Source organism: Balneolaceae bacterium (assembly GCA_034521445.1).
Lineage (GTDB): Bacteria > Bacteroidota > Rhodothermia > Balneolales > Balneolaceae > JAXHMM01.
The window spans coordinates 1-57,671 of record JAXHMM010000017.1; the positions used below are offsets into that span (position 1 = coordinate 1).

Here is a 57,671-nt window from a genome sequence, read left to right on the forward strand (position 1 = left end):
TTCGTCCGGCGATCCGAACATGCGCTGATTCCAATTGCCAGGACCGCCGTTATCAGCACTGATTTCCAAAGTGCGTTCATGCGTAGCTCCGTTGATTTCGAAGTTGAGGGTGTAGGTGCCGGGTCCGATGTAGGAATCTTCTCCGGTCATCAGGTCCCAGCTGTAGCGGTTGAAGCCGTAGTTGGCGGTGTCGGTGATTTCGGCCACCGCGCTGCCTGTGCTGTCGGCTACGGTGATGGTAACCTGGTCGCCTTCGGCGCCCTCGTTGCCCACCCAGTACATCCATTCGGTGGAGGGCATCTCAGGAGGCTCATAGCCGACGTCCTGCTCGCCCCAGTCGCCGTCGTGCTCCACCGATTCGGGCTCGAAGACAAAGATCTCATCCTCGAGATGTTCGCTTACGGTATGAATGGGCTCCACGTCGGATACGTAGATGCTGCGTCCGTGGGTACCGACCACAAGGTCCAGGTCACGAGGGTGGACCAGCATGTCGTAGGAGGCTGCGTCTGGGTATGCCGTTGAGCAGGTGCCACCGCTGTCCGTCGTCAAAGCTCACGAAGGTGCCGTGATCCTGTCCCGCGTAGAGAATGTCGGGCTTCTCAGGGTCCTGCACGATAACGTTTACCACATCCTCGGGCAGGTTGCCGGAGATGTCGGTCCAGCTCTGCCCGTAGTCTTCGGTCTTGTAAAGGTAGGTGACGAACTCGTCGTAGCGGTAGCCGTTGAGGGAGACGTAGGCGGTGCCGGCATCGTGTTCGGAGGCGTGCACCTGGCTGACCCAGCGTCGCTGGGGCAGCTCGTCCGATACCCGCTGCCAGCTCTCCCCGCCGTCGCGCGTCACATGCACCATGCCGTCGTCGCTGCCGGCCCAGATCACCTCGAAATTGACCGGCGATTCGGAGATGGTGGTCAGGGTGGAGTAGGGCACGTTGCCGCTGGGCAGGTTGTGAGTAAGATCGGGACTGATGGTCTCCCAGTTGTTGCCCCGGTCGAAGGATCGGTTCACCTTCTGCGAGCCGAAGTAGATGATGTCAGGGTTGTGGTTGGACATCTCGATGGGAGTGTTCCAGTTGTAGCGGTAGCGGTCCTCGCCCAGTTCGTGGGAGGGGGTGATGCTGGCCGTCTGGCCGTCCTCCCCCTGCTCGAGGCGGTAGTAGTTGCCGAACTGGAAGCCGGTATAGATGCGGTCGGAGTTGCGGGGATCCACCGCCACGTGCATGCCGTCGCCTCCAAACAGGCTCTCCCAGTAGTCCTGGTCATCCGGCGATCCCTGGGAGGAGCCGTAGTAGACGCCGTTGTCCTGGAGTCCCCCGTAAATGTTGTAGGGCTCCTCCATGTCCACCTCCACCGAATAGAACTGTCCCACGGAGGAGGTGTTGTGGTGGATAAAGTTGATGCCGCCGTCGTGACTCTCGTAGAGTCCGCCGTCGTTGCCCAGGAACAGGTGCTCCGAATCGTTCGGATTGATCCACATGGCGTGATGGTCCACGTGCACCGGCTGATTCTCGGCAATCTCGAACCAGGTCTGTCCCCCGTCGGTCGATTTGAGAATGGGAACGCCCAGGATGTAGACCACGTCGGGATCGGAGGGGGAGACGCGGATCTCGCCGAAGTAGTAGCCGTAGGTGTTGATGATCCCGGGCAGATCGTAGTTCTGCGTCTTGCTCCACGACATGCCTCCGTCAGTGGACTTGTAGACTTCCGCGCCCGTGATTTCGGTGTCGAAAAGGGCCTCGTTGGCGTCGCCCAGGTAGTCGGAGAGGGCGCGGGGCTCGATACTCGCCGTTGCGTACATCTCCCTTTACCGTGCTCTGCGGTGTGCTTCTGGGGGAAGCCGTTGCGCCGAAGGTATCCATTGAGCTTTTCGTTGTCCAACGCCAGGAACTCCTCCTCGCTCATCTCCACAAAATCTTCCTGGTAGAGCTGATCATCGTTGCGGTCCTCCCTGGTGCGCGACTCCTTCTGGTTGTCCAGGAAGGCGTAGACGCATGTCGGGGTTGGATTGGCTCACGTCCAGCCCTATGCGTCCCACGTCGGCGTGGCTGGGAAAGCCCTCCATGGCGCGCTGCCAGCTCTCGCCCCCGTCGGTGGATTTCCAGATGGCGGAACCTTCGCCGCCTTCCTGGAAGTTCCAGGCCTGGCGAAAGCGCTGCCAGGTAGAGGCCCAGAGGATGTCGGGATTCCCGGGGTGGCGAACCAGGTCGATGACCCCTGTGCTGTCGGCCGGCGTCAAGGTACGGTTCCAGGTCTCACCCCCGTCCGTGGTCTTGTAGACGCCGCGCACGTCGTTTATGGAGTAGAGGGGACCCTGGCTGGCCACCCAGGCGATGTCGGGATTATCAGGGTGCGTGATGATACGCCCGATGTGCTGTGAGCCGCGTAGGCCGGCGAACTCCCAGCTCTCTCCGCCGTCGCTGCTTTTGTAGACGCCCGTGCCGGCGTAGCTTGAGCGGCTGCTGTTGTTTTCGCCGGTACCTGCCCAGAGTATCTGCCCGTCGGCTTCCGAGATGGCGATATCGCCCATGGTGAGCGTGCCCTGGTGGTCAAAGATCGGGCTCATGGTATTGCCGCTGTTAGTCGATTCAAAGATCCCGCCCGAGGCGTAGGCCACGAAGATGGCGCGGATTGTCCACGTAGACGGCAATGTCGGTGACCCTGGCGCTCATGACCACGGTCCGATCGTTGCGTACGGGATATTCGCGGAAGATGGAATTGGCCCGCATGTCGTGGCGGTGTTCGATGGACTGGGCGCGTTCCTGGGACGTGGTGGCACGCACCTGTACGTCCTGGGCGGCGCCATAGCCAAGCGGCAGGAAGAGCATCGAAAGAAGGAGAGAGGTAAAAATGCGCATGGGATCTGCGTTGATTGCGATTTCAAGCGTCGACACTGCTAAAATATAAATCTGGGCGAAGGATCATAAGGATTTATCAATATTTCAAGAACCATTCGGCAGGGAGCCGGAATGCTTAATGGCGGGGCTGCACGGAATGTCCGGGGGCAATCCAGAGTTGTATTTTAGCCGTATTAAGGCTAACTTCAACTGCTGTAAAGTGAGCGCCGAGAGGTTCTCACTTTTTTTTGTACCTGTAACCGGGAAATACGTGTCCAATAAAACCGTACAAACAATTTCGGAGCTTGCCGAGACGGTCCTGGCCGACTCGGAATTCTTCCTCGTAGATGTGGAGCTCAAGGGGGGCAACACCCCTGTGCGTCTGGTCGGTACAGTGGACGCCGAGGAGAAAGGCGTGAATATGGATGAGTGCGCCAGGCTGAGCAATGAGCTCGGTTTTTTGCTGGACGCCCAGCGATATTTTCGAGGCTGGTTACCGGCTCAACGTCTCCTCGCCGGGACTCAAGCCGACCGCTGTCCGACCGACGGCAGTACCCCAAAAACAAGGGGCGAAAGTCACGCGTCAGAGTTCCGTTCCGAGGAGGGCTCCTGCGCACGAGACGGCGGAAGGGCAGTCCCGAGCGAAATTTCCGACGACGCTATAAGCCTGGAAAAAGAGGAGGGAAACCGCTTGAAAATACCTTTCGAGCAGGTCGTCGAGACGAAAATAATTCCATCGATTTAGATTCAAAAAATCCAGAGGACCCACGCAATGTCAAACGATATTTCCAAGCAGATCATCCAGTCCTTCGCGGAGATTGCCAAGAACAAGGACATCAACAAGGACCTGCTGCTGTCGATTCTGGAGGACGTGTTTCGCACCATGATCCAGAAGAAATACGGCTCGGACGACGCTTTTGAAGTGATTATTAACGCCGATCGCGGTGATATTCAGGTTCTGCACGTGCGAGAGGTTGTGCCCGAAGAGGAACTCACGGACAAAGTGTCCGAGATCACCGTGGAGGAAGCCCATAAGCACGACCCGGATCTGGAGCTGTACGACGAGTTCGCCCAGGAACTTTCCATCCAGGACTTCGGCCGGCGTGCCGTGATGATGGCGCGCCAGCAGCTGGCCCAGCGCATCCGTGAAATCGAGAAGGACAACATTTTCGAGGAATACTCCGACCGCGTGGGCGAGATCGTACTTGGAGACGTCTACCAGATCCGCAATCGTGAAATGCTGGTCAACCACAACGGCGTGGAGCTGGTGATGCCCAAGGGCGAACAAATTTACAAGGACCGTTACCGCAAGGGTGATACCATACGTGCCGTTGTCAAGGAAGTTAAACGCTACAACGGCAATCCCCTCAGTGATCGTCTCGCGCACCTCGTCGCTCTTCCTGGAGCGCCTCTTCGAGAACGAAATACCCTGAGGTCTACGACGGTATCATCGACCTGGTACGCATCGCCCGCGAGCCGGGCGACCGGTCCAAGGTGGCGGTGATGTCGCACGACGAACGTGTAGATCCCGTCGGGAGCTTTGCGTGGGCATGAAAGGCATTCGTATTCACGCCATCGTACGGGAGCTGCAGAACGAAAACATCGACGTGATTCAACTGGACCGACGATAAGTTCGAGTTTATCAAACGGGCCCTGCAGCCGGCCAAGGTACTGAACGTTGAACTAAGTGAGGACGGCAAGCATGCGAAGGTGCTGGTGCCGGCGGACGAGGTCTCCAAAGCTATAGGAAAGGGCGGTGTAAACATCCGACTGGCCTCTATGCTAACCGACTGTGAAATCGACGTCTACCGGGAGGTGGAGGAGGAGGACGACATTGATCTGAAAGAATTTGAAATCGATTTCGGTGAGGAGGTTATCGAAATCCTCCACGAGATCGGCTGTGACACCGCCCGCCAGGTGCTTGAACTTGATGAGGAAGAGATCGTCCGCCGTACCGAAGGAAGGATCAGCGAGGAGGAGGCCGAACGCATCCTCGATATCATCGCCTATGAGTTCGATGACGAGGATCGCTAGAAACAAACTAAATTTGCCCTTATACCGCCGAACCTTATACCTTTCAAAGGATGGCCTATAGGATTAAATAGCAAGTAAACAGAGCGTTTCACGAACACCCTTTATGCCGCAGAACGACAAGCCCCAAAAGTTATTCAAGGTCGCATCCGAGTTCAATGTGTCGACACAGTCCATTGTGGATGCACTTGCCGAAGAGGGCATTGAAATCGCCAACAAGCCCAACTCGAAGATCACCTCGGATATGTACGAGGTGCTGGAGGAGGAGTACGGTTCCGACAAGGAGAAGAGCCGTGAACATGAAAAGGCGAGAGAGCAGTACGAAAGCCGTCGTAATCAGATTCGTCAGAGCCGTAACGAAACCGTCTCCATCGATGATTTTCTGCAGCCGCAGGATGAAGAGGAGATGCCCCTCGAGCCACAGGACGGGGACGACGGCACCATTGCGGGCCTGAAACCACAAGTCGAAGAGTCGGAAAGTCCAAAAGTCGAAGAGTCGGAAAGTCAGGAAGTCGAAAAGTCGGAGGAAGTCGAGGAGTCCGAAGTCGAAGATCGTCGGAAAGTCCTGAAGTCGAGGAGTCGGACGAAGTCGAAGAGTCCGAAGTCGAGGAGTCGGAAAGTCAAAAAGTCGAAGAGTCTGAAAGTCAGGAAGTCGAGGAGTCGGACGAAGTCGAAAAGTCCGAAGTCGAGGAGTCGGACGAAGTCGAAGAGTCGGAAAGTCAGGAAGTCGAGGAGTCGGAGGAAGACGAGAAAGAGGATGACGGCATCGACGAGGAGATGGTCATCCGTGGCCGAGCCGGCAAGCTCAAGGGCACCAAGGTGCTTGGCAAGGTTGAGATCGACGAGGAAAACAAGCAGATCAAGCGCCGCAAGAAGCGCAAGCGCAAGAAAGACCTTAAGGACTCCGACAGCGACAAGTCAAGCTCCTCCAAGACCAAGAAAAAGAAAAAACGCAAGAGCCGGGGCGGACCTGCCGAAGACGACGTCGAGGAGAAGCTCAAGGAGACTATGCACAAGATGCAGCAGTCCGAGACTGTGGGCTCCCGCCGGCAGAAACGCCGCCGACAGCGGCGTGAGGAGCGTGAAGAGGAGGAGCAGATGCAGGCCGAACTGGAAGAGTTCGAAGAGCAGATCCTCGAGGTTACCGAATTTATTACCGTGAGTGACTTGGCTGAGGAGCTTGGGGTGAAGGCCAATGAGGTGATTACGACCTGTATGAACCTGGGCATGATGGTCTCGATCAACCAGCGCCTGGACGCCAGCACTATTGAGTTGGTGGCTGAGGAGTTTGGTCGCGAGGTGGAATTCGTAGATGCCGATGAGGCCATCGAGGAGATCGAACTGGAGGAGGACGATCCCGAAGATCTTCAGCCGCGCGCGCCCATTATTACGGTAATGGGACACGTGGACCATGGGAAAACCTCCCTGCTGGACCATATCCGTAAGACCCGTGTAGCTGCCGGCGAGGCGGGAGGCATTACCCAGCATGTGGGCGCCTACGAAATTATGACTGAAGACGGTCGCCACATTACCTTCCTGGATACCCCGGGCCACGAGGCCTTTACCGCCATGCGCTCGCGCGGCGCCCAAGCTACTGACATTGTGATCCTGGTGGTGGCTGCTGACGATGCGGTGATGCCTCAGACCATTGAGGCCATTAACCACGCCAAGGCCGCTGGCGTCTCTATTATCGTGGCCATCAACAAAATGGACCTGGAGGGTGCCAACCCCGACAAGATCAAGAATCAACTCGCTGAACACGACGTAATCGTTGAGGAATACGGCGGCGAGAGCCAAAGCGCCGAAGTCTCCGCCAAGACCGGTGAGGGTATCGACGATCTGCTTGAGAAAGTCCTCATCGAAGCCGATCTCATGGAATTGAAAGCCAACCCCGACCGCCGCGCCGACGGCGTGGTGCTGGAAGCCCGTGTGGACAAGGGCAAGGGTGTAGTGGCTAATATCCTGGTGCAGAATGGCACTCTGCACGTGGGCGATGCCTTTGTGGCGGGCTCATGCTTCGGTCGCGTACGTGCCATGGAAAATGAACATGGCACTCGCGTTGAGGAGGCCGGCCCCTCGACTCCCGTGCAACTTATGGGTCTTGACGACATTCCCCAGGCCGGCGACAAGCTGGTGGTGGCCGCCGATGAAAAATCCGCTAAGGAAGTGGCCAACCAGCGCTCGCAGATCCGCCGCGAACAGCAGCTTCGCCGCACCAAACATCTTACGCTGGACGATCTCAGCCGACGCATGGCGCTGGGCGAGGTCTCCGAGCTCAACATCATCATCAAGGCCGACGTGGACGGCTCCATCGAGGCTCTTTCCGGGGCATTGCAGAAACTGAGCACTGACGAGGTCGGCGTGAACATCATTCACACCGGCGCGGGCGCTATCACCGAATCGGATGTGTTGCTTGCCTCCGCTTCCGAAGCCATCATTATCGGCTTCCAGGTGCGGCCCTCGGCCAATGCGCGCCGCACCGCCGAAGAGGAGGAGATCGATGTCCGGCTCTTCAGCGTCATCTACGACGCAGTCGACGAAGTGCGCGACGCCATGGAGGGCCTGCTCTCGCCGGAAATCAGCGAGAAACTGCTCGGAAACGCCGAAGTCCGCGAGATATTCAAGGTCTCCAAGGTGGGCACCATTGCAGGCTGCTACGTGACCGAAGGCAAGATTCATCGAAACAACCCCGTCCGCGTCGTGAGAGACGGAGTCGTCATTTACGACGGGGAAATCGACTCCCTGAAGCGTTTCAAGGACGACGTCAAGGAGGTGCAGACCGGTTACGAATGCGGCATCAGCATCGTCAACTACAACGACATCAAAGTGGGCGACGTCATCGAGAACTACACCATGGTCGAAGAGAAGCGCAGCCTGGAAGACGCCAAGAACCTGGAAGATATCGAATAGCGGCATGAGTGTCCGAACCGAACGCCTGGGCGCAGTTATACAGCGCGACCTGGGAGAAATTATCCAGAAAAGTTACCAGCGGAGCGGTTCCTTTATCGCTGTTACGAAGGTGCGAGTCACCGACGACCTGCTCATCGCCAAGGTCTTTCTCAGTATCTTCGCGCCCGGAAAGGATGACGACGCCATCTTTAAGAATATGGAGGAGCACAACTCCGAAATACGTCATGAGTTGGCTTCCAGGATACGCCACCAGGTTCGACGCATTCCCGAGCTGCATTTCGTCAAAGACGAGACTGCCGAGTACGTGAACCGGATGGAAAACCTTTTCTCGGAAATTCGCAAGGAGCGGCAGCAGCGAGGCAAGGAATCCGGGGGAGAGGATTCGCCCGGGAGCGCCTCCGACCAGGAGGAATAGATATTCCCGCATGGCCAAAGCCATCCCCCTTTCCGAACTTCCCGTCTTCAGCGCCCGCCGCCCGCCCGATCCCAACTTTCACTTCCAGGGCGGAGCCGCCTTCCTGGTAGACAAGCCAGCGGGCTGGTCCTCTTTTGAAGTGGTCAAGTTGCTGCGCCGTTGCCTGGATATGCGCAAGATCGGTCATGCGGGGACACTTGATCCCATGGCCACCGGTCTACTGGTGCTCTGTTGCGGCCGCGGCACCAAATCCATCCAGCAAATTCAGGTCCTGGAGAAAGTCTACGTCGGGGAGGTGACCTTTGGGGCGGCTACCGCCAGCTATGATGCGGAGACGGAGGTGACCGAAGAGGCGCCATGGCAGCACCTTACCGGGGAGCGTATTGCCGACAAGATGGAGGAAGCTTTCACCGGCGATATTATTCAGTATCCTCCCATGTACTCTGCAGTCAAGCACAAGGGACAACCCCTCTATAAGCTGGCGCGACAGGGCAAGGAGGTGGAGCGCAAGCCGCGCGTTGTAACCGTGCACGAGTTGCGACTGCTGGAATGCAGACTGCCGGTAATTAAGTTATATATAAGGTGCGGGAAGGGAACCTACGTACGTTCCATCGCCCACGACCTGGGTCGGGCCCTCGATCAGCGGCCCGTCTCGGCAGTCTGGTGCGCGAACGCATCGGGGAGTTCTCCAACGAAGACGCCCTCTCGGTGGCGCAGCTCCGCGACATCTTCGACGTAGAAGAAAAATAACGGCCGACTTCTAGACTTTCCGACTTTAAGACTTATCAGACTTAAAAATGACTGAACTTGTATACCTGGACGACGTGGAAAGGGACCCAGACACCGTTCTGACGGTTGGCACTTTTGACGGGGTGCATGCAGGACACCGGGTGCTGATCGACACCGTGGTGGAAAAGACGAAGAAACACGGTGCGCGAAGCGTAATTGTCACCTTCGACCCTCATCCCCGCGAGATTATCAACCCCGGCGATGCCGGAATCAAACTGTTGACTTCACTCACCGATCGCCGGGAAATCCTGGAAGAGTTGGGGGTGGACTGCATGGTGGTCATACCCTTCGATCGCGACTTCTCTCTGCTCTCCTCCGAGGAGTTTATCGAGGATGTCATTCACCGGAAGATCGGGGTGAGCGAGTTTGTGATCGGCTATGACCACCACTTCGGGCGTGACCGCGAGGGAACGATTGAAACGGTGGAGAAACTGGGAAAGAAACTGGACTTCGAAACCTATGTGATTTCCAAGCAGGAGGTGGGCGAGCGCACCGTCAGCAGCACGGCGATCCGTCGGGCCCTCAGCGAGGTGGGAAATGTTCGCCAGGCAGCGAAATTCCTGCAGCGTCCCTACCGCCTCAACGGCATGGTGGTGCACGGCGACAAACGCGGCAAGGAAATCGGTTTTCCCACGGCCAACCTACTGCCGGAAGACCAGCGCAAGATAGTGCCACACGACGGGGTCTATGCCGTCAGGGTTCGGGTGGAGGGCGACTGGTACGGGGGTATGATGAATATCGGCGTACGTCCCACCTTTGAGGGACAGCAGCGTGTGCTGGAAGTCCACCTTTTTGACTTTGAGGAGGAGATCTACGGCAAGAGCATACAGGTACGCTTCATCGAGCGCATCCGCGACGAGATGAAATTCGACGGGGTGGAGGAGCTGGTGGCCCGGCTGGAGTCCGACAGAGAAGACGCGCTCGCCATCCTCCACGAGGCGAAGCAGGATTGAGTATAAATTGTATAATTACCCCATTTCGTTTATCTTTGGTGGCTGTAAACCACGAAGAAATGTACGTACCCGACGAAAGGACCAAAACATACACATGACGATTACCAAGGAACGCAAGGAAGAGATAATCGAGAAGTACGGTGGCTCCGCGGAGAACACCGGATCGACCGAAGCCCAGATCGCTATATTCACCGAACGTATCGCCGATCTCACCGAACACCTCAAGGACCATCCGCAGGATCACGCTTCGCGCCGGGGCCTGCTCAAAATGGTCGGGAAACGCCGGCGCCTGCTGAACTACCTGGCCAAGAATGATATCGAGGCCTACCGTTCGCTCATCAGCGACCTGGGTATTCGCAAGTAGCCCACATGAAGGCACGTCTCAACGGCGTGCCTTTTTTCGTATCCGCACCGAACGGGGGATTTCCCGGCCCATCCGATTGATCCCCCTTATGATTGCCGGCAGCATACTAGCCGACAGGGTGCGATCGGAAACCGATTCCTCATTTAACCGAACAGAAAAGAAGACCCATTACGATGAAATCAGATTTCAGAACCTGTGAATTCGCTCCCGGAAAAACCATCTCCATTGAAACCGGACGCATCGCCAAGCAGGCCGACGGGGCCGTTGTGATCCGCATGGGTGACACCATGCTGCTCTGCACCGCAGTTTGCGAAAAAGATCCCAAGCCGGGCATGAACTTTTTCCCACTGACGGTAGACCTGCGTGAAAGTTTTTCCGCGGCCGGCAAATTTCCCGGCGGTTTCATCAAGCGTGAGGGACGCCCCTCCGACAAAGAGATTCTCTCCAGCAGGCTTATTGACCGTACACTGCGCCCCCTCTTTCCCGACGGATTCCGATGCGAGACACAGGCCATCTGCGCCGTCCTTTCCTCTGACGGGGAGAACGACGGTGACGTGCTGGGAGGTGTGGGCGCCTCGGCAGCCATGCACCTCTCGGACGCCCCCTTTCAGGGTCCGACCGCCATGGTTCGCGTGGGACGCATAGAAGGGGAGTTCATTATCAATCCCACGGTCAGCGAGCTGAAAGAGAGTGATTTAGACCTGATCGTAAGCGGTACCGCCGAGAGCGTGATCATGATCGAGGGCGAGGCCGACGAAATTTCCGAGAAGGAGATGCTGGGAGCCATCAAGGCCGGCCACGAGGCCATCCAGAAACTTTGTGCTTTCCAGGAAGAGCTTCGCGAGGAATTCGGCAAGGAGAAACGGGACTACGAACCTGATCCTGTAGACGAGACCCTCAAGCAGAAGGTTGAGGAAAACGCTCGTCCGAAGATCCGCGACGTGGTCACCACCGGACTCGGCAAAGAGGAATACTCCAAACGGCTCAAAGAGGCCAAGGAGTCCGTGGTCGAGGAGCTCACCGCCATCGAGGAATTCGAAGAGGAGGCTGACGCCATCAAGGAGTTCTGCAAGAACATCGAGAAAGAAGAGCTCCGAGCCTCATTCTCAACAAGAAAGAACGCATCGACGGGCGTGCACCGGAAGACATTCGTGATATCTGGACCGAAGTGGGTTACCTGGCCCGCACGCACGGTTCTGCCATCTTTACCCGAGGTGAGACTCAGGCCCTTGTTTCTATCACCATGGGCACCAAGCAGGATGCACAGTCCATCGACACTCTGATGGTGGAGGAAGACAAACAGTTCTACCTGCACTACAACTTCCCGCCTTACTGTGTGGGCGAGGCGCGCTTCCTGCGTGGTCCTGGTCGGCGTGAGATCGGCCACGGCCATCTGGCCGAACGCGCACTCAAAAAACTGATGCCATCCTTCGAGGAATTCGGCTATGTAATCCGCGTCATTTCCGACATTACCGAATCGAACGGCTCGTCTTCCATGGCCTCCGTTTGCGGAGGCTCCATGGCCCTGATGAACGCCGGCGTGCCGCTGAAGAAGCCGGTGGCCGGAATCGCCATGGGCATGATCGTGGGCGAGGACGAATCTGTGGTACTGTCTGACATCCGCGGAGAGGAGGACTTCATGGGCGACATGGACTTCAAGACCGCCGGATCGGCCGACGGCATCACCGCATGCCAGATGGACATGAAGGTGCAGGGCATCTCTTTCGAGGTGCTTGAAAAGGCACTGGAACAGGCCCACCAGGGACGCATGCATATTCTCGGCAAGATGGCTGAAACCATATCGCAGCCGGCTGATGAGATTTCCCCCTACGCGCCGCAGTTCATCAATATGGAGATCGAAGCCGATGACATCGGCGCAGTGATCGGTCCGGGCGGCAAGGTCATCCAGACTCTGCAGAAGGAGACCGACACCGAGATCTGGGTCGAGGAGGACGAAGAGCGCCGCAAGGGCATGATCACCATCACGGCCGACAGTCTTGACAAAGCCGAGGAGGCCAAGAAACGGATCCAGGGTATCGTGGGTCACCTCGATGAGGGAGCCACCTACAAGGGCACCGTTAAGGCCATCAGAGGAATACGGCGCTTTCGTGGAGATCGTACCGGGCAAGGACGGACTGTTGCACGTCTCTGAGATCAATCACACACACGTGGACAACGTCAGCGATGTCCTTTCAGTAGGCGACGAGCTGGAAGTCAAACTCCTCAAGGTGGAGCACGGCGGTAAGCTGCGTCTCTCCCGCAAGGCCCTGATTCCCAAGGACGGCGAATAATTGCCGTCACCGCATTCTGTTCAGCGCCATCCTGGTATTGCCGGGGTGGCGTTTTTCTATGCGGGACAGCCTGCATACCATAACCTTCTCCCGTGAGTTATGCCCGCGCGGCCTGACACACATGCACATAAAAGATGTATCGATTCCATCATGACCCCCAAACGATCCGCCGAGGAACTAGACTTTGTTGGCAAAACCACCCTGGAAAACGGACTCAAAGTGGTCACCGAACAGGTGCCCAGCATCAAGAGCGTCTCCGTCGGCATCTGGGTGAAGACCGGCAGCCGAAACGAGAGCGACCGGCGCGCGGGCATTACCCACTTTCTGGAGCACATGCTTTTCAAGGGCACCGAGAGCCGCTCCTCCTACGACATCGCCATGAGCATGGAGTCGGTAGGGGGCTACCTGAATGCCTTCACTTCTTCCGAATACACCTGCTACTACTCCCGATGCCTCAACTCGCAGATGGAGCGGGCGCTGGACGTGCTTTCCGACATGGTGCTGCACCCGTCCTTCCCTGAGGAGGAGATCGCCAAGGAGAAGAAGGTGGTTATCGAGGAGATGAAAATGTACCGCGATTCTCCGGACGACTATCTCTTCGAGGAGTTCAGCAATGCCATGTTTAAGGGACATCCCCTGGGACGGCCCATCATCGGCTTCGAGGAGACGGTATCGGCCTTCAGCCGGCAGGACCTCTACGACTACATGGCCGAGCGCTACCGTCCAGACAACTTGATCGTGGCCGTCTCTGGCAACATGGAGCATGAACGGGTGGTGGAGCTGGTGGAAGGATATTTCGGTGACCTGGAGCGTGAAGCCACCGAGACGGAGAATCAGCCGCTTACCGGCTACGAACAGGACCGACTGCAGCTGACCAAGGACATCGAGCAGACCCATCTCATAATGGGACGACGCGGACTCAACTACGATCACGAGGACAAGTACAAGCTGCTGATGGCCAACACCATCCTGGGAGGGGGGATGAGCTCGCGGCTGCACCAGAACGTGCGCGAGAAATACGGCTACTGCTACTCCATCACCACCTTTAACCAGTCCTACAGCGACTCGGGTCTGTTCGGGGTCTACGTTGGTACAGACCGTGACTACGTGGATCATGTACGGGAGCTGATCGTTCGTGAGCTGGACCGCCTGCGAAGCGAAAAGGTGGGCGAGCAGGAGCTGGCCGAAGCCAAGGCCCAGCTCAAGGGCAAGCTTATGCTCTCGCTGGAGAGCATGAGCAACCGCATGTCACGCCTGGCCAAGAGCGAGCTCTATTTCGAGCGTTTTGTGACCCTGGACGAGCTGGTGGAAAACATTGACGGCGTGGATGCCGAAGGGCTGCGCAACTTTGCGGAGGACTTTTTCGATGCCGGCCGCTACTCCGAGGCCCAGCTGCTGCCGGACGGAAACTGACGTACGCTGCGAAAATCCTTCATTCTTACTCAATATGAATGCGGGTCACCCGAAGGACCGGAACATCGCCGGAGCGGTCGAAAAAGTAGAGTTGGTTCCGGTCGTCTATATGTTTCGGATGAAAGACCGTGTAGAATTCCTGTCTCATGGTGAAATCGTCGTCAATCTGCGAATACCCGACGTAGGCGCCCGTCTCGGCATCGAACAGTTCCAGGTAGTAGTCTGCATCGTTTCCTTCGGCCACTGTAACGAAATGAAAAAGCCACTCATCGTTGGCGAAAAGATGATTGCTTTGCAACAACATCTGGTAGCGGTATGAACCTGCCGGATCCCCTCCACTGATCATACCATGCACCTTGCGCGCCATTTCAAAGAAATCTACATCCTGATCGAGCTGCCGGTAGGGTGTGGGGTTTGAAAAGCGGCTGTTGATCCCCTGAACGGTGGTCTGCAATTTGTCCTCAAGATAGGTATAGTTGATCATGAAAAGGGTTCCCTTGAATACCCGGTGGGTGAAGGCAAGCTGATTGCCGGGGAGACCTGCCATGTTATAGTGGTTTGGTGAACGGGCAATACGCCGTTCGATGAGCAGGTCGGGATCCCACATCTTTTCATATATATCCAACACGCCGTGATACTGGGTGTCCAGATCCCGGGACATGAATTTAATGACCCTGTTGTCCATCTCTTCGACTCTGTCGGAACCTACTTCTCCCCGGTAGTCTTTAGCTGTCACCGCCAGCGTTGAGTCGTCGATGGGGACGATATTGTGGCCGCCCGACCAGTCTGACTTGAAGCTGTGTGACCGGTGACTTTCTCCCAGTTCATAAAAATATGTGATGCGCTGGGACCGCGTGTCCAGTGCAATGAGTTCTCCGTCCTTCCCTATGGTCATCTCGTCCATATCCAGGAACTCCCCGGGTCCCCGGCCCCGGCCACCAAACCGGGTGATAAAATTTCCCTCTGAATAGAAAACCCGGATGGACAGATCCTGGCCCGCCAGGTAGATGCGACCCACGGTGTCCGTGGTCACATGCAGTGGGTTGGCGATCATGTACTCCTCGGGGGCGTTCTCATCCTGGCCTATAACCATGACCTCTTGGAAGGATATCTCCAACTCCTGTGCGCCGGCTATCTGACCACCTACGAATAACCATGCCACAACAATCAGGCAGGCAAGACGAATTGAATATGCAAATAGGGCAGGGGACCACGGAGTAACTGTCGTAGGTAAAGGAGTGGATGTATTCATAATTCAAGGCCTTTTCCGTTGTTTACCCGTAACAAGAGCACGCAGTATGCGCTTGTATAGTTCTACTACTTATTTAACACTCTGTAAATTTGTAAGATTGGAGATCTTTGGCTTTTAGTTCAAATTGGGGGTTGACATCCAAGGCCGAACCGCTTAGATTTCTCGCATTTCCAAAAGACATCTGTTGATGATAGAGCAAGTGCGCATAGCCTTAAACGAACGACGCCGCCGCCCGAAAGGGCGAAATACTTGATCTCTATCCATCATTAAGTATTCGCCCGCTCACTCTCACGATTGAGCGGGCTTTTTTTTGTAACTCACAAAACGTTTAAGGCTATGAACCATTTCCTTTCCATCGGCGGCAACGACCCGTCCTACATTCAGCATCTGCTGCGGCAAAGCCGGTACCTTCACACCAATCCCTCCATCAAAACCCTGGAGGGCAAGAATATCCTCTTCTGCTTCGAGAAGCCCTCCTTGAGAACCAAGGTGGGAACCGAGGTGGCCATCAACGCCCTTGGCGGCGATGTGATCCACATCTCTCCGGAGGCCTTTCTGGGCGGCAAGGTGGTGCATCCCTCCGAGTTTGAATCCGACGTGCCCGAAGAGCGCGAGGCGCTCAAGGACACCGTGAAGAACGTATCGGAGTGGTGCGACGCCATCTTTGCCCGGGTCTACCGCCACCAGACACTCACCACGCTGGCCTCCTTTTCAGGTATCCCCATCATCAACGCCCTCTGCGACAAGCACCATCCCATGCAGGCGCTGGCCGATCTTTACACTTTGCAGGAGAAGTTCGGAGAGGGACACCAGCTCACCGTGTCATTCGTGGGCGATGCCAACAATGTGGCCTTTTCGCTCATCGAGATCCTCCTGATGTCCGGCCATGAGATCCGCTTTGCAGGTCCCCGCGAGTACTACTGGGACAAGCAGCAGCTGCACCATTTTATCCAGCTGGCCAAGCGGCACCGGGGTACCTTCACCCACTCCACCGATCCTTTGAAGGCCGTCAGCGGCGCCGACGCCGTCTACACCGACGCCTTCGTCTCCATGGGCGAGGAGAAGATCTACGACGAGAAGCTGGCCGCCTTCCGGAAATACCAGGTAAACGGCGAGCTCTTCGAAAAGGCGCCCTCCCATGCGGGCTTCATGCACTGTCTGCCTGCCCACCGCGGGGTGGAGGTAACCGACGAGGTGCTCGACCACGAAAACTCCTGGATCTACGACCAGGCGTGCAACCGGATGGTGGTCTCCAAGGGGGTCTTCAGCACCCTGCTGACCGACAGCCAGGCTGCCTCCCCGGTAGCGTCGCGCCGTCAGCTGGCCGCCGAGGCCTGAGCACCGGGTGCCTCTTTCCGCACGAAACCTTTTTTATCTCCAATTTTCAAGAATACGTAACCATGCAACAGCAACACTACCATAAAACCGCTTCCCACGAAGCCGAGAAAGGAACCTTCGACACCTGCCTGCTGCTCTACAGCGGCGGCCTGGACACCAGCGTCATGCTCAAGTGGATACAGCAGGAGTACGAATGCGAGGTCATCGCCCTGGCCATCGACCTCGGCCAGCGCGCCGACAACCTGGAGTGGATCCGCGAGAAGGCGCTCTCCCTCGGGGCCAAAGAGGCCGTCGTCTATGACGCGAAGGAGGAGTTTGCCGAGCTCTGCCTGGAGTCGGTCCGCGCCAACGCCGACTACCAGGGCGGCTACGCCCTGGGCTGCCCGCTGGGACGGGTCATGATCTCCCGGGTCGCCGTACGCCTTGCCGCCGAATACGGCTGCCAGGTTATCGCCCACGGCTGCACCGGCAAGGGCAACGACCAGGTGCGCTTCGAGAGCTATATCACCACCTTGGATCCCTCCCTGAAAACCATCGCCCCGGTTCGGGAGTGGTCCATGGGACGAGACGAGGAGATCGAATATGCCCTGGCCAACGACATCCCGGTCGAGCAGACCAAAGAATCTCCCTACTCCTACGACGAAAACATGTGGGCCAACACGGGGGAGGGGGGCGAGATCGAGGATCCGGGCAAGATTCCCCCGCTCGGTAACATCCTCAAGTGGTGCAACACCCCGAAGGAGGCACCCGACAAGGAGGAGATTGTCTCTGTCGGCTTCGAAGAGGGACGTCCCGTAAAGCTCAATGGAGCTCCTGTGAAGCCGGCTGGGCTGATCACCGCTCTCAATGACCTGGGCGCGCGGCACGGGGTGGGTTATTTCCACCTGATCGAGGACCGCGTGGTGGGACTGAAGGTGCGGGGCATCTACGAGAATCCGGCCGCGCACATCCTCATCCAGGCGCATAAAAACCTGGAGCAGCTGGTCTCCACCCGCGAGGAAAATGAGCTCAAGACGCTCATGGACACCAATTGGGCCTACCTCTGCTACGGGGCCAAGTACTTTGAGCCGGTCATGGATAACATCCGCGCCTTCATCGACAACCAGAACCGAAAGGTGACCGGCACGGTGAAGCTGCGCCTCTACAAAGGCAACTGCGAGGTGGTGGCCCTGGAGTCGCCCTATTCGCTCTTCGACGAGAACCTGGCTACCTTCAACAAGTCGGCGGCCTTCAACCAGAATGCCTCCGCAGGCTTCATCGAGCTTTGGAACCTGCCACAGAAAACCGCCTACAACCTCAAAAAGGGAGTCAAACAGCATGTCTAAACTCTGGGAAAGCGAACACGGAAAGACGCAGAACGACAAGACAGGGAACCGAGCGGGACTTCGCCGCAAGGTGGAGGCCTTCACCGTGGGGGAGGACTATCTGCTGGACCGCAGGCTGCTTCCCTACGATCTCCGGGCCTCCAAAGTGCACGCGGAGGCGCTGGTGCACGCCGGCGTACTCGATGAGGAGGAGTGCGTCCGCCTGCAGGAGGCGCTCGACGAAATTCACGGCCTGTGGAAGGCGGGGGATTTCGAGATTCTTCCAGAGCAGGAGGATTGCCACACCGCCATCGAAGAGTTCCTGACCGACAAGCTGGGGGAGCTGGGACGAAAGATTCACGCCGGGCGCTCCCGCAACGACCAGGTGCTGGTGGCCATGCGCCTGCTGGAGAAGGACGGGCTCAAGCAGGTGGTCGGTGGCGTAAAGCTGCTGGCCGAGACGCTATTGGACCAGGCCAGGCGATACGACGGAGTGCCTATGCCGGGCTACACTCACACCCGCAAGGCCATGCTCTCGTCCGTTCCGCTTTGGCTTGCCTCCCTGGCCGAGATGCTGATCATGGACCTGGAGGCGGTGCGCGGAGCATGGCGGCAGGCCGACCGCTGCCCCCTGGGTACGGCCGCCGGCTACGGCACGGCCTTCGACCTGCCCAGGGAGGAGACGGCCCGCAAGCTGGGCTTCTCGCGTCCCCTGGTGGCCTCCCTCGCCGCCCAGAACACCCGGGGGAGGGTGGACCTGCAGGTGGTGCAGGCGCTGGAGGCGGTGGGCTCCACGCTGGCCCTTTTCGCGGACGACCTGCTTGATTTTACGGCCTCTGAACGGGGATTCTTTGAGCTGGACGACGTCTTCTGCACCGGCTCCTCCATCATGCCGCAAAAGCGTAACATCGACACTGCCGAGTTGATGCGCGCCCGTCATGCTGAGCTCGCGGGATCGGCGCAGGCCATCCGCATGAATATCAACGGCCTGGGATCCGGCTACCACCGCGACCTTCAGCTGGCCAAGGGTCATGTCATACGGTCGCTGGATACCATCCTGGAGATGCTGGAGATGGCCACCCTTTTGGCCGAAAGCCTGCGGCCGGTAGAGGAGAATCTGCGGGCGGCCTGTACGCCCGAGCTCTTCGCGGCCGACCGGGCTAACGAGCTGGTCAGAGAGGGGCTTTCCTTTCGGGATGCCTACCATCGTGTTAAAGAGGAGCTGGATAATTTGGAGGCGGACGACCCCGAGGCCAACCTGCGGTCCAAGACCCACCTGGGCGCCCCAGGTAACCCGGGTGTGGAGGAGCTGCGAGAGGAAGTGAGGGCTTTTCGGCTGGAACTAGACCGCGATTGACGCGGCGCACAACGCCAATATGCCGGTCTCTTTTGCGCTGGAGAGATTTTTAATTTATACTGGCAGTATCAAATTCTGCCGGTCCATGCCGGCCAGGCTATCATCAAGCATCGGGCCATGAATGATACCGCAACAAATTCCGACGCCAATCGCACCCAGAAGATGCGGGAAAGGGGAGACGACCTGTACCACGTTGGACTTCTTTTCTGGTTTATTTCCGTACTGCTGGATCACCTTGAGGTTGATGCGCTGTGGACGGACGGGGCCATCGGCATCTCCTATCTGTGTGTTGTCGGGGGACTGACGGTCACCTTTATATACAATGAGAAGGGCGGCTGGAAACGGAAGCTGAACGGTTTTTTCTGCTCTTTCTGCTTGCCGTGACGGTATGGCTGCTCTTCACCTTTTAAAAACCAGCGACATGTCTGAAACAAATAACTCCAGCTCTGCCCGTCGCATGATCGTGGACATAGCCCATGAAACAGCCAGGTTCGGGCTTGTGCTTTTGATACTTTCGCTGCTGCTGATTCGCCTGGACCGCGGTGTGCTGGCCCTGGAAGTTACCGCAATGATCCTCATTCTGGGGCCACATATTGCCATACTGATCTACAGCCATAAAAAAAGCGAGCGTCATTCCGCCATGCGCATCCTGGGACTTGTCGTATTACTTCTGGTTATTGCGGCGATAATGTGGTACCTGTGATGCATACGGAAGATACATCCAGGGACCAGAGCATGCTGAATAGGGCTGACCGTATGTCTATGCCCATCATTGTTTTATTCATTATTTCTGAAATCATGCACTACCTCGGCTGGCCCTACTGGAAGCCGATGGTGCTGACAGCACTGACCCTTGCCACCCTGCAGTCCGCCATGCTCATTCATTACGCGGAAAAGGGCACATGGAAACGACGTTGGGGAGCAGGCTTCTTTGTGGTACTGATCCTGCTGGCCGTTTTCCTGTTTCTCGGATCACAAGGCTGGTTGTAGGTATTTCATAATAATTAGATTTCAGAGTAAGTGCAGATGTTCAAAAATATTCGAATGTGTCAGTTGTATTTTCTCTCACTTTGCAAGAAATCTTTGGCTGTTTCACCGCTTCGGATATGAACCGAGTGGGTTACCGGAAATGAACCTTAAATCATCGGGGGTATGCTATTAAAAAAGTCCTGCATCTGGGATGCAGGACTTGGGTGTCCCGGGTGTGTGGAGACGATGATTGTAATTGTTATCCGTCAAAGAAAGGGTAACATACTGGCAATTCCGGCGACAGAGATTAGAAGTACTGCCCATATAAGAGGCTTGCTCTTCTTAAAGCCGACCCAGAAGACGAAAAGTCCCGCCTTTACCAGGGTATTCGAAATAACAGAAAGGATAATTCCCAATGTGACAACCTTTTCGCTCGTTCCATTTAAAGCCATGCGAGACAGCGATAGTGTAATCGCATCCACATCCATCAGTCCTGAAATTAGAGCAAGCAGATAGATACCCTGATCGCCGTACCACTGTTCCAGCGCGGTGGCAAGCAGCATGATGACTCCCAACAGTATGCCGAATTGTAGCGCAGTAAAAAAATTAAGCGGATTCTTAAGCTCTATGGTGGGCTTGTCAGATAAAATATTGCTATGCCTTTTCCAAAGCCATATTCCCCCGCCTGCTGTTAAAACCAGCATAACAACCAAGGGTATCCACAGGGGATGCAGTAAGCTGGAATTGACGATCACTACTTCGATTGCTACCCGAACGAACATGATGGAAGAGGCAACAAGTACGCCGGCAATAAAAATATGGCTGCCTATTTTTTTTTGTTGACGAGAAAACTGTGCCAGGCTTAAGGTAACGGCTGTAGAAGAGGCAATTCCGCCAGTAACTGATGTGAGAAGCGTACCCAATCGTTCTCCCTTGTATTTGATGAAAATGTAGCCGATGAACGACAATCCCGATATAAGCACGACCATCCACCAAATCCAGTAGGGATTGAGTGCATCCCAGGGTCCATATCCCTGATTGGGCAGCAAGGGCAGCAAAACGACCGAAATAATCAAAAGCTTAAGTCCGGCATAAATTTCCTTGACTTCGATCATTCGCAGCCATCGGTGTAAAATGGGCTTCAAATTCAGAATCACCATTACCACAACCGCTATTCCCAAGACCAAAAAATGATATCCAAGGGTTGCCCAAGCACCTAAACCAAAAGTAAGCAAAAGCGCCACTTCGGTGGTTATGCCGAGATCTTTTTCCTCCTTAGTTTTATATTCGATGATATAGGAAGTGACAACGAGGGCACCAAGGGAAAGTATTACGGCGGCTAATACCCATTCGTTCATTTGGTTCGATAATTCAGCCCAGATCCCCCCCAGCAATCCTACGAGGCTGAATGTTCGAATTCCCGCAATACGATCGCCCTCATCGTGTTCGCGTCCGCTCCAACCACGTTCTATACCAATGAGTACCCCAACACCAAGAGCTGCAAGCAGATTCCAGATTATTTGCAGCTGAATATCCATTATTTTGTTTTACGATCCGCTTGTGGTATCACTCTGAAGGCACCCATAACCTAATAACCAATCTGACAATCACCTAATAGCTAAATCAGAACCAGAGGCGAAGGCCGCCTACTGCGCTGAATGAACTGACGTGCCCGCCATCAGCCCGGGTCATATCGGCGGTTTTGCCCAGCTTACGTTCCCAGTTAATGCCGATGTAGGGAGCAAATTCTCGTGCGAACTCATAACGCAGCCGGAAGCCTAGTCCGATATCATTGAACCCGGATCCAATGCCCCACTCCGGAATATCCTGCAGAGCGATGCTGGTTTCGAATATGGGCTGGCCAATGAGCCGCTGGGTAAGCAGCAGGTCGTATTCTGCTTCCAACGAGACGGAAATATCACCATCCTCACTTACAAACATGCCGCCATCGATGTGAAAAAAGTAGGGCGCCATCCCTTGCAGGCCCAGAACTGCAAAGCCACGAGATTTATTAGCTCCGCCCTCATAAGCCAGGTCATACCGAATGCCGGCCTGAACATCGAAATACGGGCCAATGGCTCGACTGTACAATCCCTGGAACTCCATTTCGGCTTCGCTCTCCGTGGTTACCGCTTCGCCGTGAGACTTGAACCAGAACTTGTTCAGATCCTTGCCCACATAGCCTTGCACCTCCCACATTAATGGATTCGCGCCACTGACGCTTCGGTATTCCAGTTTTTCGGCAATCAGGTAGACGTAGGTTTTGTCGTCCATCATCAGGTCGTTGCTGAACTCCGGTGCCTTCTGTGCAAATGTAGAAGTGCCCGTGACTGCAATAAAAAGAACACTGATAAGGAATGCCGATACGTGTTTAATCATGGTTAGGGTATTGCAATTTTAGAGATCATACAGATTTCGGTCTAACGTTCGTCGGCCGCTATTACGAATAGTCCTGTCCATAAATGCTGCCGTCTTCGTCGGCCACCTGCACTACGCGGAACATGCCCCGTTCCATGTGATAGAGGATGTGGCAGTGGAATGCCCAACGCCCTTTGTCGCGGGGCGTAATGAGAGCCGAAATGCGCTGAGCCGGTTGCACCAGCAGGGTATGCTGTCGGGGATTGTACTGCCCGTTACCGTTTTCCATCTCCATCCACATACCGTGCAGGTGAATGGGGTGTTCCATCATCGTATCGTTGACCAGTATCAGCCGCAAGCGTTCGTTATGTTTGAACTCGATGGGCCCATCCACCTGGTGAAATTGCTTGCCGTCGAACGACCACATGTAGCGTTCCATGTTGCCGGTCAGGTGCAGTTCCACCTCACGCTGGGCATCGCGGGTGTCTCTGTTGGGCCGAAGGCTCTTCAGATCTTTATAAACCAGCACCCGGCGACCGTCATTACCCAGTCCGATACCGGGTTCATCGAGGCGGTCAAACTGGTTTTGGGCAACGGCAGCCGCGCCTGGTCCGTGCTTGTCGGGTCCATGCTTTACGGGCAATTTGGAGTCATTGGACATCTCCATGTCGCCATGATCCATGTCTCCGTGATTCATATCACCATGGTCCATTCCTTCCATGTCGTCGCCTTCCATATCCATACCGCCCATGGACATCATCATGCCCATGTCTCTCATGCTGCGCTTGGGTCGCGGACGCAGGTCAGGCACCGGAGCTTCCATCCCTTCACGGGGTGCAAGCGTGCCGCGGGCATAGCCGCTGCGGTCCAGCGATTCGGCAAAAATAGTGAACGGTTTTTCCTCTCTGGGTTCCACGACTACATCGTAGGTTTCGGCGATGCCGATGCGAAATTCATCAATGGGGACCGGCTCTACGTTTTGTCCATCGGCTGCAACCACGTTCATCCGGAGTCCGGGAATGCGAACGTCAAATGCTGTGGTGCCGGCCGAGGCATTGATAAATCTCAGCCGCACTTTTTCACCTTTCTTAAACAGGGCATTCCAGTTGGAGTCGGGCCCGCGGCCGTTCATCAGGTACGTATAGGTGGCACCCGTCACATCCAGCAGGTCGGTGGCACTCATTCTCATCTTGCCAAAAGACAGATAATCCTTGATCGTATCGCCCAGTCCGTTCTGTTTGGTATCTTTAATAAATTCGCCAAGGTCTCGTTTCTGGTAGTTGTAATAACCTTCCATTTTTACACTGTTTCCCAGCACTTTATAGGGATCCTCAAACGTCCAGTCCGATAGTACGACAGGATAATCTCGGTCATATTCGACCGGATCTTCATCTGCCGGGTCGATAATCATGGGACCGTAATGACCGAGCTGCTCCTGCAACCCTGAGTGACTGTGATACCAGTAGGTGCCGTTTTGCCGCACCGGGTACCGGTATTCAAAGGTTTCGCCGGGGGCAATGCCGTCAAAACTTACGCCGGGCACTCCGTCCATCTGGAAGGGGAGTAGAATGCCATGCCAGTGAATGGAGGTTGCTTCATCCAATTCATTGGTGACTCGCAGCAATACGTCCTGTCCCTCTTTCAGTCGAATGAGAGGGCCGGGCACCGTTCCATTAATTCCTATGGCTTCTCCTTGCTTTCCATCGACTTTGTGGGGCATTTTGTCAATGGTAAGATCAATAACGTTATCAGGTCCTTCGGGTGTTAGGATCTCTCGATTTCCAAATCCTGCAAAAGCGTAGGTGGGCAGCACGGAACTGATACCTGCCATGGCAGCCATTGAAGCGGTATATTGCAGAAATCGACGGCGTGTCATGCTGTTATGGTCTCCACTCATAGCTGGTTTTTCGTCCTCTTTTTACCGTTTTAAAAATTTGATTTCAGCATAGAACCGGAATATAACGGGTGAACCTTAAATCAAGCTTAAAACATTATTGCTGAGCTTCTTTTATCTTGAGGTCATCGTTCTAACAATCGAAAAGTCAGCGGTATGTGGATATTATTGGTAGAGGATGAAAAACAGCTTGCCGGTAACCTCAAGCGTGGATTGGTAGAGGAGGGTCACGTTGTTGAAGTCATCCACGATGGAGAAGAAGCCGAGCTCCAGGGGATGGTCAGCGATTATGATGTTGTTATTCTTGACTGGCGCCTGCCTAACCGGGATGGCAAGCAAATCCTGCAGTATTGGCGAAAAGAGGGGCGGGACTTCCCTGTCCTGATGCTAACCGCGCTGGGCGATCTGGATCACAAGGTTTCGGGGCTGGATGCGGGCGCCGATGACTATATGAGCAAGCCTTTCTCCTTTGAAGAATTGCTGGCGCGGGTGCGTGCCCTGGGCAGACGAAAGTCCGAAATTAATGATACCGAAACGGTTTCGGCCGGACCCATTGAACTGGATAGCCGTAAGCACAAGCTTGATATATGTGGCGTAGAGCGGACGCTTCGTCCCAAGGAGTTTGCTCTGCTTGAGCTGCTGCTAAAAGAACCGGAAGCGGTTTTTTCGAAAACACAAATCGCCGAACGAGTTTGGGGTTCGGCCTATCACGTGAGCGATAATACCATTGAAGCCACGATTTCTACGCTCCGCCAAAAAATGGGGGAATCGCTGGAGGAATGTGAGGAGGTTTCATGGGATAGTTCCAATAGTATCATTGAAACCATTCGGGGCGCCGGATACCGACTTAATAGTGAGTTGATTAACAAAGAATGAGCAGGATTGGGAGTAGCATAACGAGCTTTTTTGATCGCCTGTCCATCTCCAAAAAACTGGCGTTCTGGTATGGGCTGAGTCTCTTCGTGATGCTTAGCCTGTTCGGGTATTTTTTATATGAATCATTTCATCAGTCCATTCATCACAACTACGATCGCCATCTTCGGTTTGAGGCTGAGCAGTTGCTCCCCCATATCGATACCAGCGGAGATACGCTTTCCATTGATCTTTCGGGATACAGTCGCAATGCAGCACTTGAAAGTGGGGTAGAATATGGAACCTATGTGCGGCTATACAATCCCAAAGGAAAACTTATTTATGAGAGTCCAAACTTTACCGATGTTGATCAGCCGTTGGAAACAGAGATCCCTAATGAAACGTCAGAGATTTCCTTCAGCAGCCAGTGGCAAGATATGCCGGCCCGAACGCTTTTCTATCCCATTACAGATAACGAAGGGGACTTTTGTGGATGGCTGGAAGTAACCGGATTTGAGTGGACACTGCACGAAGAGGTAAACCGGTTCCGGCGATATCTGTTGGTTCTTATTGCAATAAGTGTCGCTTTTTCGATCCTTGGAGGTTATTGGCTCTCACACAGGGCACTCTCACCGATCGCCTCGATTATCGATGCAGCCAAATCCATAACGGCCACCGATTTGGATAAGCGCATACCCGTAAACTACCAGGTGCGAGATGAGCTTACGGACCTGGCGGAAACGTTCAATATGATGTTAAACCGCCTGCAAAGAGGTTTCGAGCGCGAAAAGCGTTTTACCTCAGACGCGGCCCACGAGCTGATGACCCCGCTCTCGTCCCTGCAAAGCGACGCGGAGATTATACTTCGCAAGCCGCGCTCAAAAGAAGAGTATAGGGAAACCATCCAGCGGATGTTAACAGAAACCCGCCGCATGAGCGAGATGGTGCACCTGCTGCTGCAGTTGTCAAGAGTGGAGTCGGTACATCGTTCGGAACCGGAGATCGTGAATATCAGCCGCATTACTGAAGTAGTGGCCGGTAAGTATCAACAGATGGCTGAAGAAAAGGAGATTACCTTTAATGTAAATATCGACAAAGATCTACAGGTTCGGGCCCACGGAGCTTATATAGAGGAGATCATAAACAATTTGCTGGAAAATGCATTGAAATATACCCCTGATGGTGGCCATGTAGACCTGCAGCTACAACGATCCAGCGGCAAAGCAGTAATTCATCTACGTGATACGGGCATTGGATTCGACCAGGAAACCCAAAAGCATTTATTTGAACGATTCTATAGGGCTAACCGACAAGATGTCCAGGAAAGTCCGGGCAGTGGATTGGGATTACCTCTCGTCAAGGCTATTGTCGAGTTGTACGGCGGAAAAATACGAGCGTATAGTGATGGGCCGGGAGAGGGCAGTACGTTTGTCCTAGAGCTGCCATTGCCGGAAGAGGAGGAAGCCTAACGTGGTTTAACGCCTTCAATTTTTTTAACAATGCCTCCTTTCGTTAGATCCCGGACCTGTTGTAGTTGCCATCCTGCTTTTTCTACGTTCGTTACGGTCTCCCGGGCAATATGTACGCCACTCAGGTAATGGAACGGGGCGTCAAGCCGATCCATCACCGAGGCCAGGGTCGACCAGTCGGCCCTCATGTGTTCCAGCAAATGAAGCCGACCGCCGGGGCGGGTTACACGCAACGCTTCCCGGAGGCCCAACACCGGATCAGGTACCGAGCAAAACACGAATGTAGCGACAACCGCATCAAACGAATTGTCGAGGAAATCCATCTGCTGGGCGTCCATCTCTTTGAGAGTTGCGTTGCTTTTTTGATGTTTTGTCAACAACTGCTTCGCCCGCTGCAACATTTTGGGGGACAAATCAATAGCCGTCAGATCAATATCATCAGGGTAGTATGGGATATTCTTGCCCGTTCCAACTCCAATCTCCAATACTTTTAGGCCTTCGACTTGTTGCCAAAGATCACTGCGCCAGTTTTGGAACAACAGCTTTTCTACCGGCCACTCCATAAGATTATATAGTGGAGCTATAAGATCATAGCGACTTTGGGTATGTGAGGTGTCTTTATTCATTTACCACGTTAATCGCTGATAACTCATCTTCCATACGTGTAAAAGCGATTCGCGTTGAAGTGCCGAACGCTTCGAGAATTTCTTCTTTACCTGCTTCATAGTTTTAGGAAAAAAGACTAATTACTTCGCTTTAGGATCTTTTCCCGTTCCTCGAATTCCTCACGTTCAATTTCACCACGGGCGAACCTTTTCTTTAATATATCCATGGCATCCTCTTCCAGTTCTGTTCTGGGGCGGTAGGGGATAATATTGAAAACCACCAGCAGGATGATGGCGATAATAATGAGCCACCAGATCCAGTGCATGCCTATAAAATGATGGTCAAAAAACATAATCCTGATATTATAATTATCAGTTGTTGGATAGTGAGCGTTTGAGTCGGTTAAACTCTTCTTTCGATATCTCACCGGAATGTAAACGTCTCCGGTGAACTTCGACGGCTGCATTTCTGATTTCAAGCCGGTGCTTTCCGCGTAGGGCCAGATACCAGATCATAGAAAAGACCCCGGCCAACAGAATCCAAAGCACCGGGGCCCAATAGGTGTTCATGGCGTTTAGCCAGTCCATGTTTAGTTGTGATGTTGTTGATGGTTACTGCCGTTCATGCCCTCTTTTTTGTTCATCATTCCCTGGCCATCCATCATGTTACCCTGCATCATCTGCATACACATCATCTGCATTTTCATCATGGATGAATCGCCCATCATGTTCATCATTTTAGAGTGATCCATATCACCATCCATCATGGATTGCATTATTTTCATATGCTTTTGCATGCGCTCCTTCATCTGAGGATTATCCATCATCTTCTGCATGTTGCCCATTACCATGGTGCTGTCCATGTTCATCGAGCCCATCATATGTTGCATCATTTGCTGACGCATTTGAGGATTCTGGGCCATATGTTCCATCATCATAGCACGCATGGTGGAGTCCTGCATCATTTCCATCATCTGTTGTTTTTTTTGTGTCATGTCTCCCTGCGTCTGCTGGGCCAGTCCCATCGTTGTAAAGAGCAGCATGAAGGATAGAATCATAGTTAAGCGTTTCATAGTGGTCACCTTTTTATCTGATTTTATGTTCAACAGTTTTTTATGCTCTACGGTAACATACAACAAGCTCCCTTAAAGCAACCTTAAAGTGCACACGAATTATTAGTGAGCTGCCGCTTTCTCTTTACCGCTGGTTAACGTTCTATTTTCAGGAAACGCGCATTGATAGCCACGATTACGGTACTGAGAGACATTAACACGGCACCGAGGGCGGGGCTCAGAATAATTCCATAGGTATATAAAACACCTGCAGCTAGTGGTATGGCAAATGCGTTGTAGCCGGTAGCCCACCACAAGTTCTGAACCATTTTCTTGTAGGTCGCTTTGGCAAGTGCGATTAATGACGCGACATCCCTGGGATTGCTTTGGGTCAGGATGATATCACCTGTTTCTACAGCCACATCAGAACCCGCGCCAATAGCAATACCCACATCGGCCTGCGCCAGCGCGGGGGCGTCGTTCACACCGTCACCGGTCATGGCTACTTTGAGCCCGCGCTGTTGCACTTCTTTTATTTTAGCGGCTTTTTCTTCGGGCAGGACTTCTGCAAAGAAATCATCCAATCCCAGTTCGTTGGCCACATAAGCAGCTGTTTGTTGGTTATCACCGGTAAGCATGATACACTGGATACCCATTTCGTGGAGGCTTTGAATGGCTTCTCTTGAATCTTCACGGATACTATCACCCAGGGCAATGGCTCCCTGCAATTGATCGTCAATCAGTACAAAGACCACCGTTTTACCCTGCCCGGAAAGCTGCTCGTACTGATCTGTCGGAAGGTCAATGTTATTTTCACGCAGGTAGCCGGGGCTTACCACCTTGACCTGTTTGCCATCTACGCGCCCTTCAATACCTTTTCCCGTGATGGAGTTGAACGCTTCTACTTTCATCAACCCGTCTGTGGCTTTCACGATGCCCCGGGCAATGGGATGTTCTGAATTTTGCTCCAGAGAACCGGCCAGTTTCAGCAATTGGTCTTTATCCTCGAAGCCATTAAATGTCAGGACATCTGTTACGCCAAATTCGCCGTGGGTCAGTGTACCTGTTTTATCAAAAACAATGGCTCCGAGATTGCGGGCTTCCTCAAAAGCGGTACGGTTGCGGATAAGAAATCCATTTTGGGCAGCCAGGCTGGTAGATACGGCCACGACCAACGGAACAGCCAGTCCCAGCGCATGCGGACAGGCGATCACCATTACCGTAACGGTGCGTTCCAGGGCAAATACAAAATCTTCGGTGCTAAAGAAGGTCCATGCAAAAAAGGTGAGGGTACCGGCGCCCAAAGCAATGATTGTCAGCCAGAAAGCAGCCCGGTTGGCCAAATCCTGGGTTCGGGACTTGCTCTCCTGGGCCTGTCGCACGAGGTTGATCACCTGTGAGAGGAAGGAATCTTCTCCGGTTCGGTTTACTTCGATAGTCAGTGAGCCCTGCCCATTTAAGGATCCGCCGATTACTTCATCGCCTTGTTTTTTTGATACGGGCTTGGATTCGCCGGTCATTAAAGATTTATTGACCGAACTCTTTCCATCTACAACCACTCCATCTGCTGGAACCTTTTCTCCGGGCTTTACCAGCACGTTATATCCCTCCATGAGCTCTTCAAGCGGGACATCTTTGGTGGACCCATCCTCTTGCAGAACGTGCGCTTCCGAAGGCATCAGCTTGGCCAGCTCTTCCAGGGCACGGGAGGCGCTCATCACCGATTTCATCTCGATGTAATGGCCGATCAACATAATGACAACCAGGGTAGCCAGCTCCCAGAAGAAGACCTGTCCCTCCACGGCAAAGACGACCAGCGTGCTGTATACGTAGGCGGCCGTAATGGCAACACCGATAAGGGTCATCATTCCCGGCTGGCGTTCTTTAAGCTCCACGTAGAGCCCCTTCAAAAATGGCCAACCGCCATAAAAGAAGACGACACTTGAAAGCACAAACGAGATATACGTATCACCTGAAAACCGAAGGGCATCCCCCAACCCCAGGAAATCCTGGATCATGTGAGAAAGAATCAGGATAGGAATGGTCAGGGCAATGGATATCCAAAACCGATTCAGGAAATCCTCGGCCATGTGGGCATGATGTCCGGCATGCCCGCCGGAATGTTCATGGCCCGCCTGGTCGTGTTGCCCCTGATTGTGATGCGCGTGACCGTGTTCGTGGAGTGCTTCTCTCTGAGTCATGACAATAACCTCATTTTATTTATTCACCACCATCATAATACGAGTAAATGGCTTAAATTAAGCTTAAAGAGATCGGGTTATGCGCGTATTATTCCGGGTTCACGGCTTTTCATGTGAGGGCAGAACGGTTCCGATGTGTCTGCGAGGGTTGCTTCCATCCGACCTCGTTCATAAACAAGGCAATACACTATATGGATATACTCAGCCTGTACGGCGAATCGGCCAAGACGGCCCTGGGATTTTTCTGGGTTGGCAATTCCTGGCCGCGTTGATGGTGTGGCTGCACAAACGCTACCTGCAGTCGCACGAGGTGAAGATGATGAAGATGGAGGGGGGAGGCTTTGTCAAGAAGATTTCCGTGTTTTTGTTTGTCACCGTTCTTACAGGAGGGGTGCTGGTTTATGTGTATTTTTCTCTTCTTTAATTTCAAATAATATGGATTGACATGGAATTGATACCGGAATGGGCCCCCAATATTCACCCGATGCTCGTGCATTTCCCCATTGCCGTGCTTCTTCTGGCGGTGGTGGCGGACCTGCTGAGTTTCTTCCTGCCGGACCGTTGGTGGGACCCCGTCAAGACCACCGTGCTGTACACCGTCGGTGCCGTCAGCGGCATCATAACCTATTATACCGGCACCCTGGCAGCCCACAGCGTCTTCCTTCCGGCTGGCGCCCAGTCGGTGCTCACCGAGCACGCGGACTGGGCATGGTGGACCGTCTGGTTTTTCGGGCTCTATGCGCTGCTGCGCATCGGCCTGCACGGGTATCGCAGGTTCGACGGAAAGCCTGTGCGTATTATGCTCTTTTTGCTTGCCCTCCCCGGCGTGTTCATGCTGTATGAGACGGGTGATCACGGTGCGAAGATGGTCTTCGGTTACGGTGCCGGTACCGGCTCGCTGCTCGAGCAGGAAACGGGGCGCGAGGCCGCAACGACCGACAGTCTGACGATCGCGGGAGCATCCACGTTCACGCTCTCGGAAAACGGGGGGTGGTCCTGGGAGATCGGTCCCAATGGCGTAAGCACTCTGCTGAACCGGTTCCGATGGCTGCAGGGAGGGGCGGATGACCTGCGGCCGGCCGTGGTGAGCAACGGGGACAACCACCTCCTTCGGCTCGATCCCACGTCGTCCCCTGTATTCTTTGTCACCCGCGACTCCGTGCAGGACGTCCAGGTGGACTACTGGCTCGATTTCTCCGGGTTTGATGGGCAGATTTCGCTGGTCACCCACGTGAGGGACGCCGGAAATTACGATTTTGTCACCCTTGACACGGACGGCACCATCTCACAGGGACGCGTAAGCGACGGCAGCAGGGAGGTATTAGCCGAAGAGTCGTATGACGCATCGGGCATGCTTTTCATTCGGACCGTGGGCAACGGCACCCATTTCAGGGGATACATCGACCGCGAGATGGTGGTGCACGGGCACGGCGACGCTCCGGAAACGGGCAGCGTGGGCATGCGGCTGGACGGCCGGGGGACGGTCCTGTTGGACCGAATCATCGTAACAGCTCTTGACGGATAGGTCCTGAAGGGCAATAGTGTCACTGCAAAAACCTGAGATCATGAATTCTTCCAAGGATATTAAGTCTGTCTCTGTTATCACCTGTCCCGAATGCGGGCATACCTCACGTGAGGAAATGCCCTCCGACAGCTGCAGGTATTTTTGGGAGTGCCCGGGCTGCGGAGAGCTGCTGAAGCCGAGGGAGGGAGACTGCTGCGTGTTCTGTTCCTTCGGCGACACCCCTTGTCCTCCCGTGCAGAAGGACGGTTCCTGCTGCTGAACGGTATGGCGTTGGCAGGGGATTTCCGTATTTTTATGCCATGAGCAAGAAGGAGACCCATCTTACCGTCAAAGGCATGGACTGCGCCGGCTGCGCCCGGAACGTCAAGCAGGCCCTGGAGGGAATGGAAGGCGTATCGTCGGCCGACGTATACCTCTCGTCCGAGAAGGCGCGCATTGTCCATGGACCGGAACGTCCGACCCTCGACGAATTCCGGAAGGCCGTGGAGGCCATTGGCTACCGCATCCCGGGGGAGGAAGACCCGGGTGGAGAGCAGGCCCCGTCCGTGCAGGACTATGCCCGCAAATCCTTCCGGCTCTTCGGGCTGGTTTTCGGCGCCATCCTGCTCATCGCGGTGGCGGGCGAATGGCTGGGCCTTTTTGATGCGCTGACCGCCCGGGTGCCTTTCTGGGCGGGGACCGCCGCGGTGGCCGCCATCGGCTGGCCCGTCTTTCGCCAGGTGGCCGTGGCGGCGGCCAGGGGCATGGTCACCCCCCACGCGCTCATGGCCCTGGGGGCCGTGACGGCGCTGATAGCGGGCCAGTGGGTGACGGCGGCCATTGTCGTCTTCTTCATGCGCACCGGCGACTTTATCGAGGGCTACACCACTGACAAGGCACGCGATTCGGTGCGCTCGCTTACCGAACTGGCCCCGCAGACCGCCACCCTGGTGCGCGGGGAAAGGGAAGAGGAGGTCCCCATTTCAGAGGTGAACCCCGGTGATCATATCCTGGTACGCCCGGGCGGGAGGATACCCGTGGACGGCACGGTGCTGGAAGGTCATGCGACCGTGGATCAGTCTCCTATCACGGGAGAATCCATGCCGGTGGAAGTTACCGAGGGTACGGGGGTCTACGCGTCCACCATCGCGCAAGGCGGACGCCTGCTGCTGCGGGCCGACGCCGTTGGCAGGGACACCACCTTTGGAAAGGTCATCGCCATGGTGGAGGAGGCCGAGGCCCACAAGGGGGAGGTACAGCGATTTGCGGACCGGTTCTCGGCCTGGTATCTGCCGGTGGTGGCCGGCATCGCCCTGCTGACCTATGTCCTCAGCGGCAATGTCATGTCCACAGTGGCGGTCATGGTGGTGGCCTGCGCCTGCGCCTTCGCCCTGGCCACGCCGGTGGCCCTGCTGGCGACGGTAGGGTCCAACGCCCGTCGGGGTGTGATGATCAAGGGAGGCAAGTACATCGAGGCCCTGGCGCGGGCGGATGTGCTGCTCATCGACAAGACCGGTACTCTCACGTTCGGCAGGCCCGAGATTTCTGAAATTGTGCCGCTCAACGGCTGCACGGAGGGTGAGTTGCTGGCCGCAGCGGCCAGCGCCGAACAGTTTTCCGAGCACCCCCTCGGCAGGGCGGTCACCGAAGCTGCAAAGCAGCGATTCCTCACCCTGAAGAAGCCCGACCGCTTCGAAGAGCTGACGGGCAACGGGGTGAAGGCGGAGATCGAAGGGCAGGCGGTGGTGGTGGGAAACGAACGGCTGGTCGATGCCGGTGCGGTGGATGCGCAGGCACGGGACAGGATAGCCGCCATGAAGAAGCGCGGCCGGACCGTCATCACCGTCCAGCGGAATGGCAAACTCATCGGACTGTTAGCGGCCGGGGACCGCGAGCGGGAGGAGGTGGGAGAGGCGCTGTCCCGGCTTGGCGCACAGGGTTTGCGCCGTGTGGAGCTGCTGACGGGCGACAACACCGAATCGGCGCGGGACCTGGCCGAAAAACTGGGCATAGATTACCGGGCGGAACTCCTGCCGGAAGAGAAGATCGAAATCGTCCGACGCTACCAGGAGGAGGGACACACGGTAGTGATGGTTGGGGACGGGGTGAACGACGCACCGGCGCTTGCGCAGGCCGATGTGGGCATCGCCATGGGCACCACGGGAACCGACGTGGCCATCGAGACCGCCGACATCACGCTCATGCGGGACGACTGGAACCTGGTGCCGGAACTGCTCCATTCGGCGCGCCGCACCATGAGGGTCATCAAGGGCAATTTCGCCTTCACCACGCTCTACAACCTGGCGGGCATCTCGCTGGCCGCCTTCGGCTTCCTGCCGCCCGTACTGGCCGCCGCGGCGCAGTCCGTCCCGGACGTGGGCATCATGCTCAACTCCTCGCGGCTGCTGCGTTCCGGCGACGAGTGACGGGTCCAACGCACCGCCGCAGGGGCTTCTCGGGAATTGATTGGCGCGCCAATAACCGCTATTCTTCCGTAGTTTAAAAACAGGCCGAAACGAAGACTAGAACGCTTTTCGCATGATCTATATTCGCAACCTCGCCGAGCACGAAGACCGGGACGTGACGCTCAAGGGCTGGGTCTACAACTACCGCACCAGCAAAAACCTCTATTTTCTTGAACTGCGCGACGGTTCGGGCATCTGCCAGTGCGTCGTTTCGAAGGAGGAGGTGGACGGGGAGACCTGGGAGGCAGCCGAATCCCTTCGCCAGGAGAGCTCCCTGGAGGTGACCGGCACGGTGGTGGCCGACGAACGCAGCCCGGGCGGCTACGAGCTGCAGGTTTCCGGCATCAGGGTGCTGCAGGTGGCCGAAGACTATCCCATTACGCCCAAGGAGCACGGGGTGGAGTTCCTGATGGAGCACCGCCACCTCTGGCTGCGGAGCCAGCGGCAATGGGCGGCCATGCGCGTGCGCAACGAGATTATCTACAGTATTCATACCTTTTTCCAGGAGCGGGGCTTTATCCAGATGGATGCCCCCATCTTTACCGGCAATGCCGCCGAGGGCACCACCACGCTATTCGAGACGGAGTACTTCGAAGAGAAGGCTTACCTCACCCAGTCGGGCCAGCTCTACGGGGAGGCCATGGCTATGGCACATGGACTCATCTACACCTTCGGGCCTACCTTCCGCGCCGAAAAGAGCAAGACCAGGCGCCACCTCACCGAATTCTGGATGATCGAGCCGGAAATGGCCTTCTACGACCTGGACATGAACATGGACCTGGCCGAGGAGTTCCTCCAGTTTATTGTGGGACGCGTGCTGGACCGCTGCGAAAAAGAACTTGAAGAGCTGGAGCGGGACACCGACGCCCTCCGCAAGACGGTAAACAGCGACTTCCCGCGCATCTCCTACACCGAGGCCGTAGAGACCCTCAAGAGCGAGGAGACCGCCGAAATGCTCGACCAGATGAAGGAGGACCGCCTGGCCGAGCGCGACGAGTTGGATCAGGAGCGCAAGGAGATCGAGGCTGAGAGGGGACAGGCCAAGAAATGGCGCAAGACCCAGATCGACCAGCGCATCAAGGAGATATCCGGGCGGGTGGACCAGATCGAGGAGGACCTGCGCAACATCCCCGTCTGGAAGGAGTCGGCCCTGAATTTCGAGTGGGGTTCCGACTTCGGCGGCAGCGACGAGACCATCCTTACCATGAACTACCAGACGCCCATCATCGTCCACCGCTACCCGGCCGAGGTGAAGGCCTTCTATATGAAACGAGACCCGGAAGACGAGAAACTGGCCCTGGCGGTGGACGTGCTGGCGCCGGAAGGCTACGGGGAGATCGTCGGGGGCAGCGAGCGGGAGGACGACCTGGAGACCATTCAAAAACGCATCGGCGAACACGGGCTCCCCGAGGAGGTCTTCGAGTGGTATCTCGACCTGCGGCGCTACGGCAGCGTGCCGCACTCCGGCTTCGGGTTGGGACTCGAGCGGACCGTGGCGTGGCTCTGTGGACTCGATCACGTGCGCGAAACCATTCCCTTCCCGCGCATGATGGGACGCCTGCACCCGTAAAATGGCCAAGAAAACCAGCATAGAACATTTCGGGGAGGCCCGCAAGGAGCTGGCCTCCGGCTCCCCCAAGCCCATCTGCGTATTCTGCGGGGAGGAGGAGTTCTTCCTGGACCGCCTTCAGCAGGCCGTGGAGGAGATCATGCCCGCCGAGCACCGCGATTTCAACTTCGACCTGCTCTACGGGCGGGAGGTCACCCCCGAAAAACTACTCTCCATCATTCGCAGCTACCCCATGATGGCCGAGCGCCGCATCGTGGTGCTGCGCGATTTCCAAAGCCTGGGCGATCCTACGGCGGAGGAGAGCGACTACGGCGGATCGATCAACGACCTGCTGCCCTACGTTGAGCAGCCCAATCCCACTACGCTGCTGGTCGTTATCGACACCAAAAAGCCCTCGGGTAACACCAAAATTGGCAAGGCCCTTCAGAAGCATCAAAACACCAGCTTCTACGAGTTCAAGGAGGTGCCCGACTACCGCCTACCCGACTGGATCATGCAATGGACCCGTTCCGAGCATGGTAAGGAGATCGGTCCCGCCGCCGCCCGGATGCTGGCCCAGTACGTGGGGAGCAACCTCCAGCTGCTGTCCACAGAAATAGATAAAGTGTGTACTTTTGTAGACACTTCCGATACCATCGACGAGAGCCATATAAAAAAAGTAATCGGTCTCTATCGCGAATATTCGGTGTTTGAGCTGAAAGACGCCCTTGTTGAGCGGAACCTGGACAAAACGCTGTTCATCGCGGAACAGATGTTGCAGGTATCAAAAGCAGACACGGGAGAAGTCATTCGTACCGTGGGGTTCTTTTACAACATGTTCTCAAACATCTGGCAGATACGCCGCCTCGCTGCCGCCGGCAACAACAAGAAGCAGGTGCAGCAGGAAATGGGTATCGGCAACAGCTGGTACTTCAACAAGCTGTGGGAGGATGCCTCCCACTTCAGGCTCGGCGAGATGCCCGGCGTGTTTGAGGCGCTTCTGGACGCGGATAGAGCCGCGAAAGGCATGTCGACGATGGACCCTTCCACGATTCTTCTCTTGATGATCAAGCGGATCATCAACTGATGCTTCCGATCCCCTAAAGCCGGGTCGGACCGGCTGAGTTGGTGATGCGCCTAGCAAACGCCAACTCAATCGGGACCTATCATGGAAGCTCTAAGCACCGCACGCGTCAAGGATCTGTCCGACGAAGATCTGATGGAACATTTCCAGTCGGGCTACGAAAAAGCCTTTGACGAACTGGTTCATCGCTACAAGGACCGCCTCCACAATTTCCTGTTCCGGTACACTCACAACCACCAGGATTGCGAGGACCTGGTGCAGGAGACATTCCTGAGGGTCTACCGCAGCAAGCACTCCTACGAGCGCATCGCACGCTTCTCCACCTGGATGTACACCATTGCGCTCAACCTGGCGCGGAGTCTGTACAAAAAGAAAAAACGCATGACCATGGTCACCATCCATGAAAATCCCAGCGATCCCGAGGACCGTCCCATGAAGCTGGAGGACAGCGACATCCTGCCTGATCAGCAGCTGCAGGAAAAAATGTCCATTGACATGCTTGAAAAGGCGCTTATGGAGCTGAACGAGGACTTCCGCGAGGTGGTGGTCCTGCGTGATATCCAGCAGCTGGCCTACGACGAGATCGCCGAGATCACCGACACGCCCATGGGCACGGTCAAGTCCCGCATCAACCGCGGAAGGGTCCACCTCCAGGAGATCCTGCAGAACTACGTATAAATGCGGGGAACATAGCGTTTCGTATCTGGTATATATGCTCCTAATAAGGAGGATAATTAATACGATTTGCTATGGAGCTCGTACAACAACAGGGAATACCCGGTGATCTGGACGAATATATCTGCGGCTTTATCGACCGGACACTCTCGCAGGACCAGCTAATGATTCTGTCAGGCTACCTGGACAAAAACCCCGAGGCAGGCGCCTACTTTGAAAAGGCGGTGAAGGCCAGCAGACTGCTGCGCGGCTTGCCGGACCGGGACGCCTCGCCCGTCCTGGAGCACAGGCTCGCTCTGAGTCTTTCCGAGGAAAAGGTCAGGCGGCTGAGCGGCTGACTTCCGCCGGAGCCCAAGCCGAGTCGGGCGGACTTTTCAGTAGGCCAGCAGTTCGTCCAGTACACCGCGCATGCGGCTGCTGGCCAGGTAACCCTCTTCAAGCGCGGGACTGAAGGGCACCGGCATGTCGAGGGAGGAGCAGCGCATCACCGGCGCGTCCAGCTCCCGGAAATGGGCTTCGGTAATGCGGGCCGAGAGCTCGCTCATGGGTCCAAGCGTCACCGACGGCTCCTGCAGCAGCATTACACGGTTGGTTTTGGTCACCGAGGCAGCCACCGTCTCCATATCCAGCGGGGCCAGGCAGCGCAGATCCACAATTTCGAGTTCCACACCTTCTTTCCCTTTCTCTTCGGCCAGTTCCAGCGCCCAGTGTACGCCCAGTCCGTAGGTGACGATGGTGGCGTGTTCTCCTTCGCGCGCCACGCGCGCATGTCCCAGCGGTTCAAGCACACAGCGGTCCGGTGTCACGGCCCGTATGCTGCGGTAAAGCCTTTTGTGCTCGAAGTAGAGCACCGGGTTGGGATCATGGAGGGCACTGTAGAGAAGATTCTGGGCGTCCTCCGGGCTGGAGGGAACGACAATCTTCAGGCCCGGGTGCTGCATGAACCAGCCCTCGGGCGATTGCGAGTGGAAGGGTCCCGCACCCACGCCGCCCCCGTGAGGGGCCCTAATGGTAATATTCAGGGGTGGGGTCCAGCGGTAGTGCGACTTGGATATGTTGTTGACAAGCTGATTGAAACTGCATGAGATAAAGTCGGCGAACTGCATCTCCACCACGGGTTTAAAGCCGTCAAGGGCAAGCCCGACAGCCGCACCCAGCGCACCCGCCTCGATGATGGGCGTGTTGCGCACGCGTTCGGGCCCAAACTGCTCGAGGAAGCCTTCGGTGACCTTGAAGACCCCGCCGTAGTCCGCGATATCCTGTCCCAGGATCAGGCGTTCCTCGTCCTCTTCAAAGGCCTGCCGCAGGGCAAACTGAATGGCATCCACAAAGCGCTTCTCGGAGGTGGAAACGTCGGGCGGGACTTCCGTCGCGGGGGGTGTCCAGGACGCCCAGACCGAGCCGGTTTCCCGCTCTTCATCGAATTGTGGTTCCGGCGCCTCCAGCGCCTGCTCCAGGGCGGGGGTGAAGCGCGCTTCGGTCTCCCCGCGGAGCTCCTCCAGCTGTTCCTCGCCGGTCACGCCCTCCTCGATCAGCCAGCGGCGCATGCGGTCTACCGGGTCCTTTTCGCTCCACTCCTCGAAGAGCTCGTCGGGAACGTAGAAGGTGCCTGAGGCCTCCTCGTGGCCCCGCATGCGGAAGGTTTCGGCCTCGATGAGCACCGGTTTGCCCTCCAGGGCCAGTCTGCGTGCGCTGGACACGGCCTCACTTACCTCGAAAACATCGTTGCCGTCAATGAACATGCCCTCCAGCCCGTATCCCTCCGCCCGGTCCACCAGCCGCTCGCATGCGTACTGCTGGTGGGTAGGGGTGGAGAGGCCGTAGCCGTTGTTTTCGATCATGAAGATCACCGGCAGCTTCCAGACGCCCGCCAGGTTGAGCGCCTCGTGGAACTCCCCCTCGCTGGTGGCGCCGTCTCCGCAGAAACTGCAGGCCACCCGGTCGGAGCCGCGCATCCGGGCTGCCAGGGCCAGACCGTCAGCCACGGGCATGGTGGCCGCCAGGTGGGATATCATGCCCACGATGTTGTGCTCCAGGGTGCCGAAGTGGAAGGATCGGTCCCTTCCCCCGGTAAAACCATCCGCTTTGCCCAGCAACTGGCAAAAAAGGGTATACAGGTCCACGCCGCGCGTGGTGAAAACGCCCAAGTTGCGGTGCATGGGCAAAATATAGTCATCGGCGGGAAGGCTGCTTGCCACACCCACCGCTATAGCCTCCTGGCCCATGCCGGAAAACCACTTGGAGATGCGGTTCTGGCGCAGCAGTTTGAGCATGCGCTCCTCGATGAGACGAGGCAGCAGAAGGTCGCGGTAGAGCTGGAGGGATTTTTCCCCGGAAATATTTTTTGAGGGTGCGATCATTAACTATTCTTGAAAATTGTGTAAATTATTTGCCTGAGACACCGGTTTCGGGCGTTGTATGAGAAGAATAAAATCTCTTTTTTGCAACTTACCAAAGCCCGAGGACCGATTCCGGGAACCAAAGCGTTTTTTTATGCATTGCAGCACCTAGCCCCTTTACATAACACAAGGCGTAGCGTATTCGACCCTTGCCCAATGCGACGTCAACATCCGCGGTCCGACCGGTCCACGGGGTTTTCAGTCGCATTTTTCGTTTGGGAACGTTGCGTTTAATCCTTTCAATTATTCAGAGATAGATGGATGCACTCGGTCGCCAGATCCTGGTGGAATTTTACGATTGCGAATCGGAGAAAATCAACGACGTCTCCTTTATCGAATCGGCCTTCCTGGAGGCCACCCGCGCTTCCATGGCCACCATCATTTCGCACAACTTTCACAAATTCAGTCCCCACGGCGTGAGCGGCGTGGTAGTCATCGCCGAGTCGCACGTCACCATCCACAGCTGGCCGGAGTACAATTACGCGGCGGTGGATATATTTACCTGTGGGGATACCATCGATCCCTGGATCATACAGGAGCATCTGAAGGAGGCCTTCCAGTCCAAAAACATCTCCAGTATGGAGATGAAGCGCGGACTCTTTAAAGTGCCGCCGGGCGAGCGACTGCTCTTCAAGCCGCAGCAGTCGGCCTCCCGGAATTAAGGCTTCGCCGCACCTACCTCTTCATCACCCGAAAAGACCGCTATTGTCCATGTCCGATTTCAAGATGGTACGCACGCCCAACGTCTTCTGCCTCGTCCGCGGGGCTTCGGAGGGACACACCCGCCTGAACGCCTTTGACAACGCCCTGTTGAATGCCGGGGTGGGAGACACCAACTTGATGCGCATGAGCAGCATCCTGCCTCCTGGGGCCACACAGCGTGACATCCAACAGGTTAACCTGCCCAAAGGGGGACTGATCCCGCTGGCCTACGCCACCATCGACTCCACCACGCCCGGGCGCTTCATCTCTTCGGCCGTGGCCGTGGGCATCCCGGAAAACCCTGAGGAGGCGGGGGTGATCATGGAGTTCGAGGATCACAGCAAGCTGGACAACGTGGAGTCGATCGTCCGCCAGATGGTGGTGGACGCCTTCGAATTTCGCAACCGCAAGCTCAGGGAAATCCGCTCTATCGGCATCGAGCACCAGGTGCAGACCTGCGGCTCCACCTTCGCCGCCGCGGTGCTCTGGTACGAGGATTGATCATGCCACTTTCCTACGACGAATTCTACCACAAGCGAACCGGGCTCACCGTGGGTGTGGAGCGCCTGCTCTTTTCCGAGGAGTCGGAGTACCAGCTCGTGGAGGTCTACGAAACCGACACCTGGGACAACCTGATGACCATCGACGGCATGGTCATGCTCAGCGAAAAGGACGAGTTCGTCTATCATGAGATGCTGGCCCACCCGGCCCTTTTTGCCCATCCCGACCCGAAGCGTGTACTTATTATAGGCGGGGGCGACGGAGGGACGGCCCGCGAGGTGATGCGCCACGGGTCCGTGGAGACGGTGGACATGGTGGAGATCGACGAGACGGTGGTACGCGCCTCCCGGGAGCACCTGCCGGAGGTGGGCGACTGGGAGAACCCGAAACTGAATGTTCTGTACGAAGACGGCATCCGGTTCGTACAGCAGATAGACGAGCCCTACGACGTGATCATCATCGACGGCTCCGATCCTGTGGGACCGGCAGAGGGGCTTTTTGAGAAAGATTTTATGGAGGCCTGTTATGGGGGGCTGACCGCCGACGGCGTGCTGACCGCCCAGACCGAGAGCCCCTGGGTGGCCGACTACCATCCCAGCATGAAGAAGGTTTTCGGGGCGCTGGACGAGCTCTATGAGCATGCCCGCATGTACCTGGCCTGGATCCCACTCTACCCGGCCGGCATGTGGTCCTTTGCTTTCGCCTCCAAGGGGATAGATCCGCTGGGCGATGAGGTGGCCGGCAGGGTGGAGGCGGGTCTGGAGCGCTTTGGAGACCGCCTCCGCTACTACAACCCTCAAGTGCATGCCGGCTGTTTTGCCCTTCCCAACTTTGTACAGGAGATTATCGACTGAATATGATCACCGCCGTCACCCTTCCCTTCCTGAATGAGCTGGTGGCTCTCTTTGCCATCAGCGTGGGCATCGCCTACGTCTGCTACCGCTTCAAACTGGTGCCCATCGTGGGCTTTCTCATCGCGGGGGTCGTCATCGGTCCCCATGCGCTGGGACTGGTGAGCGATCAGGCGCTGGTGGATATGCTGGCGGAGGTGGGCGTGATCCTGCTGCTCTTTACCATCGGCGTGGAATTCAGCCTGGAGACCCTCGTGCGCATACGGAACGCCATCCTTATCGGCGGGGGACTGCAGGTAACCATTACCACGGCCGCCGTGGCGGGCATCGCCGCCGCTTTCGGGGTGGGATGGAACAGCGCCATCTATACCGGTTTTCTGGTGGCTCTCAGCTCCACGGCCATCATTCTGGGACTGCTTAACGAGCGGCACGAGACCGAAACGCCCGCAGGGCAGCTCTCCCTGGCTGTACTCATTTTTCAGGACCTCTCCATCATTCTCATGGTGCTGCTGGTGCCCATGCTGGCCGGCAGCGGCGGAAGCCTGGGTAACGTGGCCCTGGCCCTTGGCAAGGCGGCCGCGCTCATCACTGCGGTGATCCTGCTGGCCCGCAAGCTGGTGCCCTGGCTGCTTGAAAAGATTGCCGCCACACGCCGCCAGGAGCTCTTCCTGCTGACAGTGATGGCCATCTGCTTCGGCACGGCCGCCCTCACCAGCATGGTGGGTGTGAGCCTGGCACTGGGCGCCTTCCTGGCCGGCCTGGTAGTCAGCGAGTCCTACTACAGCGATCAGGCCCTCAGTGAAATTCTGCCCCTGCGCACCGTCTTCACGGCGGTCTTCTTTGTGTCGGTGGGCATGCTGCTCGATGTACAAGTGCTGCTGGAACACCCTCTGCTCATCGCGGGCATCTCGGCCGGTGTGGTGCTGCTGAAGACAATCATCTCCACCGGCAGCCTGATGACCCTGGGCTACCCCGTACGCATCGGCATCGGCTCTGCGCTGGTGCTGGCCCAGATCGGGGAGTTCTCCTTCGTCCTGGAGCGGGCCGGGCGCGCCGCGGGACTCTATCCGGCGGGAATGGGACTGGAGGGCTCGCAGATTTTCATCGCCGTTTCGGTGCTGCTGATGATCCTGACGCCCTTCATGGTGCAGGCCAGCCCGGGAGCCGCGCGCATGCTCTCGGATATCTGGCCTTTCGGCCACCCGGACGGGGGACTGCAGCAGGAAGGCAAAGGGGAGGGGCTCTGCGACCATGTGATCATTGTGGGCTATGGACCCGCCGGACGCCGACTGGTGCAGGTGCTCCGTGAGAGCGGCATTCCCTTTGTGGTGGTGGAGATGAACCCCGATTCCATACGTGAAATGAAGGCCGAGGGCACACCGGTGGTTTACGGCGATGCCTCCCGGCAGTTCATCCTGGAGGAGGCGGGTATCATGGAGGCCAAAATGCTGGTGGTGGCCATCAACGACCCCGACGCCACCCCGCGCATCGTCAAGTTGGCCCGCCACCGAAATCCACTCCTGCAAATCGTCACCCGCACCCGCTACCTCGGCAGCGTGGGACGCCTGGAGGAGGCGGGCAGCGATATCGTGGTCTCGGAGGAGATGGAGACCTCCGTTCGCATTTTTTCCCATGTGCTCTCCGCCTACATGGTGGCCAGGGATGAGATCGAGCAGATTCTGCACAACCTGCGCGACGACGACTACAAGGTGCTCCGTGGCAGTATACAGGAGGCGCATCTCATGGTGCTGAAGGGCCTGGACGAGGAGGGCCTCCACACCCGTGCGCTGGTGGTGCGCGAGGGCATGCCGGCCGCCGGCATGACCCTCGAGGAGATGGAGCTGCGCCGCAAATACAACCTGACCGTGCTCACCATCCGCCGCGACGACAAGACCATTGGAAGTCCCTCGGCGAACGAACGCCTGCAGCCCGGCGACCGACTGGTGGTCATCGGTGAAGCAGCCGATTTCGCCCGCTCCACCGAACTCTTCCGCATTTGATTCCCGGCAGCGCCCCGGCAAGGCCGGCAGACCGTCTGCCTTTCTGAACTCTTCCGGCTATCTGCTATATTCCCACGAAACGGTATTTCAATTTCCACCCGTCACGGATGCTGCGCATTTTCACAAGTCACAAGCTGGAGCGCCTGGCCGACCGCCTGGTGGAGGAGCGTGGTGAACGCCTGCCGGCGGATCCTCTCGATCCGGAACGCTACGTGGTGCAAAACCACGGGGTGGCGCGGTGGCTGACTCTCAGGCTGGGCGCCGCGGAGGGTATCGCCGCCAACCTATCCTTTGAGTTCCCCGCCGAAAGAACCTGGGCCACCGCCCGCATTCTCTACCCGGGTCTTCCCCGGGTGCTGCCCTCTGACAAGGGACCCATGGCCTGGGAGATCTTCCGGGTGCTGCAGTCGGAGGACCGCGACATCCTCCGTCCGTTGCAGAGTTACGTGGAGGCGGGCGGGGAGGAAGGACGCGAGCTGCGCCGCTGGAAGCTGGCCCGCAAGATCGCCGACGTATTCGACCAGTACCTGGTGTACCGCCCCGACTGGATGCTGGCCTGGGAGGAGGGGGAGCGGGTGACGGGACATCGTGACGAGGCGTGGCAGGCCTGGCTTTGGCAGGCGATGGTCGGGCATTGGAGGGAGAGGTACGGAGACCATCCCTGGCTGCACCGTGCGCGTCTTCACCGGCACCTGGAGGAGGCGGTTACGGGAGGCAACCTGCGGGAAGGGGATCTGCCGGGTGGCATATCCATATTCGGCGTAACGTCCATGCCACCGCCCGTGGCGCGCCTGCTGGTGCGATGCGCCGGGATCACCGATGTCACCTTCTACCAGTGCCTTACGGCGGACCAGGGCTCCGGGGAGCCGCTTGCAAGCTCCTGGGGCGCGTCGGGCCTGGCTTTCTACGAGGAGCTGATGCGCCTGGCCGGCAAGCACCGTCCCGGTGCCGAGGTACGTTCCCTGGATTCCGGCGCCGCGGCGGAGGAAGAACAATATGCCTACGGGGAACATAACCTGCTGGGCGCCCTGCAGCGCAGCCTTCGCGGACAGCCGCCCGCCGCGCCGGAAGAGGAAGAGGCGCAGTGGGACAACACCCTGCAGGTGCACTCCTGCCACAGCGCCCTCCGTGAGGTGCAGGTACTGCACGACCGCATCCTGGAGATGCTGGATGCCAACCCCGGACTTGGACCCGGAGACATCCTCGTGGTGAATCCCGAGATGGAGCGCTACGCCCCCCTTATCGATTCGGTCTTCGGGGTCACCGAGGAGCACCTGCCCCGCATTCCCTACCGCGTGGTGGACGGGCGCTCCTCCACGGCGCCCGTGGAGCAGGCGTTACTGGCCCTGCTCGACCTGGCCTCCAGCCGTTTCAAGGCGAGCGACGTGCTCGACTTCCTGGAGCTGGACCCGGTGCGCGGCAAGCTGGACCTCTCCGACGATGAGCTGGACCGCATCGAGCGGTGGACCGATGACAACAGGGTGCGCTGGGGCATTGACGAGACCTTCAAGAGGGAACTGGACCTGCCCGCCTCCCCCGGAAACACCTGGCGTGCGGGCCTCTCGCGCATGCTGCTGGGCTACGCCATGGAACCTTCCGAGGACGAGCTGTTCGAAGGCATGGTACCCTACGGAAAGGTGAGCGGGACGGAGGAGGCGGTCATGATGGGCGAGCTCTCCCGGTGGCTCTCACGGCTTTTCGAGCTGCACCGCTTCGTCAGCAGTTCCCACAGCCTGGACGAATGGGCAAAGCGGCTGCGAGGGGAGCTGCACCGGTTTCTGGATAGCAGTGACCCCCACACCCGCGACTGGTTCCGCGTGGCGGGCGTGCTGGACCGCCTGACCGAACAGGGAGACGTCTCAGGCTTCGACCGCCCCGTGGCCTTCGAGCCGGTGGCCGACTGGCTCGGGGGGGAGCTGCAAACCGCCTCCTTCGGGGGCAATCCCACCGGGGGCGTCACCTTCAGCTCCATGATCTCCCTGCGCAACATACCCTACAGGGTCATCTGCCTGACCGGCCTGAGCGACGGCGCCTACCCGCGCGCCCAGCCCTCGCCGGCCTTCGACCTGACCCGGTCGGAGCCCCGTGCAGGCGACCGGTCCAGGCTGGAGGAAGACCGCCAGGTGATGCTGGAGGCTCTCAACTCCGCCCGGCAGAACCCTCTACATCAGCTATGTGGGACAGAGCAACCGCCAGGAGGCCGATTTCCCGCCCTCCGTGGTGGTGAGCGAGCTGCTGGATCGTGCGGGTAGCCTGTGTGGCATGGACTACGAAGCGGCCGAGAAGCGGGTTATCCGCCATCCCCTGCAACCCTTCGGTACCGCCCATTTCAGGTTGGAGGAAGGCGGGCCGGACTCCCCGCTGTTCAGCTACTCCCGCCAATGGCGCGAGATTGCGGCCAGGGTGGGGAGGGAAGGCGAGGAGGAGCGGCCGCTCTTCACGGAGGCGCTCCCGCCGCCGGAGGAGTCCGGGGAGCCGCTTTTGCTCGCCTCCCTGGTGGATTTTGTCCGGCATCCCTCGCGGCACCTGCTGCGCCGCAGGCTGGGACTCTGGCTGGATGAGCATCGACGGGAAGAGGATGACAGGGAACCATTTGAGCTGGGTTACCTTGAGCGTTTTCTCATTGGGCAGGATCTGCTGGACCGCGAGATCGTAGGGGAGGAGACCGCCGGCCGTTACGCCTGGTACCGGGCCGCCGACCGCCTCCCCGGGGGCTGGCCCGGAAGAGAGGCCTTTCACCAGCTTCGCGGTAATGTCGAGGAATTTGCCCGTTCGGTGGCGCCCCACCTTGACTCGGAGTCCCTGGAGCCCCGCCCGGTGGAGGTGGAAACGGAGCGCGGGACGGTTCGCGGCACGCTGGACCGTCTCTACGGCGAGGGACAGATCTTCTACCGTTTCGGAAGCCGCAAGGCCGGGGACCTTGCCGAGCTTTGGGTCCGACACCTGATGCTGCCCTTTGCCGGGGAGCTCCCCTCGCGCGTGAGCCGCATGTTCAACCGTGACTCCGACGGGCAGACCGAAGGGTGCCTGCTGCGGGAGCTGTCCCCCGGGGAGGCAGCCGCGCAGCTGGGAGCGCTGCTGGACTGGTACCGGGAAGGACTGCGCCTCCCCCAGCCCTTCTTCCCGGAGAGCTCCCTGGCCTATGCCGAGAAGATGCGGTCGGGCGGGAGCCGGAGGCTGCGCGCAAGTCGGCGGAAAAAGAGTGGAGGGACGAATACAACCCCTACCCGCTGGAGGGTGACGACGCCTACAACCGGCGGCTCTGGCAGCATACCGAACCCTGGCGTTCAGAGGCCTTCGCCGGGCGGGCCATGGCGTTCTGGGGACCGGTGCTGGACCTGATGGAGGAGGAGTTGTGAGACAGCTTGAACCCTTTGACATACCGCTCACAGGCGTGCAGGTGGTGGAGGCCAGCGCAGGCACCGGCAAGACCTACAGCATCACCTCCCTCTATGTGCGTGCCCTCATCGACCGTGAGCTCACCGTGGAGGAGGTTCTGGTGGTGACCTACACCAAGGCGGCCACCAAGGAGCTTCGCGACCGTATACTGCGACGCATTCGCGTTTCGGCGGCGGCGCTGCGCGGCGGCGAGACGGGGGAGGACGCCTTCCTGCAGCAGCTTGTGGCCCATGTCGACGGACCCGAAAAGGCCGCCGAGCGGCTGGAGCGCGCCCTGCACGACTTCGACCGATCGGCCATCCACACCATCCACGGATTCTGCAACCAGGTGCTCCAGGAGCAGGCTTTTGAGAGCGGGGCGCCTTTCGACGCCGAACAGGTGGAGGATGAGTCGGAGATCATCGGGGAGGTGCTCGACGACTTCTGGCGACGCTGGCTGGGCGAGGTGGAGGAGGAGCCCTGGAAGGAGCCGCTGCTGCGAAGCCTGTCGGAGCGGAATGTGGGTCCCGATCGGCTGGCCCGGGAGCTCGGACCGCACACCGGAAAGCCCTACCTGGAGCTTCGTCCCCGCGACCCGCAGCCTCCTGACCGGGAAACCGTGGAGGCCCTACAGGAAGCCCACGAGGAGATGCGGCGACTCTGGGAGCGCGAGCGCGAGGAAATTAGGACCCGACTTCTGGAAGGAAAGGTCAAGCGCTACACCGAGAGCTACGTTTCCGACCGGATGCTGGAGATGGACCGGCACCTGGCCTCGAATGTGGCTACCATCTACCCCTACGACAAGATGGCCCGTTTTTCTCGTGACTACCTGGCTTCCAAGCTTAAGAAAGGAGCCGATGCGCCGCCGGAACATCCCTTTTTCGAGGCGGTGGACCGCTACCTGGCCCGGGCGGAGGAACTGCAGGAGCTGCCCGTCTGGTTCCGCCGCCGCGCCTTCGATTTCCTCACTGAGCGACTGGAAGCCCGCAAGGAAGAGCTGCAGGTCTACTCCTACGACGACATGCTGGTGAAGGTGCGCGATGCCCTGGCAGGTGCCGGTTCGCTGGCCCGCTCGCTGCGCGGCCGCTACCCGCTGGCGCTGGTGGATGAGTTCCAGGACACCGACCCCGTGCAGTACGACATCTTTCCATCGACTCTACGGGCAGGAGGATACGGCAGGCGGGAAGAAGGGGCGGGAGTCGGGCCTTTTTATGATCGGCGATCCCAAGCAGTCCATCTACTCCTTTCGCGGGGCGGATATCCACGCCTACCTGGATGCCCGGCGGCGGGTGCCGGGAGATCGGGCCTGGGGACTCAACTACAACTACCGCGCGGTGCCGGAGCTTATAGCTGCCGTAAATCGCTTTTTCGGCCGCCATCCCAATCCCTTTCTGCTGGAGGGCATCTCCTTCTCGCCGGCCGAGCCGGGCAGGGAACCGGAGGCCTATGCACGTTTCAGCAGCGGAGGGGAAACGCCCGCCCCCTGCCAGTTCCGCCTTCCCCCGGTGGAGGAGGAGATCAACACCGGCGACGCCGAAGGGCGCGCCGCCGCCGACGCGGCCTCAGAGATTGCCCGCCTGCTGGAGGATCCAGATACGCAGATCGGGAAGGAGTCCTCCGTGCGGAGCACATCGCCGTGCTGGTGCGCAAGCACAAGCAGGCGGAGACCATGGCGAAGGCGCTGCGGGCGTGGGACATCAACAGTGTGCAGGTGAGCAAGGAGAGCGTTTTCGCCACTCCGGAAGCAGCCGACCTGCAGCAGGTGTTGAGCGCGGTGGCTCATCCTGCCAACGACGCCCTGGTGAGGGCGGCCCTGGCCACCCCGCTTTTCGGGCACGACGCGGCCGACCTGCTGACGCTGCGCCAGGATGAGGAGGCGTGGACCGAAGAGCTGGCGAGGTTCCGCCGCTGGAACGAGGTATGGGACGCCCACGGCTTCAGCTTTCTGTTTCAGTCCCTGCTCCTGGAAGGCGGGGCCGCCCGCAGTCTCATGCGCGGGAAGCGGGGCGAGCGTCGGGTTACCAACCTGGTGCACCTGGGCGAACTTCTCCAGGAGCGGGAGGGGCGGAGCGGAAGGGGACACCGGAGCCTGCTCAAGTGGATCGCCCGCAAGAGGGCGGAGGTGAATCGCGAGACCGAGGAGGAGCAGCTCCGCCTGGAGAGCGACCAGGACCTGGTGCGCATCGTGACCATGCACCGCAGCAAAGGCCTGGAATACCCGGTGGTATTCTGTCCCTTCCTCTGGAACGGGGAGAGCTTCAACGAACGCGGGGGACCCCTGCGCTACCACGACGGGGAGGACGCCTCCCGGTCGGTGCTGGACCTGCGTGGCAAAAGAGACCCGGAGCGGGGCAGGCTTCGCTTCCTGCAGGCACGCGAGGAGCTGGCCGAGAGCCTGCGCCTGGCCTATGTGGCGATGACCCGCGCCAGCCATCGCTGCTGCCTGACCTGGATCGCAGCGGGCTATCCCCATTTCTCCGCTCTCGGCTACCTGCTGCACGAGGAGGAGACCGTCCTGGAGGCCCTGGGCCGCAAGGTAGGCGACGAAAAGAGCAACGCCCCGGAGCTTGACTCCTTTCCCGCCGCCCTCCGGGAGCTGGCGGAGCGGCATCCGGACCTGATCGAATGCGTGCATCCCGAACCGGCCACCCCGCGTCCGGCCGACCTTGGGAAGGGCCGGGGGGAGCTGCGTCCGGCGCGCAGCTTCGACTCCGACCCGCCCCGGGAGTCCTACCGCATATCCAGTTTCTCCTCGCTGACAGGCGCCCTGCACGGGGAGGAGGAGTGGCCGGGCCTGGAACCTCTTTTTCAGGAGCCGCTGCCGGACGAAGATCCCGAGGATGAGACGGTATATTCCTTTCCGCGGGGACCACGGCCGGGTACCTGCCTGCACAACATCTTCGAGAAACTGCTGCAGCGAAGCGGGGGAGGCTACCCGGGCGACCTCCACGAGACGGTGAGGCGGGAACTTCAGGCCTACGGCATCGCCTCCCGCTGGGAGGCCACCGCCCGCGGCATGGTCCGCACTGTCATGGAGAAGGAGCTTAGCTCACCGGACGGCGCCGGTCAGGAGCAGACGCCCCTGGTCCTGGCGAAGGCCGGTGCGCGAGACCGCATTCCCGAAATGGAGTTTCACTTCGACACGCCCGCCGTGGAGGGCCGCAGGCTGCTGGCCCGGGTGCGAGGCACCGGTGAGGAAAGCCTGCCGCCGCTGCAGGCCGTTTTTCCGGGCTTTATGAAGGGATTCATCGACCTGACCGTTCGACACGAGGGACGCTTTTACCTGGTCGACTACAAGTCCAACCACCTGGGAGACGCCCCGGAGGATTACCGCAGGGCATCCCTGGGCGAGGAGATTCTATCGGCCCACTACGACCTTCAGTATCATCTCTATACGGTGGCCCTGCACCGCTACCTGGGCCGGCGGCTGCCGGACTACAACTACGAGCATCACTTCGGGGGCGTCTGGTATCTCTTTCTGCGCGGCATCCGGCCCGAAGGGGAGGAGGGACTCTGGTTTGACCGTCCGGCCGTACAGACCGTAAAGGATCTGGACCGCATGCTGGGAGGTGGACGCCATGAGTGACCGGCAACCGGCATACCGCCTGGAACCTCCCCGGGGCGAACTGCGCGCGGTGGACCTGGAGCTGGCGCGTTTCCTGGATGCGCAGCTCTCGGTGGGTTCCGAGCTGCTCTACAGAACCGCCTGCCTGCTGAGCTGGTCCTACCGCCAGGGCGACGTCTGCCTGGAGCTGGAGGAGTGGGCGGGGCGGCCCCTCGACCCCGTCCGTGAGGAGGGGGAGGAGGCTGCGCCGGACGATTTCCGCTTTCCTCCCCTGGAGCCGTGGCTGGAAACCCTGCGGGCGAGTCCCTTGACCGGCGGCCCCGGCGACTACCGGCCCCTGGTGCTGGACGGAGGGCGCCTCTACCTTCACCGCCTCCACCGGCAGGAGCGCAGCCTGGCCCGGCATATACGGGAGCGGTGCAGGAGGGCCGGGGATGTGGACCTGGAGCTGCTGAGGGAGGGACTGGTCCGGCTGTTCCCTCCTCCGGCCGAAGAGCCCGACTGGCAGCGGGTGGGCGCCGCACTGGGCGTGCTGAACCGCCTGACGGTCATATCCGGGGGACCCGGAACGGGGAAGACGGCTACCGTGGTGCGCCTGATGGCCCTGCTTCTGGAACAGGCGCAGGCCCGCGGGGAGCCTGTTCAGATTGCGCTGGCAGCCCCCACAGGCAAGGCGGCGGCCCGCCTCAAGGAATCCGTGCGGGCCTCCCGCGGTGAACTGGACTGCAGTGAGGAGGTGCGCGGGCGCCTGCCCGACGACGCCGCCACCCTCCACCGCCTGCTGGGCGCCCGAATGGGCGGCACGCGCTGGATCCACGGGCCGGAAAATCCACTTGCGGCGGACGCTGTTATTGTGGACGAGGCCTCCATGGTGGACCAGGCCCTGATGAACCGCCTGCTGGAAGCTCTCGCCCCGCGCACCCGGCTGATTCTGCTCGGTGACAAGGACCAGCTCGCCTCGGTGGAGGCAGGTTCGGTGCTGGGTGATATCTGCGGTTCGGGCCCCGTCTCCTTTACCGAAGAGATGGCGGGAAGGCTCGGCCGATGTGGGTTGGATTTGCCCGGTGGACGGATCACCGGGGATGAGCGCGCCCTGGATGACCATGTGGTGCTCCTGGAGCGTAATTACCGCTTCGGCAGGGAGAGCGGCATAGCGGCCCTCGCCGCATGCGTGAACCGGGGAGAGGGCGAAGGCGCCCTCGAGCTGCTGGCGTCGGGCAGGTACGGCGACCTGGAACGGACGAGCTATCCCGACGCCGGGACCTACCGCGACGAGCTGGAACGCTGGACGTTCGCCTACCTGGACCGTGTGGGCGAGGGGGCGGACCCCGGGGAGGCCTTCCGCGCCTACCGTTCCCGCAGCCTGCTCACGCCCCACCGGGGCGGTCCACTCGGCGTGGAGGAGATCAACCGTACGGTGGAACGCATCCTGTCCCGGAGGGGACGCATCAGTCGTTACAGCCGGTGGTACACCGGCAAACCCGTCATGATAACTCGCAACGACCGCCTGCTGGGTCTCTATAACGGCGACCTGGGCATCTGTCTGCCCGGCGGTGAGGGCGAGATGAGGGTCTGGTTCGAAAGGGAGGAGGGGTGGCAATCCTTTGCCCCGGCGCGCCTGAGCCACTGGGAGGCGGCCTGGGCCACAACGGTCCATAAAAGCCAGGGGTCGGAGTACGAACGTGTGGTTCTGATGCTTCCCTCGCCCGTCTCCCGCGTCATGAGCCGCGAGCTGGTCTATACAGCCGTCACCCGTGCCCGCAGTGCGGTTATTCTGCGCGGGGAGGGCCATGTGCTGAAGGAAGCCGTTTCGCGCACCGTTGAACGCCGCTCGGGCCTGCGGGACCTTCTTCATTCCAAACGCCCCTGACCAATCTTGGCAACTGACGCAGTTTAATTACGAGGACTAACACAAAAGGGCCGCCCGGCAAGTCGCTGGGCGGCCCTTTCCAATGGGATGAGGGGACGGAATCAGTTGCCGTCGCGCTCGTGGACTTCAAGAAGTTCCACTTCAAAAATGAGGGTTTCGCTGGGACCGATCTGCTGTCCGGCTCCCTGGGCACCGTAGGCAAGTTCGGGCGGGATGACGAAACGGTACTGCGCACCCTCCTGCATCAGGGCAATGCCTTCCTGCCAGCCCTGGATCAGGCCTTCAAGCAGAAAACCTTGGGGCTGGCCCCGCTCGCGGGAGCTGTCGAACACCGTGCCGTCGATGGTGGTGCCCTCGTAGTGCACAACCACCGAGTCGCCTACGGAAGGCGATGCGCCACTGCCCTCCTCCAGGACCTCGTACTGCAGGCCGCTATCGGTAACGGTTACGGCCTCGTTCTGCGCATTCTCGTCGCGGTACTGCTGGCCCTCTTCCATGTTCTGCTGGCCTTCCTGCTGGCGCTGCTGCTGGGCGCGCTGCTGCGCCTGCATCTGGTACTCCGTGAGCAGCTGTTGCATCTGGGCATTGCTGAGTCGGTTTTCAGCCTCCCCCATGGCGTCGTTGAAACCGGCCATGAACTGCTGGGCCTTAAGGTCGTTCATGCCCGAAGAGCTCATCTGCTGACCGACGTTGTAGCCGAAGCCGTAGCTGACGGAATCGATGTTGCTTTCCAGACTGGCCGATCCTCCTGCCCCGGCACCGCCGGAACTGCACGCCATAAAAAGGAAAAAGGGGAGTCCCAGAACCAGGCTGAGAAGGGTATATCGTTTCGGTGTCATCATAAAGTCTTGGTTGCGATTGGGTTGCAGATTAATGAGACTGGAAAGTATCCATTTTTCACAGGTTTAAAAAATGACCCGCGTGCGCATCCCTTCGATCGATTTATAATCGTATCTTAGCTGAATCTGTCCTATATTTGTACCCTTTGTAATTTTGAATCAAACACCCAGCCATCTTGAGTTTCGAGAAGTTTAACCTGAGCCCTGAGCTCGGGATGGGCCTTTCCGACCTGAAGTTTGAAGAACCCACTCCCATACAGGACGAGTGCATCCCGCTGATTCTTGAGGGACATGACGTGATCGGCGCCGCGCAGACAGGCACCGGTAAGACGGGCGCTTTCGTGATTCCCGTCATCCAGAAAATCATGGAGGACCCCGGCGACTACCACCAGGCCCTGATGCTGTCGCCCACCCGCGAGCTCGCCCAGCAGATTGACGAACAGATCTTCGCCCTGGGTTACCATACCCCCATTACTTCCGCCACCATTATCGGGGGCAGTGACTTTGCCGCCCAGGCGCGTTCCATCCGGGCCAACGTAGACATTATCGTGGCCACGCCCGGGCGGCTGCTCGACCAGATGAATGTCACGGGCATCGATTTCAGCAAGCTGAAGTACCTGGTGCTGGACGAGGCTGACCGCATGCTCGATATGGGTTTTATTCCCGATGTCACCAGTATCGTACAGAGCCTGCCGAAGGAGCGGCAGACCATGCTGTTCTCGGCCACTATGTCCGGTGAGGTGATGAAGGTGGTCGATCGCGTCATGAAACCCAACCCCAAGAAGGTGGAGTTCGAGATCTCCAAGCCGGTCGATTCGGTGGACCAGCGCGCCTACTTCGTGCACCCCAAGGAGAAGCTGAAGCTCATCGATCACATCTTCGATACGCTGGAATGGGAGACCTGCATCATTTTTGTAGCAACACGAAAAGGCACCGACGAGCTGCAGCGCACTCTCAAGAAGAGGGACATTCCCGCCATTAGCATACACGGCGACCGCAGCCAGGAGGAGCGAAACGAAGCGCTACGGGCTTTTAAAAACAAAAAATATCCGGTCATCGTGGCCACCGACGTGCTCTCGCGCGGTATCGACATCGACAATGTGTCGATAATCATCAACTACGATGTGCCCAACACCACCGACGACTACATCCACCGCGTGGGCCGCACCGGACGATACGACAAGACGGGCACGGCCGTCACCTTCGTGACCAACCGCGACAAGAAGTACTTCAGTGACATCCGCAGTGTGGTGGGTGATCAGCTGACCATCTACGAAGACGCCCAAAAAGCCATGGACGAGGAGAAGAGTGCCACTTCCGGGGCGAAAGGCGGAAGCGGGGACGCCCGGGGCAAGGAATCCGGCAAGGATGACTCCGGACGCAAGGAATCGTCCGGAAAAAAGGAGGACGAGCGCGAGCCCATTCCCACGGACGAGCAGGGCCGGGCCATCATCGACCGCAGCAAGCTTCCCGAACGACCCTCGCCCTCCGGCGGCAAGGATAGCGAGAAGGACGGCGACAAGAAAGAATCTGATTCGAAGGATGCAGACAATCAGAAGAGCCGGCAGGAGGAAACGCAGGAACAGGAAACTAAGAAGCAGGAAACTAAGAAGAAGGAGCCCAAGCGGCAGGAAGAGGAGCAGAAGAAGCCCGAGAAGAAGCTAAATAAGCAGGAGAAAAAGGAGGAACCCAGTGACGAGGATAGTAAATCGTCCTCGAGGGACGGTGGCCGTCAGAAAAAGGAATCCGGACGGAAGGGTCGCTCCCGCGGAAGCAACGGGGAAACCACGGCCGGTACACAAGGCTCGCGCCGTGAAAACGGGGGACGCGGCAATCTGCCTGATCACATGCAGCCGGAAATCGTGGAGAAGGCGGTGAGCCGCAACAAACGGGCACGCAAACCCGCCAAAGGCATTTGGGGAATTATCAAAAGCTTCATTCCGAAAATCACGAGCTGACCGGCGAAATGGGCGACGGACTCAAATCGGTCGTCATATGGATGGGAGTGGGCCTGCTGGTACTGCTGTGGCTGCCCATGATGGGAGTACGGCGGCTGGCCGACCGCGATCCTGCACGCTACGGTACCGGGCGTCTCTTCCGCAGACTGGGACTGGCCATCTCCCGACTGAATCCCTACTGGAATATCTCCATCAGCGGTCACCGTCAGATTGACGATCGGCGCCCCTATGTGATGGTCTGCAACCACCTCTCCCAGGCAGACATCCCGCTTATTTCCAACCTGCCGTGGGAGATGAAATGGATTGCCAAGAAAGAGCTTTTCTCCTTTCCCTTTGTGGGCTGGATGATGCGGCTTGCGGGCGACATTCCCGTGAACCGCTCCGCCCTAAATCGAAAGTCGGCTACCCTCTCCCGCGCCGAAGAAACGCTGAAACAGCGCTGTTCGGTGATTTTTTTCCCGGAAGGCACCCGCTCCCGCAACGGGCGGATGAACCGCTTCACCACCGGGGCTTTCGAGCTGGCCATACGGCAGCAGGTGCCCGTGCTGCCCATGGTCATCGACGGCACCCAGAACTGCCTCCCCAAGAACAGCTGGAAATTCGGCAGCGCCCGAAACATACGTCTTCAGATCCTGGAACCGGTATCCACAGAGGGACTTTCATCTTCACAGAATGAGATTATGGAACTTCGCAACCGGGTACGGGACCGCATCCGTGACCGCCTGGCCTCACTGCGGGAAGAGGAACCGCACAGGGTGGACAACACGCTCAAGGAAGGTTCTTCATGACGGCGGTCCGTATCTTCGGGCGTTCTCCCTGCAGATCGGTCCAGGCAAAAAGGAGCTGACCGTCCGCGTTTGCCATTTTGGGAAAACCGCTGCCGCGGGAGGGTGACATGGCGGCAACCTCCTGCGCTGTTCCCGGTCTGTCATCCCCGGCAAACACCTCCCGCACCATAAACGCGGCCTCCTCCCCGCTGGAACCCTCCATCCAGCTTACGTAAAGCCTGTCGCCCGAAATGGCCGCATCCACCCGCCCCAGCGGAGCGCCCAGGTCTACCGTCACCGGTTCTCCGAAACTCATGCCCCCGTCGTCGGACCGCGAGGCCTTTACACGCGGCGTACCACCGGCCTCGGTATACCATGCCAGCAGTACCGTGGAATCTGAGGAAGCCAGGGCGGGTCCGTTGACCGGGCAGGCCGAAATATTCCAGCCGTCCTGGTGAACGCTCACCGGTTCGCTCCATGCGCCGTCGCGGTAGCGTGCCACCGAGATGTCGCGAATCTCATCTTCGGTCCGGTCGCGCCATGCCGCCACGGCGCCGCCGGGCACCGCCGCCAGGGCGGTATTGCAGCAGTCGCATATGGCAGGATCCACCAGCCGCCGGTTGCGGACGCCGTCGCCGTCCACTTCAGCCGAACGCAGGGTCATGGCTTGGCCCAGATCGAAGTAGGAGTCGGGTCCCCGGTCCGCCGTACGGCGCCCGTCCAGCCAGAGGGCCAGCATGGAGCCGTCCTGACGGGGCAGGAGGGAGACAAAACCATGTTCGGTTGCCGTGCTGTCGTCGTGCAGGGTAAAGGGATCGTCCCAGTCGCCGTTGCCGCGAAGACTCATGCGCACCTCGTAGGTGAAGCCCGGTGAAGGGATCTCGCGAAGCCAGTGCGCGGCCAGCAGTGCGCCGTT

54 protein-coding genes and 1 pseudogene (1 of these 55 running past the window's edge) are annotated in these 57,671 nt (G+C 58.2%); 39 read left to right on the plus strand and 16 right to left on the minus strand.

The window, feature by feature from the left end:
- The 4 genes from U5K31_13830 to U5K31_13845 all read right to left on the minus strand — a co-directional run.
- Window positions 1-489: hypothetical protein (locus U5K31_13830; GenBank protein MDZ7773800.1), on the minus strand; the 489-nt coding region annotated here is incomplete at its 3' end.
- Complete coding sequence (locus U5K31_13835) at window positions 470-1,795, minus strand: hypothetical protein (GenBank protein MDZ7773801.1); 1,326 nt, start codon at window positions 1,793-1,795, stop codon at window positions 470-472. The genes U5K31_13835 and U5K31_13830, both read right to left, overlap by 20 nt.
- A gap of 132 nt (window positions 1,796-1,927) precedes the next feature.
- Complete coding sequence (locus U5K31_13840) at window positions 1,928-2,611, minus strand: hypothetical protein (protein ID MDZ7773802.1); 684 nt, start codon at window positions 2,609-2,611, stop codon at window positions 1,928-1,930.
- On the minus strand, window positions 2,583-2,852 hold the full coding sequence (locus tag U5K31_13845) for a hypothetical protein (GenBank protein MDZ7773803.1): 270 nt from the start codon (window positions 2,850-2,852) through the stop codon (window positions 2,583-2,585). The genes U5K31_13840 and U5K31_13845 overlap by 29 nt, the downstream gene beginning before the upstream one ends.
- Before the next feature lie 199 nt (window positions 2,853-3,051).
- Between U5K31_13845 and U5K31_13850 the strand changes: the two genes are divergently transcribed.
- The 13 genes and pseudogenes from U5K31_13850 (at window position 3,052) to U5K31_13910 (ending at window position 13,997) form a co-directional block, all read left to right on the plus strand.
- Window positions 3,052-3,576 (plus strand): hypothetical protein, encoded by a 525-nt coding sequence (locus U5K31_13850; GenBank protein ID MDZ7773804.1) that lies wholly within the window; start codon window positions 3,052-3,054, stop codon window positions 3,574-3,576.
- Window positions 3,577-3,603: 27 nt separating this feature from the next.
- Window positions 3,604-4,335, plus strand: coding sequence for a NusA N-terminal domain-containing protein (locus tag U5K31_13855; GenBank protein ID MDZ7773805.1), 732 nt, complete (start codon window positions 3,604-3,606; stop codon window positions 4,333-4,335).
- A gap of 46 nt (window positions 4,336-4,381) precedes the next feature.
- A complete protein-coding gene (locus U5K31_13860; protein ID MDZ7773806.1) occupies window positions 4,382-4,462 on the plus strand; it encodes a hypothetical protein in 81 nt (26 codons plus the stop codon).
- Between the two features lie 85 nt (window positions 4,463-4,547).
- Complete coding sequence (locus tag U5K31_13865; protein MDZ7773807.1) at window positions 4,548-4,865, plus strand: hypothetical protein; 318 nt, start codon at window positions 4,548-4,550, stop codon at window positions 4,863-4,865.
- Window positions 4,866-5,639: 774 nt separating this feature from the next.
- Window positions 5,640-7,772, plus strand: coding sequence for a translation initiation factor IF-2 (gene infB, locus U5K31_13870; protein MDZ7773808.1), 2,133 nt, complete (start codon window positions 5,640-5,642; stop codon window positions 7,770-7,772).
- A gap of 4 nt (window positions 7,773-7,776) precedes the next feature.
- Entirely contained in the window at window positions 7,777-8,187 is a 411-nt protein-coding gene (rbfA, locus tag U5K31_13875) for a 30S ribosome-binding factor RbfA (GenBank protein MDZ7773809.1), read from the plus strand.
- Window positions 8,188-8,197: 10 nt separating this feature from the next.
- Window positions 8,198-8,926: a tRNA pseudouridine(55) synthase TruB gene (truB, locus tag U5K31_13880; GenBank protein MDZ7773810.1), complete on the plus strand. Its 729-nt coding sequence runs from the start codon at window positions 8,198-8,200 to the stop codon at window positions 8,924-8,926.
- A 58-nt stretch (window positions 8,927-8,984) separates the two neighbouring features.
- Window positions 8,985-9,929 (plus strand): bifunctional riboflavin kinase/FAD synthetase, encoded by a 945-nt coding sequence (locus U5K31_13885; protein ID MDZ7773811.1) that lies wholly within the window; start codon window positions 8,985-8,987, stop codon window positions 9,927-9,929.
- A gap of 94 nt (window positions 9,930-10,023) precedes the next feature.
- The gene (rpsO, locus tag U5K31_13890; GenBank protein ID MDZ7773812.1) at window positions 10,024-10,293 is read left to right on the plus strand and encodes a 30S ribosomal protein S15; all 270 of its coding nucleotides are present in this window, start codon (window positions 10,024-10,026) and stop codon (window positions 10,291-10,293) included.
- A 173-nt stretch (window positions 10,294-10,466) separates the two neighbouring features.
- Window positions 10,467-11,381, plus strand: a pseudogene (locus U5K31_13895) (polyribonucleotide nucleotidyltransferase).
- 35 nt (window positions 11,382-11,416) lie between these two features.
- Window positions 11,417-12,445, plus strand: a complete 1,029-nt coding sequence (locus tag U5K31_13900) for a polyribonucleotide nucleotidyltransferase (protein MDZ7773813.1) — start codon at window positions 11,417-11,419, stop codon at window positions 12,443-12,445.
- Entirely contained in the window at window positions 12,345-12,584 is a 240-nt protein-coding gene (locus U5K31_13905; protein MDZ7773814.1) for a S1 RNA-binding domain-containing protein, read from the plus strand. The genes U5K31_13900 and U5K31_13905 overlap by 101 nt, the downstream gene beginning before the upstream one ends.
- A 150-nt stretch (window positions 12,585-12,734) precedes the next feature.
- Window positions 12,735-13,997, plus strand: coding sequence for a pitrilysin family protein (locus tag U5K31_13910; GenBank protein MDZ7773815.1), 1,263 nt, complete (start codon window positions 12,735-12,737; stop codon window positions 13,995-13,997).
- A 25-nt stretch (window positions 13,998-14,022) separates the two neighbouring features.
- Here the strand turns inward: U5K31_13910 and U5K31_13915 are convergent, their stop codons facing one another.
- The gene (locus tag U5K31_13915; GenBank protein ID MDZ7773816.1) at window positions 14,023-15,090 is read right to left on the minus strand and encodes a 6-bladed beta-propeller; all 1,068 of its coding nucleotides are present in this window, start codon (window positions 15,088-15,090) and stop codon (window positions 14,023-14,025) included.
- A gap of 495 nt (window positions 15,091-15,585) precedes the next feature.
- Here U5K31_13915 and argF point away from each other — a divergent pair, with 495 nt between their 5' ends.
- The 6 genes from argF (at window position 15,586) to U5K31_13945 (ending at window position 20,238) form a co-directional block, all read left to right on the plus strand.
- Window positions 15,586-16,587: an ornithine carbamoyltransferase gene (gene argF / locus U5K31_13920; GenBank protein ID MDZ7773817.1), complete on the plus strand. Its 1,002-nt coding sequence runs from the start codon at window positions 15,586-15,588 to the stop codon at window positions 16,585-16,587.
- Window positions 16,588-16,649: 62 nt separating this feature from the next.
- The gene (locus tag U5K31_13925) at window positions 16,650-17,912 is read left to right on the plus strand and encodes an argininosuccinate synthase (GenBank protein MDZ7773818.1); all 1,263 of its coding nucleotides are present in this window, start codon (window positions 16,650-16,652) and stop codon (window positions 17,910-17,912) included.
- Window positions 17,905-19,248, plus strand: coding sequence for an argininosuccinate lyase (gene argH / locus U5K31_13930; GenBank protein MDZ7773819.1), 1,344 nt, complete (start codon window positions 17,905-17,907; stop codon window positions 19,246-19,248). Before U5K31_13925 ends, argH begins: the two co-directional genes overlap by 8 nt.
- Before the next feature lie 117 nt (window positions 19,249-19,365).
- Window positions 19,366-19,632, plus strand: a complete 267-nt coding sequence (locus tag U5K31_13935) for a hypothetical protein (GenBank protein ID MDZ7773820.1) — start codon at window positions 19,366-19,368, stop codon at window positions 19,630-19,632.
- A gap of 37 nt (window positions 19,633-19,669) precedes the next feature.
- Entirely contained in the window at window positions 19,670-19,951 is a 282-nt protein-coding gene (locus U5K31_13940; GenBank protein ID MDZ7773821.1) for a hypothetical protein, read from the plus strand.
- 59 nt (window positions 19,952-20,010) lie between these two features.
- Window positions 20,011-20,238, plus strand: a complete 228-nt coding sequence (locus U5K31_13945) for a hypothetical protein (GenBank protein MDZ7773822.1) — start codon at window positions 20,011-20,013, stop codon at window positions 20,236-20,238.
- A 245-nt stretch (window positions 20,239-20,483) separates the two neighbouring features.
- On the opposite strand, the gene U5K31_13950 is transcribed toward U5K31_13945, so the two are convergent.
- From U5K31_13950 to U5K31_13960, 3 genes are all read right to left on the minus strand, one after another.
- The gene (locus U5K31_13950; GenBank protein ID MDZ7773823.1) at window positions 20,484-21,755 is read right to left on the minus strand and encodes an MgtC/SapB family protein; all 1,272 of its coding nucleotides are present in this window, start codon (window positions 21,753-21,755) and stop codon (window positions 20,484-20,486) included.
- 85 nt (window positions 21,756-21,840) lie between these two features.
- Window positions 21,841-22,596, minus strand: coding sequence for a copper resistance protein B (locus U5K31_13955; GenBank protein MDZ7773824.1), 756 nt, complete (start codon window positions 22,594-22,596; stop codon window positions 21,841-21,843).
- A 61-nt stretch (window positions 22,597-22,657) separates the two neighbouring features.
- Entirely contained in the window at window positions 22,658-24,472 is a 1,815-nt protein-coding gene (locus tag U5K31_13960) for a copper resistance system multicopper oxidase (protein ID MDZ7773825.1), read from the minus strand.
- Between the two features lie 153 nt (window positions 24,473-24,625).
- On the opposite strand from U5K31_13960, the gene U5K31_13965 reads away from it, so the two are divergent.
- A complete protein-coding gene (locus tag U5K31_13965; protein MDZ7773826.1) occupies window positions 24,626-25,345 on the plus strand; it encodes a response regulator transcription factor in 720 nt (239 codons plus the stop codon).
- Window positions 25,342-26,790 carry an ATP-binding protein gene (locus U5K31_13970; protein ID MDZ7773827.1) on the plus strand — a complete coding sequence of 483 codons (1,449 nt, stop codon included), beginning with the start codon at window positions 25,342-25,344 and terminating at the stop codon, window positions 26,788-26,790. Before U5K31_13965 ends, U5K31_13970 begins: the two co-directional genes overlap by 4 nt.
- Here U5K31_13970 and U5K31_13975 read toward each other — a convergent pair.
- The 5 genes from U5K31_13975 to U5K31_13995 all read right to left on the minus strand — a co-directional run bounded on the left by U5K31_13975 (window position 26,787) and on the right by U5K31_13995 (window position 30,648).
- Window positions 26,787-27,416: a class I SAM-dependent methyltransferase gene (locus U5K31_13975; protein MDZ7773828.1), complete on the minus strand. Its 630-nt coding sequence runs from the start codon at window positions 27,414-27,416 to the stop codon at window positions 26,787-26,789. The genes U5K31_13970 and U5K31_13975 overlap by 4 nt on opposite strands.
- 116 nt (window positions 27,417-27,532) lie before the next feature.
- Window positions 27,533-27,748 carry an SHOCT domain-containing protein gene (locus U5K31_13980; GenBank protein ID MDZ7773829.1) on the minus strand — a complete coding sequence of 72 codons (216 nt, stop codon included), beginning with the start codon at window positions 27,746-27,748 and terminating at the stop codon, window positions 27,533-27,535.
- A 19-nt stretch (window positions 27,749-27,767) separates the two neighbouring features.
- A complete protein-coding gene (locus U5K31_13985) occupies window positions 27,768-27,983 on the minus strand; it encodes a hypothetical protein (protein MDZ7773830.1) in 216 nt (71 codons plus the stop codon).
- Between the two features lie 2 nt (window positions 27,984-27,985).
- On the minus strand, window positions 27,986-28,468 hold the full coding sequence (locus U5K31_13990) for a hypothetical protein (protein MDZ7773831.1): 483 nt from the start codon (window positions 28,466-28,468) through the stop codon (window positions 27,986-27,988).
- A 134-nt stretch (window positions 28,469-28,602) separates the two neighbouring features.
- Window positions 28,603-30,648 (minus strand): copper-translocating P-type ATPase, encoded by a 2,046-nt coding sequence (locus U5K31_13995; protein ID MDZ7773832.1) that lies wholly within the window; start codon window positions 30,646-30,648, stop codon window positions 28,603-28,605.
- A 271-nt stretch (window positions 30,649-30,919) separates the two neighbouring features.
- On the opposite strand from U5K31_13995, the gene U5K31_14000 reads away from it, so the two are divergent.
- The 8 genes from U5K31_14000 to U5K31_14035 all read left to right on the plus strand — a co-directional run bounded on the left by U5K31_14000 (window position 30,920) and on the right by U5K31_14035 (window position 38,263).
- Complete coding sequence (locus U5K31_14000; protein MDZ7773833.1) at window positions 30,920-31,072, plus strand: hypothetical protein; 153 nt, start codon at window positions 30,920-30,922, stop codon at window positions 31,070-31,072.
- Window positions 31,073-31,093: 21 nt separating this feature from the next.
- The gene (locus tag U5K31_14005; GenBank protein MDZ7773834.1) at window positions 31,094-32,173 is read left to right on the plus strand and encodes a DUF2231 domain-containing protein; all 1,080 of its coding nucleotides are present in this window, start codon (window positions 31,094-31,096) and stop codon (window positions 32,171-32,173) included.
- 40 nt (window positions 32,174-32,213) lie between these two features.
- Window positions 32,214-32,432, plus strand: a complete 219-nt coding sequence (locus U5K31_14010; GenBank protein MDZ7773835.1) for a GDCCVxC domain-containing (seleno)protein — start codon at window positions 32,214-32,216, stop codon at window positions 32,430-32,432.
- A gap of 40 nt (window positions 32,433-32,472) precedes the next feature.
- A complete protein-coding gene (locus U5K31_14015) occupies window positions 32,473-34,578 on the plus strand; it encodes a cation-translocating P-type ATPase (protein ID MDZ7773836.1) in 2,106 nt (701 codons plus the stop codon).
- A gap of 112 nt (window positions 34,579-34,690) precedes the next feature.
- Window positions 34,691-36,187, plus strand: a complete 1,497-nt coding sequence (locus tag U5K31_14020; GenBank protein MDZ7773837.1) for an amino acid--tRNA ligase-related protein — start codon at window positions 34,691-34,693, stop codon at window positions 36,185-36,187.
- Window position 36,188: 1 nt separating this feature from the next.
- Window positions 36,189-37,253, plus strand: coding sequence for a DNA polymerase III subunit delta (gene holA / locus U5K31_14025; GenBank protein MDZ7773838.1), 1,065 nt, complete (start codon window positions 36,189-36,191; stop codon window positions 37,251-37,253).
- 81 nt (window positions 37,254-37,334) lie between these two features.
- Window positions 37,335-37,928, plus strand: coding sequence for a sigma-70 family RNA polymerase sigma factor (locus U5K31_14030; GenBank protein ID MDZ7773839.1), 594 nt, complete (start codon window positions 37,335-37,337; stop codon window positions 37,926-37,928).
- A 71-nt stretch (window positions 37,929-37,999) separates the two neighbouring features.
- The gene (locus U5K31_14035) at window positions 38,000-38,263 is read left to right on the plus strand and encodes a hypothetical protein (protein ID MDZ7773840.1); all 264 of its coding nucleotides are present in this window, start codon (window positions 38,000-38,002) and stop codon (window positions 38,261-38,263) included.
- A 36-nt stretch (window positions 38,264-38,299) separates the two neighbouring features.
- Here U5K31_14035 and U5K31_14040 read toward each other — a convergent pair whose 3' ends face one another.
- Window positions 38,300-40,285: a thiamine pyrophosphate-dependent enzyme gene (locus U5K31_14040; protein ID MDZ7773841.1), complete on the minus strand. Its 1,986-nt coding sequence runs from the start codon at window positions 40,283-40,285 to the stop codon at window positions 38,300-38,302.
- A gap of 296 nt (window positions 40,286-40,581) precedes the next feature.
- Between U5K31_14040 and speD the strand changes: the two genes are divergently transcribed.
- The 8 genes from speD to recD all read left to right on the plus strand — a co-directional run bounded on the left by speD (window position 40,582) and on the right by recD (window position 53,191).
- Complete coding sequence (gene speD, locus U5K31_14045) at window positions 40,582-40,986, plus strand: adenosylmethionine decarboxylase (GenBank protein MDZ7773842.1); 405 nt, start codon at window positions 40,582-40,584, stop codon at window positions 40,984-40,986.
- 49 nt (window positions 40,987-41,035) lie between these two features.
- Window positions 41,036-41,527 carry an arginine decarboxylase, pyruvoyl-dependent gene (locus U5K31_14050; GenBank protein ID MDZ7773843.1) on the plus strand — a complete coding sequence of 164 codons (492 nt, stop codon included), beginning with the start codon at window positions 41,036-41,038 and terminating at the stop codon, window positions 41,525-41,527.
- Window positions 41,528-41,529: 2 nt separating this feature from the next.
- A complete protein-coding gene (gene speE / locus U5K31_14055) occupies window positions 41,530-42,381 on the plus strand; it encodes a polyamine aminopropyltransferase (protein MDZ7773844.1) in 852 nt (283 codons plus the stop codon).
- Window positions 42,382-42,383: 2 nt separating this feature from the next.
- A complete protein-coding gene (locus U5K31_14060) occupies window positions 42,384-44,378 on the plus strand; it encodes a cation:proton antiporter (GenBank protein MDZ7773845.1) in 1,995 nt (664 codons plus the stop codon).
- A gap of 107 nt (window positions 44,379-44,485) precedes the next feature.
- Window positions 44,486-46,630: an exodeoxyribonuclease V subunit gamma gene (locus U5K31_14065; protein ID MDZ7773846.1), complete on the plus strand. Its 2,145-nt coding sequence runs from the start codon at window positions 44,486-44,488 to the stop codon at window positions 46,628-46,630.
- Window positions 46,554-47,720, plus strand: a complete 1,167-nt coding sequence (locus tag U5K31_14070) for a hypothetical protein (GenBank protein ID MDZ7773847.1) — start codon at window positions 46,554-46,556, stop codon at window positions 47,718-47,720. Before U5K31_14065 ends, U5K31_14070 begins: the two co-directional genes overlap by 77 nt.
- Window positions 47,721-47,733: 13 nt before the next feature.
- Entirely contained in the window at window positions 47,734-51,342 is a 3,609-nt protein-coding gene (locus tag U5K31_14075; GenBank protein MDZ7773848.1) for a UvrD-helicase domain-containing protein, read from the plus strand.
- Window positions 51,335-53,191: an exodeoxyribonuclease V subunit alpha gene (gene recD, locus U5K31_14080; protein ID MDZ7773849.1), complete on the plus strand. Its 1,857-nt coding sequence runs from the start codon at window positions 51,335-51,337 to the stop codon at window positions 53,189-53,191. The genes U5K31_14075 and recD overlap by 8 nt, the downstream gene beginning before the upstream one ends.
- Before the next feature lie 101 nt (window positions 53,192-53,292).
- On the opposite strand, the gene U5K31_14085 is transcribed toward recD, so the two are convergent.
- Window positions 53,293-54,033, minus strand: a complete 741-nt coding sequence (locus tag U5K31_14085) for an FKBP-type peptidyl-prolyl cis-trans isomerase (protein MDZ7773850.1) — start codon at window positions 54,031-54,033, stop codon at window positions 53,293-53,295.
- A 173-nt stretch (window positions 54,034-54,206) separates the two neighbouring features.
- Here U5K31_14085 and U5K31_14090 point away from each other — a divergent pair, with 173 nt between their 5' ends.
- Both U5K31_14090 and U5K31_14095 read left to right on the plus strand, forming a co-directional pair.
- Window positions 54,207-55,988: a DEAD/DEAH box helicase gene (locus tag U5K31_14090; protein MDZ7773851.1), complete on the plus strand. Its 1,782-nt coding sequence runs from the start codon at window positions 54,207-54,209 to the stop codon at window positions 55,986-55,988.
- Between the two features lie 8 nt (window positions 55,989-55,996).
- The gene (locus tag U5K31_14095; protein ID MDZ7773852.1) at window positions 55,997-56,776 is read left to right on the plus strand and encodes a lysophospholipid acyltransferase family protein; all 780 of its coding nucleotides are present in this window, start codon (window positions 55,997-55,999) and stop codon (window positions 56,774-56,776) included.
- On the opposite strand, the gene U5K31_14100 is transcribed toward U5K31_14095, so the two are convergent.
- Window positions 56,757-57,671: the 3' portion of a hypothetical protein gene (locus tag U5K31_14100; GenBank protein MDZ7773853.1), read on the minus strand. 327 nt of this gene lie beyond the right edge of the window; only the last 915 of its 1,242 coding nucleotides appear in the window; its start codon lies beyond the right edge, outside the window; it ends in the stop codon at window positions 56,757-56,759. The two genes, U5K31_14095 and U5K31_14100, sit on opposite strands and share 20 nt — an antisense overlap.

Coding starts and splice junctions, on each gene's coding strand:
- U5K31_13835 (MDZ7773801.1), bottom strand. CDS start 1,795: ATGTACGCAACGGCGAGTATCGAGCCCCGCGCCCTCTCCGACTACCTG.
- speE (MDZ7773844.1), top strand. CDS start 41,530: ATGCCACTTTCCTACGACGAATTCTACCACAAGCGAACCGGGCTCACC.
- U5K31_13855 (MDZ7773805.1), top strand. CDS start 3,604: ATGTCAAACGATATTTCCAAGCAGATCATCCAGTCCTTCGCGGAGATT.
- U5K31_14050 (MDZ7773843.1), top strand. CDS start 41,036: ATGTCCGATTTCAAGATGGTACGCACGCCCAACGTCTTCTGCCTCGTC.
- U5K31_13975 (MDZ7773828.1), bottom strand. CDS start 27,416: ATGAATAAAGACACCTCACATACCCAAAGTCGCTATGATCTTATAGCT.
- truB (MDZ7773810.1), top strand. CDS start 8,198: ATGGCCAAAGCCATCCCCCTTTCCGAACTTCCCGTCTTCAGCGCCCGC.
- U5K31_14065 (MDZ7773846.1), top strand. CDS start 44,486: ATGCTGCGCATTTTCACAAGTCACAAGCTGGAGCGCCTGGCCGACCGC.
- U5K31_13925 (MDZ7773818.1), top strand. CDS start 16,650: ATGCAACAGCAACACTACCATAAAACCGCTTCCCACGAAGCCGAGAAA.
- U5K31_14035 (MDZ7773840.1), top strand. CDS start 38,000: ATGGAGCTCGTACAACAACAGGGAATACCCGGTGATCTGGACGAATAT.
- U5K31_13885 (MDZ7773811.1), top strand. CDS start 8,985: ATGACTGAACTTGTATACCTGGACGACGTGGAAAGGGACCCAGACACC.
- U5K31_13845 (MDZ7773803.1), bottom strand. CDS start 2,852: ATGCGCATTTTTACCTCTCTCCTTCTTTCGATGCTCTTCCTGCCGCTT.
- rpsO (MDZ7773812.1), top strand. CDS start 10,024: ATGACGATTACCAAGGAACGCAAGGAAGAGATAATCGAGAAGTACGGT.
- recD (MDZ7773849.1), top strand. CDS start 51,335: ATGAGTGACCGGCAACCGGCATACCGCCTGGAACCTCCCCGGGGCGAA.
- holA (MDZ7773838.1), top strand. CDS start 36,189: ATGGCCAAGAAAACCAGCATAGAACATTTCGGGGAGGCCCGCAAGGAG.
- U5K31_13955 (MDZ7773824.1), bottom strand. CDS start 22,596: ATGATTAAACACGTATCGGCATTCCTTATCAGTGTTCTTTTTATTGCA.
- U5K31_13935 (MDZ7773820.1), top strand. CDS start 19,366: ATGAATGATACCGCAACAAATTCCGACGCCAATCGCACCCAGAAGATG.
- U5K31_13945 (MDZ7773822.1), top strand. CDS start 20,011: ATGCCCATCATTGTTTTATTCATTATTTCTGAAATCATGCACTACCTC.
- U5K31_14015 (MDZ7773836.1), top strand. CDS start 32,473: ATGAGCAAGAAGGAGACCCATCTTACCGTCAAAGGCATGGACTGCGCC.
- U5K31_13970 (MDZ7773827.1), top strand. CDS start 25,342: ATGAGCAGGATTGGGAGTAGCATAACGAGCTTTTTTGATCGCCTGTCC.
- U5K31_14000 (MDZ7773833.1), top strand. CDS start 30,920: ATGGTGTGGCTGCACAAACGCTACCTGCAGTCGCACGAGGTGAAGATG.
- U5K31_13985 (MDZ7773830.1), bottom strand. CDS start 27,983: ATGGACTGGCTAAACGCCATGAACACCTATTGGGCCCCGGTGCTTTGG.
- U5K31_14095 (MDZ7773852.1), top strand. CDS start 55,997: ATGGGCGACGGACTCAAATCGGTCGTCATATGGATGGGAGTGGGCCTG.
- U5K31_13990 (MDZ7773831.1), bottom strand. CDS start 28,468: ATGAAACGCTTAACTATGATTCTATCCTTCATGCTGCTCTTTACAACG.
- U5K31_13905 (MDZ7773814.1), top strand. CDS start 12,345: ATGAGGGAGCCACCTACAAGGGCACCGTTAAGGCCATCAGAGGAATAC.
- U5K31_14060 (MDZ7773845.1), top strand. CDS start 42,384: ATGATCACCGCCGTCACCCTTCCCTTCCTGAATGAGCTGGTGGCTCTC.
- U5K31_13910 (MDZ7773815.1), top strand. CDS start 12,735: ATGACCCCCAAACGATCCGCCGAGGAACTAGACTTTGTTGGCAAAACC.
- U5K31_13995 (MDZ7773832.1), bottom strand. CDS start 30,648: ATGACTCAGAGAGAAGCACTCCACGAACACGGTCACGCGCATCACAAT.
- U5K31_13950 (MDZ7773823.1), bottom strand. CDS start 21,755: ATGGATATTCAGCTGCAAATAATCTGGAATCTGCTTGCAGCTCTTGGT.
- U5K31_13980 (MDZ7773829.1), bottom strand. CDS start 27,748: ATGTTTTTTGACCATCATTTTATAGGCATGCACTGGATCTGGTGGCTC.
- U5K31_13860 (MDZ7773806.1), top strand. CDS start 4,382: ATGAAAGGCATTCGTATTCACGCCATCGTACGGGAGCTGCAGAACGAA.
- speD (MDZ7773842.1), top strand. CDS start 40,582: ATGGATGCACTCGGTCGCCAGATCCTGGTGGAATTTTACGATTGCGAA.
- U5K31_13965 (MDZ7773826.1), top strand. CDS start 24,626: ATGTGGATATTATTGGTAGAGGATGAAAAACAGCTTGCCGGTAACCTC.
- U5K31_13960 (MDZ7773825.1), bottom strand. CDS start 24,472: ATGAGTGGAGACCATAACAGCATGACACGCCGTCGATTTCTGCAATAT.
- U5K31_14005 (MDZ7773834.1), top strand. CDS start 31,094: ATGGAATTGATACCGGAATGGGCCCCCAATATTCACCCGATGCTCGTG.
- U5K31_14040 (MDZ7773841.1), bottom strand. CDS start 40,285: ATGATCGCACCCTCAAAAAATATTTCCGGGGAAAAATCCCTCCAGCTC.
- U5K31_14085 (MDZ7773850.1), bottom strand. CDS start 54,033: ATGATGACACCGAAACGATATACCCTTCTCAGCCTGGTTCTGGGACTC.
- U5K31_13915 (MDZ7773816.1), bottom strand. CDS start 15,090: ATGGTTATAGGCCAGGATGAGAACGCCCCCGAGGAGTACATGATCGCC.
- U5K31_14010 (MDZ7773835.1), top strand. CDS start 32,214: ATGAATTCTTCCAAGGATATTAAGTCTGTCTCTGTTATCACCTGTCCC.
- argH (MDZ7773819.1), top strand. CDS start 17,905: ATGTCTAAACTCTGGGAAAGCGAACACGGAAAGACGCAGAACGACAAG.
- infB (MDZ7773808.1), top strand. CDS start 5,640: ATGGTCATCCGTGGCCGAGCCGGCAAGCTCAAGGGCACCAAGGTGCTT.
- argF (MDZ7773817.1), top strand. CDS start 15,586: ATGAACCATTTCCTTTCCATCGGCGGCAACGACCCGTCCTACATTCAG.
- U5K31_14020 (MDZ7773837.1), top strand. CDS start 34,691: ATGATCTATATTCGCAACCTCGCCGAGCACGAAGACCGGGACGTGACG.
- U5K31_14030 (MDZ7773839.1), top strand. CDS start 37,335: ATGGAAGCTCTAAGCACCGCACGCGTCAAGGATCTGTCCGACGAAGAT.
- rbfA (MDZ7773809.1), top strand. CDS start 7,777: ATGAGTGTCCGAACCGAACGCCTGGGCGCAGTTATACAGCGCGACCTG.
- U5K31_13940 (MDZ7773821.1), top strand. CDS start 19,670: ATGTCTGAAACAAATAACTCCAGCTCTGCCCGTCGCATGATCGTGGAC.